Source organism: Xenorhabdus beddingii (genome assembly GCF_002127545.1).
Lineage (GTDB): Bacteria > Pseudomonadota > Gammaproteobacteria > Enterobacterales > Enterobacteriaceae > Xenorhabdus > Xenorhabdus beddingii.
In genome coordinates, this window is sequence record NZ_MUBK01000009.1 from 1 (window position 1) to 57,671 (window position 57,671).

Genomic DNA, 57,671 nt, shown 5'->3' on the forward strand with positions numbered 1-57,671 from the left:
TTGAATGAACTCCTTCCCTGGTCAGATAATCCTTTCAGTTAAAAATCCCCCATTTTTAGTGTTGGTTGGTAAAGCAAGGTGAGATGACCGGATGCTTACACTCAAGTTAAAGATGTTCCCATTGAAGTAATAGAAAAATGGCAGGGAAAATTACCTGGCAAATTATTACATTATTGGAAAACAGAAGGTTGGAACAGCTACCAGAATGGATTGTTTAGCATTGTAGATCCCGATAATTATGAAGATATTGTTGATATGTGGTTAGAGGATACACCTTTTGAATCAATCGATTCCTACCATGCCATTGCGCGAAATGGTTTTGGTAAACTCTACCTTTGTGGAGAGGTAACAGGACTTAATTTAACAATAGATTGTATTTTCAATACTATTTTTTATAGCAAGGAAAGATCTTATAAAAAAGAAAAGGGTAAATTAGATCGAGAAATATCTTCCTTTTTTGGAATAAAATCCAACGATGGTTTAGATCTAAAAGGTAATACAAAAAAAGGGTTTTTCTCATGCGCTGTTGAAAAGTATGGCCCATTAAATGAAAATGAAATATTTGGATTTGAACCTGCCATTATCTTAGGGGGTGAAATCAAACTCGAAAATGTCAGAAAATTAGATATGCATATTCACTTGGATATTTTAAGGCAATTTGCAGATCCAGATATTCAAGAGATTTAATCATTTTAATCTTTGACATTTATCTATTGTTAATAGTGGTTGTGCAAACAGCCACTTTATACATTGATTATATACCCGTCATACTTCAAGTTGCCTCTTTGTTGGCTACGCTCACTCACCCCGGTCACATAGTGATCTATGCTCCCGGGGATGAGTTCCCTTGCCGCCGCGATGCAACTCGAATTATTTTGGGTATAGGCATAAATAATACGGGATGAAGATTTTGGATGTTTTATGGAAGAAAACTGGATTTATATATTCACTTCAACATGTTAGGTCAATTTTCAGAACCCGTTATCGAAGATTCGCCAGTCCTGCAACGGCATTGTCCATTGCGGTGAAGCGGCCTGAATTGCCAGCCAGATCACTTTCTTCACGGATCCATCTGACGGGAATGCCCTGTCCGGCTACTTTCCCCCGGACAAAATTTTCTCACCACCTGCCTTAACCTTCCGGAAGGTTGCCTTGCCATAAGACTCCGCCGCACGCTTGCGGGTACAACCATCAACGGGTTGGATACGTGACAACAAAAAACCATCGACATCCCATCATGCTTCAATTAATTTGTCTGAATATTATTACCAATAGATATTTTTTCGTCTAGGTACGGTTTTCCTGCACACATAGCAAATTCATTTTCTATCCAGTAAGGAGAAATGAGTATGTCACACAGCCATAATCGCTCCTCAAAAGTCTCTCTGGTCATTGATAACGACGATCCTTCCCTATTGCCGCTCAGTTCGCCCCAACAAGGCATCTGGCTCGATCAAATTCTCTGTCCCGATTCTCCTCGCTACAATATCGGTTTCTTGATCGGCCTTGACGGAAAACTGGATGAAACCTTGTTCACCCGGGCTTTCGAAGCCGTTGTCTACCGTCATGATGCATTGCGCTTACGCTTTACTGACACGGACACCGTCCTCCGGCAAATGGTGGCTGAGACTTTTCCGGTGGCGGTGTCCATACCCGATTTTTCACCGCAGGCAGACGCAGAAAACCAAGCCAGACAACATGCTGATGCGGTGTTTATGCGGCCGTTCCCTTTGGATGAAACGCTATGGTGTTCCGAATTGTTGCGCGTGAGCTATACGCGCCGCTATTGGCTGTTTTGTTGCCATCATTTGATTATGGATGGAGCAAGTCTGATCCTGCTCATTGACGATGTTGCCGATGCCTATCATCGTCTTATGCAGGGAGAAGCCCTGAACGGAATCGGCTCTTCTTATCTGGATTTCCTGACAGAGGATCGCACTTACTTTGCTTCTCACCGCTACTTGCACGATGTGCAATTCTGGTCAGAACGCTATGCAAACCTGCCGCCGCCCTTGCTCTCACCGACCAATCCCAACAAAGCAACCCATCCCGAACCCGCCAAGCCGGTTTTTTGGTCAATCGACCCCACATTTTTTCAACATATCCAAACCACGGTCAGCCGATATCAATTATCCGTCATGCATTTCATCTATGCCGCCCTGACGACCTATTTCACACGTACAGCGGGCGTGGATGAAATTGTCATTGGGATCCCGGTGCACAATCGTAAAAATGCCCGGCAAAAACGCACCTTGGGGATGTTCTCATCCGTGATCCCAATTGGGGTGACCCTTTCACGGGAAGAAACCTTCCTTGATGTCATGCGCAAAGCGGCAGCCGAATTAAATCGTTGCTATAAACACCAGCGCTTGCCCATTAGCGAAATTAATCGACAAATCCAGCTCCAACCAAAAACGGGACGTACCCAATTATTTGACATTGCATTGTCATTTGAACAGTTTAAACCGGATCTGCATCTGGCCGGGGACGATATCACCGTCAAATCATTAGAAGGGCATCATGGTGTGTTGTATCCCCTTTCAATCATTATCAAGCAATACATAAACCGCTCTGTTGCAGAAGATGACGCCCAACCTGTCACGATTGAATTCAATTTCTCTGCCGATTACCTGAGCACGGCGGACGTCATGGCTCTGCAATCCCGCCTTGCCGTAGTGTTCGAAGCCGCCATCGCCGATCTCAATGCCCCTATCGTCAATTTGCCGATCATGCCAGAGGCTGAACGCCAACAGATATTGCTGGATTTCAATGCACATCATGTCGATTTTCCCCAAACAACCTTGATCCACTCGCTTTTCGAGGCCAAAGCCCAAGCGACACCCGACGCCATTGCCGTGGTTTTTGAGCAACAGTCACTGAGTTATGATCAACTCAACAAGCGTGCCAATCGTTTAGCTTATCATCTGATGGCATTGGGGGTACGCCCTGACGATCGGGTGGCGATTTTTGTCGCACGCAATTTGTCTATGGTCGTCGGTTTATTAGGCATCCTGAAATCCGGGGGAGCCTACGTCCCCCTTGATCCGGCCTATCCTGCCGGGCGTTTGGCTTATATGCTCGACGATGCCGCCCCGACCGTTCTGCTGACGCAAAGCCGCCAGACAGAGATACCCGGCGGTTCTGTGCCGATTGTTGTACTGGATGAAATGGGGGTTCTGGATGAACAGGATGAATTGCATGGACAGCATGGCACTGGGCTGAAGATGAATAATGGCGGAAACGCCACGGCATCAGACCGTAATCCTGATATCCGCACCTTAGGTCTGACCCCCCACCATCTGGCCTATGTCATTTATACTTCCGGTTCGACCGGTCAACCTAAAGGCGTGATGGTTGAACATGCGAATATCACGCGCCTGTTGGCTGCCACGCAAGCGCATTTCCAGTTCAGTTGTCACGATGTCTGGACACTGTTTCACTCTTTCGCTTTCGATTTTTCCGTATGGGAATTGTGGGGTGCCTTGGCTTATGGCGGCCGGCTGGTTGTCGTTTCGGCAGACTGCGCCCGCTCACCCCAAAAATTTTATTCCCTGCTGTGCCGTGAGCACGTGACCATACTGAATCAAACACCGAGTGCCTTTAGGCAGCTCATCCCGGCGCAAAATGCCACTTCACACGCCCTGCGCTGTATCATCTTTGGGGGGGAAGCTCTGGAAACGCATAGGCTCGCGCCGTGGATTGCCCGTAATCCCATCCAGCAAACCCGTCTGGTTAATATGTATGGCATCACCGAGATCACCGTCCATGCGACATACCATGAACTGACTGAATCAGACATTGTGTCGGGACGAAGCAGCCCGATTGGTCAACCGCTGCCCGATCTGCGCGCCTATCTCCTTGATGCTCAAGGTCATCCCGTTCCCATCGGCATGACCGGTGAACTTTATCTCTCTGGTGCCGGCGTTGCCCGTGGTTACCTCAACCGTCTGGCACTGACCACCGGACGCTTCCTGTCCGATCCGTTCTCTGGTACGCCCGGGGTTCGTATGTACAAGACGGGTGATCTTGCCCGCTGGCGGCCTGACGGCCATCTCGAATACCTTGGTCGCAACGATGCGCAGATTAAGCTACGCGGTTTCCGCATCGAACCGGCGGAAATTGAAGCGAAACTGATGCAATGCCACGGTGTGCGTGATGCCATCGTGTTAGCCAATGAGGATCAAACCGGTCAAAAGCGTCTGATCGCTTATCTGTTGGCTGAACCAGAGACGACACTGTTGCCAGCAACCCTGCGCCAACAACTTACCCAGCATCTGGCTGACTATATGATACCCGGCGCGTTTGTGACACTTGATGCTTTCCCGCTGACGCCCAATGGTAAGCTCGATCAACAGGCGCTGCCCGCGCCGGATCGGGCGGCAATCGTGACACGAAGCTATGAAGATCCGGTCAATGAAACAGAAACCGCGCTGGCCGAAATTTGGCAGGCATTATTACGGCTGGAAATAGTGAGTCGCCATGACCATTTTTTTGAACTGGGGGGGCATTCCCTGCTCGCCGTACAGCTTGCCGCGCGTGTCCGTCAGCATTTGGGACGGGAGCTGACCTTACCGCAACTCTTCGCCTACCCGGTTCTCGCTGACTTGGCAACGCTCCTCACCGACATGCCGGTCGCTCCCCAAACCGGCATTCCTGCCGCTGATCGCCATCAACCGCTGCCACTCTCTTTCGCCCAGAAACGCCTGTGGTTCCTTGCCCGACTCAATCCTGCCGCCAGTCTGGCCTATCATATCCCTGTCGCCCTGCACCTCAGCGGACAGCTCAACCATGCTGCATTCAACATCGCATTCAACAACCTCATTGCACGGCAAGAAAGTCTGCGCACCCGTTTTGTCCTGGTTGATGGACAGCCGTGCCAACATATTGATCACCAACATATTGATCACCAACATATTGATGCAGTGAATCGCGGTTTAGCCTTAACCTATCAAGATCTCCGCCCAGAAGATGACGAAATGCAACAACACGTTATCGCTGAACGGATTGATGGCGATAGGCAGACCCCCTTTGATTTTTCCCACGGCCCCTTGATCCGGGGTCAATTGCTGCAACTGGCCGATGATACCCATCTGTTGCTGCTTACCCAGCATCACATCATTTCCGATGCCTGGTCGGTGGGAATAGGGTTTCGTGAGCTGAGCCTACTCTACCGTGCCGCCCTTAAAGGCGATGAAGATCCGCTCCCTTCCCTGCCCATTCAGTATGTCGATTATGCCGTATGGCAACGAGAGCAAGCCGGGGCGCAGAGCGACATTTTGACGGCGCAACGTCATTTCTGGCAGGAATACCTTCAGGACGCCCCCGCACTATTGTCACTCCCCACCGACCGGCCACGCCCACTGGTACAAAGTTACACCGGCAATCAGGTTCCCCTCCGTCTGAGTCCTGACTTATTGGTTAGCCTAAAAGCCCTCGGACAACGTCAAGGCACCACATTGTTTATGACGTTACTGGCAGCGTGGGGAATTGTTCTTTCCCGTCTCAGTGGTCAGGACGATATGGTTATCGGCATTCCCGTCGCCAACCGCCAGCAAAGAGAACTGGAGGGGCTGATTGGCTTTTTCGTCAATACCCTGCCTTTGCGTATCAAAGCGGGAAATGACCAAACGGTGGCAGCATTACTTGCCCATGTTCGTGAACAAGCACTGGCAGCCTATGCCCATCAGGATCTGCCTTTTGAACAGGTGGTGGAAGCCCTGCAACCTGAGCGCAATCTGAGCTACAGCCCCCTATTTCAGGTTATGCTGGCGCTGAACAATACCCCGACATATCCTCTTGGCACCGATCCCCTTGAATTGCCCGGTGTCTCTGCCTCTTTGCTAGAGCAACCCTATCTCAGTGCACATTTTGACCTGACGCTGTCACTCACCGAAACTTTTGAGGGTCTCTGTGGCCGTCTGGAATATGCCTCGGATCTGTTCGACCCTGCGACAGTTGAACGTCTGGTGGGGTATTTACGCAATGTGCTGGCAAGTATGGCCGTTGATGAAACACAATCCATTGCCCATCTGCCGATGCTACCCGCCAACGAGCGCCGACAATTGCTGTTCGATTTCAACACCACTCTGGCTGATTTCCCGCAGGATGCCTTGATCCACAAGCTATTTGAAGCCCAAGTGCAACGTACACCCCATGCGGTGGCGGTTATTTTTGAGGAGCATTCGCTGAGTTATGATGAACTGAACCGCCGGGCCAACCGTCTGGCTCATCATCTGCTGGCATTGGGGGTTCGCCCTGACGATCGCGTAGCGATTTGTGTCGAACGGGGCTTGGACATGATCATTGGCCTGTTGGCGATCTTAAAAGCCGGCGGGGCTTATGTGCCGCTTGATCCGGCCTCCCCCACTGAACGGTTAATTTCTATCCTTGGCGATGCGGCACCGATGGTCTTGCTCACCCAGAATGCCCTGCACAAAACCCTCAATCAAACCCTGTTCAACGAGATTTTCCTCACGCATGATTTGACTCTCATCGCGATTGAAACGATCACCGGTTCCCATCCCCGATTGGAACATAATCCCGCCCCCCAAGTGTCAGGACTCACTGCCCGCCCTCTGGCCTATGTCATTTACACGTCAGGTTCTACAGGGCAACCCAAAGGCGTCATGATCGAACACGCTAATCTAGTGAATCTGCACACGGCACTGAAAACCATTCTGGCCGTTGACTCCCCCTGCCGCATCACCCTGAACGCCAGTATCGTCTTCGATTCCTCCGTCAAATGCTGGCTTCAATTGTTATCCGGTCATACGCTGGTTATCGTGCCCGAATCCTTGCGCAATGACGGCCAATCACTTTGGCACTATTTTGCTCGTCATCGCGTCAATATTATTGACTGCACGCCGGCTCAATTGACTATGCTGCTGGAAGCGGGAGCCATGGCCGATCCCCGTTATCACCCCCAATGGGTCCTGATTGGGGGCGAGGCGATTTCTGCCTCACTCTGGTCTAGCCTGCAACACTTTCAACAAGTTCAAAAACTGCAACAACATAGCCACCAAACTCGTTTTATTAATCTGTACGGGCTGACGGAATGCACCGTTGACTCCACGGCCTGCCCGATTGACGCTTCCCGGGATCGCCCCCATATTGGCGGTCCGATCGCCAATACCCGCATTTATCTCCTCAATTCTCACGGCCAGCCGGTGCCACTCGGTGTCACCGGTGAGCTTTATATCGCCGGCGCGGGGGTTGGCCGGGGCTACCTGAATCGCCCTGAGCTGACCGCGAAACACTTCCTGCCCGATCCGTTTTCCAACGAGCCGGAAGCCCGCATGTATAAAACCGGCGATCTGGGGCGCTGGTTACCCGATGGCCGTATTGAATATCTGGGTCGTAATGATTTTCAGGTCAAATTACACGGCTTTCGCATTGAGCTCGGTGAAATTGAAGCCAGATTGCTGCAATGCCAAGGGGTACGTGAAGCGATCGTACTGGCTCGCGAAGGGATAACCGGTGAAAAACGGCTGGTTGCCTACATCACACCCAAACACGGCGCTGAACTGGTGCCGGTGACCCTACGGCAACAGCTCGCGCGGCATCTTGCCGACTATATGCTGCCCAGTGCCTTTGTGGTACTCGATACTTTCCCATTAACGCCCAATGGCAAACTCGATCGCCGCTCCCTGCCCGCCCCCAATCAGGCGGCGGTGGTGACCCGCCACTATGCCGCACCCATCGGTGAAGCCGAAATCATTCTGGCTCAGATTTGGCAAGCACTGCTGGGGTTGGAACGTGTTGGTCGCCATGACCATTTTTTCGAACTGGGCGGTCATTCGCTGATGGTCGTCAGCCTGATTGAACAGCTATACCGTCAGGGCTGGTGCCTTGAGATCCAAGCCGTATTTGCTTCACCGCGACTGCGCGAAATAGCCCAAGCGATGAAACGGACAGCGCATAACCCCGCAGAGCCGTGCATCGTGCCCCCCAGCCGCATTCCTGATGGCTGCACCGCGATTACACCTGATATGTTGCCGCTGGTTTCCCTGTCTCAGGACGAGATTGAGAATATCACCGCCGCCATCCCCGATGGTGCTGCCAATATTGAGGATATTTACCCGCTGACCCCGCTACAGGAAGGTATTCTGTTTCATCACCTGCTACAGACGCAGGGAGATACTTATCTGCTGCGCCATTTACTGGCTTTCGACACCCAAGAACGCCTCGACCTCTTTCTGACCGCATTACAACAGGTCATTAACCGCCACGATATTCTCCGCACTTCATTTTACTGGCCGGAGCGGGGACAGCCCGTGCAAATCGTCTGGCGACAGGCGCCCTTGTGCATCAACACCCTGGTGCCCGCCAGCGAAACTAACGTGAGATCGCAATTGCGGGCACACACTGATCCGCAACGGCGTCGTCTTGAGGTCAGTCAGGCTCCACTCTTTGCCATCGACAGGGCGTATGACCCGATCCAAGGGGAATGGTTGCTATCGCTGTGCTGCCATCATCTCATCAGTGACCATATCACACTGGAACTGATGATCCGGGAAATCAATGAATTACTGGATCATGATAACGAAAACACCAAGGCCGAAAACCGGCCGGCGACATTGCCCTACCGTCACTTTGTGGCTCAATCCTTGCGGGTGCCGGCCTCAACCCACGAAGCCTATTTCCGTGCCATGCTCTCGGATGTGGATACCCCGAACACGCCCTTTGGGATACGGGATGTCAACCACCAAGGAAAACCGACCACAGAAGTCAGGCAGTCATTGGATGCATCACTGGCTCAGGCAATCCGTATCCAAGCCCGCCAGCAGGGCGTCAGTCCCAGTGTCCTGTTCCATGTTGCCTGGGCGCAGGTGGTGGCAAAAGTCAGTGGACGGGATGATGTTGTCTTCGGCACCGTCTTGTTGGGACGAATGCAAGGCAGTCCCGGTATCCACCGGAAACCGGGTCTATTTATTAATACCCTGCCTGTACGGTGCCGACTGGCGGGCAGCGGTGCGCAGGAAACGCTACAGGCGGTCTATCACAGTTTGACGCAACTGCTGGAACACGAACAGGCATCGCTGGCGATGGCACAGCGTTGCAGCGGTGTGGAGCCGCCCTTGCCACTTTTCAACACACTGCTCAACTATCGCCATAGTCCACCCCATAGTCCGCACACGACATGGAAAGGTATCCGCCTGATAGCGGCAGAAGAAAATAGCCACTATCCCATCAGTTTATCCGTCGATGATTTGGGGGAAGAATTTCTTTTAGCGGCCCAAACCCTGACCAGCCTCGATCCGGCTCGCCTGCTCTCTTACATCACCACGGCGCTGGCGGGTTTGGTGGATAGATTGGAAAATCATCCACAACAGCCGATCGTGAATATTCCTGTCCTGCCTGACACCGAACGCCGGCAGATATTGGCCGATTTCAACGCCACACGATGTGAATTCCCACAAGAGAAGCTGATCCATCAACTGTTCGAAGCGCAAGTCCGGCTTAACCCTGATGCCATCGCCGTGGTCTTTGGTGAACAATCGCTGGCCTACGGCGAATTGAACCGCCGCGCCAACCAACTGGCACACCGCCTGATGGCCTTTGGCCTACGCCCTGATGATCGGGTCGCCATTTATGTTGAGCGGAGCTTGGACATGATGGTGGGTCTGTTCGGGATCTTAAAAGCCGGGGCAAGTTATGTTCCGTTAGACCCGGAATATCCCGCCGAGCGGTTGGCCTATATGCTGTCAGACTGTACCCCCAAGATATTGCTGACCCAACGCCGGTTACAAAACCAATTACAAAACCAATCACAACCGCATTTATCAACCAACGTGCCCGTTTGGGTTATGGACGACGATGATGATTTAAGTGCCGTGGCACAACCCCCCTGCCATAACCCTGAACCGCACCGGTTGGGATTATCGCCTCAACATCTGGCGTATATCATCTATACCTCTGGCTCAACCGGACAACCGAAAGGGGTGATGATTGAGCACCACAATGTGGTTAATTTTATCCATCTCCAATGTCAGGTAAGCGAACTAATACCGTCTGATCGGGTGTTGCAACTGGCATCCATTGCCTTTGATACCACGGTGTCTGATATTTTCGCTACCCTGTCGGCGGGGGCCACATTAGTGCTGCGCCCTGCCCATCTTCGCCTGCCTGATATCACGTTCAGCCAATTCCTCCGGCAACAGAAAATTACCGTTGCCGATCTGCCTACCGCCTTTTGGCACCGATGGGTACAAGAGATGGCGGCTGGCCGTTGCAATTTCAGTCCTTATTTGCGTTTGCTGATTGTCGGCGGTGAAAAAGCGGAACTTCGTCATTTCAATACCTGGCAATCGTTGCCTGAAACTCAATCTTGCCAATGGATCAACTCTTACGGCCCAACGGAAACCACCGTGATTGCCACGGCCCTGAAACTGCACCGCCATGCCCCGTGTCGCACCGGCAGCGTGCCGATTGGCCACCCACTGGCCAACACATCTATCTATATCCTCGATCCTCACGGGGAACCCGTCCCCATTGGGGTTGAAGGTGAAATCTATATTGGTGGTGCCGGAGTTGCCCGTGGTTACCTGAACCGACCTGAACTCACTGCCGAACGCTTTGTTCCGGATCAGTTCAGCGGACAAATCAACGCCCAAATGTACAAAACCGGCGATCTGGCTCGCTGGCTGCCTGATGGCAATATCGAATACCTTGGCCGCAACGATTTTCAGATCAAACTGCGCGGTTTCCGCATTGAACCGGAGGAAATTGAGGCGCATCTCAGCCAACTCCCCGGGATACGCGAAGCCATCGTGCTGGCCCGCGAAGATCATCTGGGTGAAGAACATCTGGGTGAGAAGCGTCTGGTGGCTTATCTGCTCACCGAACCCAATGTGAAATGGGTGCCGGCCGAATTGCACCAACAACTGGCGCATTATTTCCCTGACTATATGCTGCCCAGCGCTTTTGTCACACTTGAGGCTTTCCCGCTGACCGCCAATGGCAAACTCGACCGCCAGGCCCTGCCAATGCCCGATCACACAGCAAGCGTGACACGCAGCGATGAGGCGCCGATCGGTAAGATAGAAAAGGCGCTGGCGGAGATCTGGCAGGAGGTACTGGGATTGGAACACGTTGGCCGCCATGACCATTTCTTTAGGCTCGGCGGGCATTCCTTGCTTGCGGTACAACTTGCCGCACGCATCCGTCAAACGCTGGCACGGGAACTGGCTTTGTCGCAACTCTTTGCCTATCCGGTGCTGTCCGACTTGGCCGCCATTCTCCGCGATGCCTCCGCTGGCACCCAAATCCCTATCCCGCCGGCGGATCACCACTCGCCATTGCCGCTCTCTTTCGCCCAGCAACGCCTGTGGTTCCTCGCCCAGCTCAATCCTGCCGCCAGCATGGCTTACCATATCCATGCTGTTTTGCACTTTGACGGATTGCTTGACCGACCCGCTTTCTCTGCCGCCCTCGATCGCTTGGTTGTCCGGCAGGCAAGCCTGCGCACCCGTTTTGTGCGGGTGGAGGAACAGCCTTATCAGCATATCGACGCCGAAGAAACCGGTTTTGCGCTAACCTACCGGGATCTGCGCTCACTGGATAAGACAGCCCAACAGCAGCACGTGACCGAACTGACTGAACGCGAGTGCCAGACTCCCTTTGATTTGGCCGGAGAGCCCCTCATTCGCGGACAATTGCTGCAACTGGCAGACCAGGAGCATATTTTGCTGCTCACCCAGCATCACATTATCTCTGACGGCTGGTCGGTCGGGGTGTTGATCCGGGAGCTGAATGTTCTCTACCGCGCAGCACTGGCAGGGGATGAGGCTTCCCTGCCCCCGCTGCCCATTCAATATGCCGATTATGCGGTCTGGCAGCGGCAATGGCTGCAGGGTAACGTGTTATCTGAGCAACGTGATTTCTGGCTGAAACAGCTTCAGGGGGCACCGGCACGGCTGGAACTGCCGGTCGATCGCCCTCGCCCGGCGGTACAGAGTTTCACCGGCGGCCAAGTCCCGATCCACATTGCGACGGACTTATTGTACGACCTCAAGGCACTTGGGCACCGTCATGACATCACGTTATTTATGACGCTCATGGCGGCCTGGAGTATTGTGCTCTCCCGCCTCAGTGGTCAGGACGATATCGTCATTGGTACGCCGGTTGCCCATCGTCAACGCAGTGAACTGGAGGGATTGATCGGCTTTTTCGTCAATACCCTGCCTTTGCGGATTGAATTAGCACATTGCCATACCGTGGCAGAACTGCTCGCCTATGTCCGCGCACGGACGCTGGCCGCTTATGCGCATCAGGATCTGCCGTTTGAACAATTAGTGGCAGCCCTGCCACTTGGGCGCGGTTTGAGTTACAGCCCGATTTTTCAGGTGATGCTGGCCCTGAACAACACCCCAACCCCGCCGCTGGAATTGCCCGGTGTTTCGGTCTCATTCGTGGAACAGGAACACCACAGTGCACACTTTGACCTGACCTTGTCATTCACCGAAACGCCAGACGGCCTGCGGGGCGGGCTGGAATATGCGGCGGATTTGTTTGATCGGCCAACCGTTGAACGCATGGCGGGCTATTTCACGACGCTACTGACCGCGTTGACCCTTGATGATAGCCGGCCTATCACCCATCTGCCGATGCTCTCTGCCACCGAGCGGCAGCAAGTGTTGTTTGACTTCAACGCCACGCAAACCGATTTTCCGCAAGAGACATGGATTCATCAATTGTTCGAAATGCAGGTACAGCATGACCCCGATGCCATTGCCGTCGTCTTTGAAGGGCACTCTCTGAGCTATGGCGAACTCAACCGCCATGCCAATCAATTGGCGCATCAACTGATAGCGCTGGGGGTACATCCTGACGATCGGGTCGCGCTTTACGCTGAACACAGTCTGGAGATGGTGGTCGGTTTATTGGGCATTCTTAAGGCGGGAGGGGCTTTTCTCCCACTCGATCCCGCGTATCCCACCGAACGGCTGGTCTATATGCTGGAGGATGCCGCCCCTGTCGTCCTGATCACCCAACGCACGCCCCCCCAGCCCCTAACCCGCGCCATTCCCACGTTGTTGCTCAATATCCTCAAAGCCTCTGTTCACACCGACATGCCAGAGCCATTCAGCCATAATCCCGACCCGCCATCGCTGGGATTAATGTCACACCATCTGGCCTATGTGGTATATACCTCTGGCTCCAGCGGTCAACCCAAGGGGGTGATGATTGAACACCGCAACTTGTGCAATGTGCTTACCACTCAGCAAGAGAGACTGGCGCTCACTCCGCACAGTCGCGTCCTGCAATTTGCCTCAATCAGTTTCGATGCCTGTATTTGGGAGTGCGGCCTGACATTACTGGCCGGAGCCTGTCTCCATCTTGCCAAACAGGCTCATCTCCTGCCCGGGGCGGCGCTGTCCCGTTGCCTGACAGACAATGCCATTACCCACGTCCTCTTCCTGTCACCCACCGCGCTGGCCGCAATGGATTCCCTGCCCGCCAGCCTGCAAACCTTGCTGGTGGCGGGTGAAACCTGTCCGTTGACGCTGGTCAAACGCTGGGCATCGGGGAGAACGATGATCAATGCTTATGGGCCGACGGAAAGCACGATCTGTGCCACTCTCTATTTATGTAATACCCAAAAAAACTGTAATGCCCAAAAAACCTGTGATTCTCAAAAAACCTGTGGTTCTCAAAAAAACAGTGCACCGCCGATTGGCCGCCCGATCGCCAATACCCAAATTTATCTCCTCGACACCGGCGGTCAACCCGTTCCACCCGGTGTCATGGGTGAGATCCATATCGCCGGTGCCAGTGTCGGGCGAGGCTACCTCAATCATCCTGCACTGACGGCGGAACGCTTCCTGCCTGACCCGTTCTCAGGCGATCCAACGGCCCGCATGTACAAAACCGGTGATCTGGGGCGCTGGCTGCCCGATGGCAATATCGAATATCTCGGCCGCAGTGATTTTCAAATCAAACTGCGGGGCTTCCGCATTGAACCGGGGGAAATTGAGTCCTGCCTCACCCGATTCTCCGGCGTGCGTGAAGCGGTGGTCGTCGCTCGTGAAGACCGGATTGACAAAGACACGGTTTATAAAGACAGAGCTTACAAGGACATGGTTCGCGAAGACACGTCTGCTGAAAAATACCTTGTCGCGTATCTGCTCGCCGACCCCGACACAGCACTGCGGCCAACCGCGCTGCGCCAACATCTCGCCCGACACCTTGCCGACTATATGCTGCCCAGCGCTTTTGTCACACTTGAGGCTTTCCCGCTGACCCCCAATGGCAAACTCGACCGTCAGGCACTGCCCGCCCCCAATCAGGCTTCGGTCGTAACGCGCCGCTATGCAGCGCCGAACAATAGACTGGAACGGGCGTTGGCCGAGATTTGGCAAACCTTATTGGGGCTGGAGCGGGTCGGCCGCCATGACCATTTCTTTGAACTCGGCGGACATTCCCTGCTGGCAGTCCGGCTTGTGACACGAGTACGGCAGAAACTGGCCCGGGAGCTGTCCTTACAACAACTTTTTGCCTGTCCTGTTCTCGCCGATTTAGCTGCCGTCCTCACCGATACCCCGGTCGCTGCTGAAACCGCCATTCCTATCGTCGATCGTAACCAGCCGTTGCCACTCTCTTTCGCCCAGCAACGCCTGTGGTTCCTCACGCAGCTCAATCCGGCAACCAGCCTGACTTACCATATTCCGATGGCTTTGCGTCTCAGCGGACGACTTGACCACCGTGCCTTTAAGCGCGCACTCAATAACCTGATCGCCCGACACGAAAGCCTGCGCACCCGTTTTGTGCTGATGGGTGAACAGCCCTGTCAACACATTGACGCCGCCGATATCGGTTTTTCCTTGTCTTATCTGGACTTACGCGGGTTAGATCCCGATTCTCTTACCCCCCGCATTGACCAACAGAGGGAATGGGAAACCCAGACTCCGTTTGATTTTGCACACGGCCCACTGATACGGGGACAATTGCTGCAACTGGCAGAGGAAGAGCATATCTTGCTGCTCACCCTGCATCACATTATCTCTGACGGCTGGTCAGTCGGGATATTAATCCGGGAGCTGAATGCCCTCTACCGCGCAGCACTGGCAGGGCATGAGGCGGCGTTGCCCCCGCTGCCCATTCAATACGCCGATTATGCGGTCTGGCAACGGCAAGGGCTGCAGGGAAACGTGTTATCTGAGCAACGTAATTTCTGGCTGAAACAACTTCAGGGAGCACCGCTACGGCTGGAACTGCCGGTCGATCACCCTCGCCCGCCGGTACAGCGTTTTACCGGCGGCCAAATCCCCATCCACATTGCGACCGACTTATTGCACAACCTCAAGGCACTGGCGCACCGTCATGACATCACGTTATTTATGACGCTCATGGCGGCCTGGAGTCTCGTGCTCTCCCGCCTCAGTGATCAGGACGATATCGTCATTGGCACGCCCGTTGCCCATCGTCAACACAGTGAACTGGAGGGATTGATCGGCTTTTTGGTCAATACCCTGCCGTTGCGCATCGAACTGACGCAGTGTCACAATGTGGCCGCGCTGCTTGCCCACGTTGGTGAACGGGCATTGGCAGCCTATGCCCATCAGGATCTGCCTTTTGAACAGGTGGTGGAAGCCCTGCAACCTGACCGTAATCTAAGCTATCACCCGATTTTTCAGGTGATGCTGGCACTGGACAACACGTCTGCCCAATCCCTGGCATTATCCGGTGTGTCGGTCTCTTTGATTGAACGGGATCACTGCCACTTACATTTAGACCTGAGACTGTCGTTCACCGAAGCCCCGGACGGTCTGCGTGGCTGTCTGGAATATGCGGCGGATTTGTTTGATCGGCCAACCGTTGAACGCATAGCAGGCTATTTCACGACGCTACTGACCGCATTGACCCTTGATGATAGCCGGCCTATCACCCACCTGCCGATGTTATCCGCCGCCGAGCGGCAGCAACTGTTGTTTGACTTCAACGCCACGCAAACCGATTTTCCGCAAGAGACATGGATTCATCAACTGTTCGAAATGCAGGTACAGCATGATCCCGATGCCATTGCCGTCGTCTTTGAAGGGCACTCACTGAGCTATGGCGAACTCAACCGCCATGCCAATCGATTGGCGCATCAACTGATAGCACTGGGGGTACGTCCTGACGATCGGGTTGCACTTTACGCCGAACACAGTCTGGAGATGGTGGTCGGTTTATTGGGCATTCTTAAGGCGGGAGGGGCTTTTCTCCCACTCGATCCCGCGTATCCCACCGAACGGCTGATCTATATGCTGGAGGATGCCGCCCCTGTCGTCCTGATCACCCAAAGCACGCCCCCCCATCCCCTGACCCGCGCCATTCCCACGTTATTGCTTGATGTGCGCGAATCCCCTGTTCACGCCGACATGCCAGAGCCCTTCAGCCATAATCCCGACCCGCCATCGCTGGGATTAATGCCACACCATCTGGCCTATGTGGTGTATACCTCTGGCTCCAGCGGCCGGCCCAAAGGAGTGATGATTGAGCACCGCAGCTTGTGTAATATGCTGACCACTAAACAGGCTATACTGGCCCTCAGCCCGGACAGTCACGTCCTGCAATTTTCCTCAATCAGTTTCGATGCCTGTATTTGGGAATGCGGCCTGACATTACTGGCCGGAGCCTGTCTCCATCTTGCCAAACAGCCCCACCTCCTGCCCGGTGCGGCGCTGTCCCGTTGCCTGACAGACAATGCCATTACCCACGTCCTCTCCCTGTCACCCACCGCGCTGGCCGCAATGGATTCCCTGCCCGCCAGCCTGCAAACCTTGCTGGTGGCGGGTGAAGCCTGTCCGCTGACGCTGGTCAAACGCTGGGCGCCGGGACGGAAAATGATCAATGCTTATGGGCCGACAGAAAGTACGATCGGGGCCACTCTCTACCCCTGCGATGCCCGACAAGACCGTGCACCGCCGATTGGCCGCCCGATTGCCAACGCCCAAATTTATATTCTCGACACCCATGGTCAACCTGTCCCACTCGGTGTCATGGGTGAGATCCATATCGCCGGTGCCGGCGTTGCCCGGGGTTACCTCAATCAGCCCGAACTGACGGCGGAACGCTTTCTGCCTGACCCGTTCTCAGGCGAGCCAACGGCCCGCATGTACAAAACCGGTGATCTGGGGCGCTGGCTGCCCGATGGCAATATCGAATATCTCGGCCGCTGTGATTTTCAAATCAAACTGCGGGGTTTCCGCATTGAACCGGGAGAAATTGAGTCCTGCCTCACCCGATTCCCCGGCGTGCGTGAAGCGGTACTCGTCGTTCGTGAAGACCGGATTTATAAAGACTCGGTTGACAAAGACACGTCTGCTGAAAAATACCTTGTCGCGTATCTGCTCGCTGACCCCGACACGGCACTGCGGCCAACCGCGCTGCGCCAACATCTCGCCCGACACCTTGCCGACTATATGCTGCCCAGCGCTTTTGTCACACTTGAGGCTTTCCCGCTGACCCCCAATGGCAAACTCGATCGGCAGGCACTGCCGGCACCCGATCAAGCGGCGATCGCCATACGCCGCTATCAAGCCCCCATCACTGAAAGGGAAGAGATTCTGGCCGGAATTTGGCAAACGTTATTGGGGCTGGAGCAGGTAGGCCGCCATGACCATTTCTTCGAACTCGGGGGGCATTCCCTGATGGTCGTCAGCCTGATCGAACGACTGCGCAAACGGGATTGGGATCTCGATATTCATCGCGTATTCACCACGCCGGTACTGGCTGAAATGGCAGAAGCGATGCAGGCAACGCCGGACACAACCCCATGCTCCGTGCCGCCCAACCTGATCCCTGATGGCTGCACGGCCATTACGCCGGATATGTTGCCCTTGGTCGCCCTGTCACAAAGCGACATTGCCACGGTTGCGGCTACCATTGTGGGAGGCATGACCAATATTCAGGATATCTATCCGCTCACCCCCTTGCAGAAAGGCATGTTGTTCCATCATTTATTGCAAACACAGGGAGACAGTTATCTGTCACGCAGCGTATTCGCATTTGATACCAGAGGGCGTCTTGATGCATTTCTGGCGACATTGCAACGGGTTATTGAACGCCACGATATTCTGCGCACCTCGGTCTGCTGGCAGAGCCTGAGCCAGCCCGTTCAGGTCGTCTGGCGTCAGGCTCCCCTGCACATTAATGTTGTTAATACCGTTAATACCGTCAATACCGTTGAGCCAGCCAGCGAACCGGATATTCCCTCACAATTATTAGCGCAGTTATTAGCGCACACCGATCCCCACCAACGGCGGCTCGATTTGCATCAGGCTCCGCTTTTCTCTGCCGACATCATTCATGATCCGCAGCAAGACGAGTGGTTACTGGCGTTATGTTGCCATCATTTAGTCTGTGACCATACGGCACAGACCTTGATTATTGAGGAGATCAACGAACGGTTACACCCGCGTACCGGAAAGCTGCCTGCAACATCGCCTTACCGCAATTTTGTCGCCCAGTCCCTGAGTGTGCCGGAGTCCGTCCACGAAACCTACTTCCGTGAGCGATTCGCTGATGTGGATGCCCCCACCGCCCCGTTTGGAATCATCGATTTCCACCGCGAAGACCGGCAGATCACGGAAGCGACTCAGTCACTTGATGCCACGCTGGCGCGGATGATCCGGATACAGGCTCGCCGTCAGGGAGTCAGTCCCAGTGTGTTGTTCCATATCGCGTGGGCGCAGGTACTGGCACACACCAGTGGACAACATGATGTGGTGTTCGGCACCGTCTTGCTGGGGCGTATGCAGGGGGGCGTAAATACCGAACAAGGCATTGGCCTGTTTATTAATACCCTGCCCATACGGTTCCGCCTCGAAAATGACAGCGTACAACAGAGCGTACACGCCGCTTACCGCAATTTAACGCGGCTGCTGGAACACGAGCAAGCCTCGCTGGCACTGGCCCAGCGCTGTAGCGGCGTGAAACCGCCCACGCCACTGTTCAGCACGCTGCTCAACTATCGACACAGCCCAGCCACAACCCGCACCTCATGGGAAGGTATACGCCTGCTGGCAGCTCAGGAGGGAAGCCATTACCCGATGACGTTATCGGTGGATGATGTCGGTGAGGCATTCCACTTAACCGCCCAGACCTTGCCGGAGATTGATCCGACCCGTCTGATCGCCTATGTCACCACCGCCCTGACCGGTCTGGTTGAGGCACTGGGAAATGCCGCCGAAAAACCCCTTTTGAGCCTCCCTATTTTGCCCGCCAGCGAGCGTCAACAATTATTGGTCAGTTTTAACCCCAGACAAGGGGATTGCCCTCCAGATGCCTTGATCCATTCATCTTTTGAAACGCAGGTACAGCACCGTCCCGATGCCATTGCCATAACCTTTGAGGGGCAGTCACTGAGTTATCGTGAATTAAACCGCCGGGCCAATCGTCTGGCACATCATCTCATTGCGTTGGGGGTGCGCCCTGACGATCGCGTGGCGCTTTGTGCTGAACGCAATCCGGCTATGGTGGTGGGGCTGTTGGGTATCCTGAAAGCCGGCGGCGCCTATGTGCCTCTCGATCCAAACTATCCCGCTGAACGGCTGGCTTACATGCTCAATGATGCCGCACCGGTCGCCCTGCTCACCCAAAAAGCCCTGATGGATACGCTGGATTGTCCTCTGCCCACTGTTTTATTGGATAACGTTCTATTGGATAGCGTCCTGCCGGATCATGCCGGGTCAATGGGTCAAGAAAACCCGGCGGCTTCGGACCATAATCCGGATATCCACGCGCTCGGTCTCAAGCCATATCATCTGGCTTATGTCATTTATACTTCTGGATCAACCGGTCAGCCCAAAGGCGTGATGGTCGAACATGCCAATGTCACCCGCCTGCTCGCCGCAACGCAAACGCATTTCCAGTTCAGCCACCGCGATGTTTGGACACTGTTCCACTCTTTCGCCTTTGATTTTTCCGTATGGGAATTATGGGGTGCCCTGAGTTACGGCGGACGGCTTGTGGTGGTTTCAAGCGACTGTGCCCGTTCACCGCAGCAGCTCTATTCCCTGCTGTGCCGTGAACACGTGACGATACTCAACCAAACCCCCAGCGCTTTTCGCCCGTTGATTCCGGCTCAGGGAGCCGCCGCGCATACCCTGCGGTGCATTATTTTCGGTGGCGAAGCCCTTAAGCCACAGACGCTTGCGCCTTGGATCTTGCGTAATTCCCTGCAACAAACGCGACTGGTGAATATGTATGGCATTACTGAAACCACGGTTCACGCCACCTTCTGTGAACTGACTGAAGCGGATATTAAATCGGGAGCCGGCTGTCCGATAGGTCACCCATTAGCCGACCTGCGGATATACCTCCTTGATGCTCAAGGCCAGCCCGTCCCCGTCGGGGTGATCGGTGAACTCTATATCGCGGGGGCGGGCGTGGCGCGTGGCTATCTCAATCGCCATGCACTGACCTCAGACTATTTCCTGCACGATGATTTCAGTGAGGATCCAGAGGCACGCATGTACAAATCTGGCGATTTGGGACGCTGGCGGCCTGACGGCCAGATAGAGTATCTTGGCCGCAATGATTTTCAGGTTAAACTGCGTGGTTTCCGCATTGAACCCGGCGAGATTGAGGCGAAACTGGTGCAGTGCCCCGGTGTACGCGAAGCCGTGGTACTGACCCGCGAAGATCTTGCCCATCATGCTATTTCCAGCCAGACACGGCTGGTCGCCTACCTGCTCGCTGAACCTGATGCAAAATTAGTGCCGGCCGACCTGCGCCAGCAACTCTCGCAACAACTTGCCGACTATATGATCCCCAGCGCCTTTGTCACACTCGATACTTTCCCGCAGACCCCCAGCGGCAAACTCGACCGTCTGGCACTGCCGACACCGGATCAGGCCGCCATCGTCACCCGCCACTATGAAGCCCCCATCGGCGAAATAGAACAGGGGTTGGCGGAGATCTGGCAAACCTTATTGGGATTGGAAAAAGTGAGCCGTCATGACCATTTCTTTGAACTCGGCGGACATTCCCTGCTGGCAGTCCGGCTTGCCGCCCAAGTCCACCAAAGGCTGTTGCTGGAACTGCCCTTGCAACACCTGTTTGCCCACCCGATCCTCGCCGATTTAGCAACACGGCTTGCCGGTGCGCCAATCGCCACGCCAACCGTCATTCCGGTGGCCGACCGCAATCAGCCCCTGCCGCTCTCGTTTGCCCAGCAGCGCCTGTGGTTCCTTGCTCAACTCGATACCTCGGTCAGCCTGGCCTACCATCTTTCAGCGGTTTTGCACCTGAGAGGTCAACTTGATCACTCCGCGTTTAAAACCGCACTGAATCATCTCGTCGCCCGACATGAAAGCCTGCGTACCCGCTTTGTTATCGTGGATGAACAGCCCTACCAGCAAATCGACGCGGCTGACGGCGGTTTTGCTTTGTTCTTGCAGGATCTCCGCCCGTGGAAAAAGGCCACCCAACAACAACACATGACCGAATTGATGGAACGCGAAAGGAGGACGCCCTTTGATTTGGCGCATGATCCGCTGATGCGGGGGCAGTTGTTACAACTGGCGGAAGAAGAGCATCTGTTGATCCTGACCCAGCATCACATTATCTCCGACGGCTGGTCGATGGGCATTTTGATCCACGAACTCGGCGTGCTTTACCGCGCCGCACTGACCGGAGATCCTGCTCCTTTGCCGCCCCTGCCGATCCAGTACGCCGATTATGCCATCTGGCAACGGGAAACATTGCCGGCGGATCTTCTCACCGCCCAGCATGACTTCTGGCGGGCACAACTGCAAAATGCCCCTGTGCGACTGGCATTGCCCACGGATCAGCCACGCCCCCCTGTGCAACGTTTTGCCGGCGGGCAAGTGCCGGTTCACGTCGGAACAACACAGGTTGCCCAACTCAAAACCCTCGGTCTGCGGCAGGGGACAACCTTATTTATGACTCTGCTTGCGGCCTGGGGCATTGTGCTTGCCCGCCTCAGTGGTCAGGACGATATTGTCATCGGTACGCCTGTGGCTAACCGCCCACGCAAGGAGCTGGAGGGACTGATCGGCTTTTTCGTCAATACCTTGCCTTTGCGGATTGAATTAGCACATTGCCATACCGTGGCAGAACTGCTCGCCGATGTCCGTGAACGGACACTGGCGGCCTATGCCCATCAAGACCTGCCTTTTGAGCAATTAGTCGGGGTTCTGCAACCTGAGCGCAGTCTGAGTTACAGCCCGATCTTTCAGGTCATGCTGGTCCTGAACAACACTCCCGCCCCGCCGATTGAATTACCCGGCCTGTCTGTCTCATTCGTGGAACAGACACACCACAGCAGCCACTTTGACCTGACACTGTCACTCACGGAAACCGGGGATAGCCTGAGTGGTCATTTCGAATATGATTCAGATCTGTTCGACCCGGCGACGGTTGAACGCATGGCCGGCTATTTCACGAACGTGCTGACCGCCATGACGAGCGATGAAACACAGTCCATCAGCCATCTGCCCATGCTATCTACCGGCGAGTATCAGCAGTTGTTGACCGGTTTCAATCCCCCCCGGACGGACTTTCCACCGGAGGCTTTAATTCATCAACACTTCGAAACCCACGCGGCACAACATCCTGACGCAACGGCGGTGATAGGTGAAGGGCAGTCGCTCAGTTATGGCGAATTGAACCTGCAAGCCAATCGTCTGGCTCATCATTTGATGGCGCTGGGTGTACGCCCGGATACCAGAGTCGCCATTTGTGCCGAACGCAGCCCAGAAATGGTGGTAGGGTTACTCGCGATCCTCAAGGCCGGTGGCGCTTATGTCCCACTCGATCCGACTTATCCGGCCGAACGTCTGGCTTATATGCTTGAGGATGCCGCACCAGTGGCTTTACTGACCCAGACCCAGTGGGTTGATAGGTTCGATGGCTCCCTGCCAACGGTCTTACTTGGCAAAGGATTGGATAAGGGATTTGATAAGCGGTTTGATCAGCGGCTGAATGAAATCTCCGCCAATCCAGACGCGCAGGGGCTGACGTCACGCCATCTGGCCTATGTCATTTATACGTCGGGATCAACCGGTCAGCCGAAAGGTGTGATGATCGAGCATCGCAGTGTTCTGCGCCTGATTATCAATAATGGTTTTGCTGATATTGGCCCGGATGACTGTATCGCCCACTGTGCCAATGCCTCCTTTGACGCCGCAACGTGGGAAGTGTGGTCTGCCCTGCTCAATGGCGGACGCCTGCATGTTGTTTCCCCCTCCGTACTGCTTGATCCCCTACGTTTCTGTGATTCACTGATCAAGGGGCAAGTCACTGCCCTCTGGTTAACCTCTGGCCTGTTCAATGCCTATCTCGCTAGCCTCAAACCCCTGTTGGGCCAATTGCGCTATTTGCTGGTCGGCGGTGATGTCCTTGATCCGAGGAAAATACAGCAGGTGCAATTGTCTGAATCACAACCCACGCACTTGCTCAATGGGTATGGCCCAACGGAAACGACGACGTTTGCCACCGTCTATGACATCCCCCTATCTCAAGATATCCATGGGAACATTCCCATCGGCCATCCGATTGCCAATAGCCAGATTTATCTTCTGGATACTCAAGGCCGGCCTGTTCCCATCGGAGTGGTGGGTGAAATCCATATCGCCGGTGCCGGCGTTGCCCGTGGTTACCTGAATCGTCCTGAACTGACCGCAGAACGTTTCCTCGCCGATCCGTTCTCGCCAGAGCCGGATGCCCGGATGTACAAAACGGGTGACCTTGGACGTTGGCTGCCTGACGGTAATATTGAATACGTTGGCCGCAATGATTTTCAGATCAAACTGCGCGGTTTGCGGATTGAACCCGGCGAAATCGAAGCCCGGCTCACTCAGCTCCCGGGTGTACGCGAAGCGATGGTGATTGCCCGCGAAGATATTTTTGATGACCACGATATTTCTGATAAAAACGATATCTCTGATAAAAACGGTATCTCTGACAAAAAAATAGCAGCTCAGAAACGTCTGGTCGCTTATCTGCTCACCGAACAGCATGTCAACCTGATACCCGCAGAGCTACGTCAACAACTTGCACAGCAGCTTCCCGATTATATGTTGCCAAGCGCTTTTGTGGTGCTGGATGCCTTTCCGCTGACCCCCAATGGCAAGCGCGATCGTCAGGCGTTACCGCCCCCTGATATCTCCGCCACGGTGATGAGAAGCCATGAAGTTCCCTTCGGTGAAACCGAAACCGCGCTGGCTCAGATCTGGCAGGCGCTATTGGGGGTGAAACCCATCAGTCGCCACGACCATTTCTTTGAGCTGGGCGGACATTCTCTGATGATCGTCAGCCTGATCGAACGGCTGCGTAACCGGGGCTGGGTGTTGGATATACAAACCGTGTTCGCGGCTCCCGTGCTGGCTGACATGGCACACGCGATGCTGGCCATTCAGGACAAAACAGACACGTTCATCGTTCCCCCCAACCTCATTCCTGACGGCTGTACGTTCATCACGCCAGACATGCTCCCCCTGCTTTCCCTGTCGCAGGGGGAGATTGACGCGATTGCCGCCGCCATGCCCGATGGGGCCGCCAATATTCAGGATATCTACCCGCTCGCCCCCCTACAGGAGGGGATGCTGTTCCATTATCTGCTACAAACTCAGGGCGATGCTTATCTGTTGCGCCACTTACTGGCCTTTGATACCCGCGAGCGTCTTGAGGCTTTCCTGTCCGCCCTGCAACAGGTCATCGATCGGCACGATATTCTGCGCACGGCGGTCTGCTGGCAGGGATTATCCCAGCCGGTACAAGTGGTCTGGCGTCAGGCATCCCTGCACATCAACCCTTTTGTGCCGCCCCGTCAACAGGATGTCCTGTCCCAATTGCTGGCACATACCGACCCACAGCAACACCGGCTGGATATCAGTCAGGCCCCGCTCGTTGCGGCCGATATTGTCCATGACCCGATGCAAAACGAGTGGCTGCTGGCCCTGAAATTTCACCATCTGATCAGTGACCATATGACGCTGGAACTTCTGGTTGAGGAAATCAGTGAACGATTGCATCAGCGTACCGAATATTTACCCGTCACATTGCCCTATCGCCATTTTGTTGCCCACGCCCGGCGGATACCGATGTCAGAACACGAAACCTATTTCCGTGAGCTGCTCGCTGACGTGGAGGTTCCGACCGCCCCTTTCGGGACACTCAATATCCACAGCGAGGGCAGCCCGATAAGCGAAGCCAGACAATCACTGGATGATGCACTGGCGCAGGCGATCGGCCAACAAGCCCGACGTCAGGGCGTCAGCGCCAGCGTGCTGTTCCATGTGGCCTGGGCGCAGGTACTGGCAAAAATCAGCGGGCATGATGATGTCGTCTTCGGTACTGTCCTGCTGGGTCGTATGCAGGGAAGCGCCGGTATCGATCGCGCCTTTGGCCTGTTTATCAACACCCTGCCCATACGACTCCGGCTTGCAGGCAATGACCCACAGACCGATGTACAGACCATCGTGCAAATGGCCTACCGCTGTCTGACACACTTGTTGGAACACGAACAGGCACCGCTGGCATTGGCGCAACGGTGCAGTGGGGTCGCTCCGTCCCTGCCGCTTTTCAGTACGCTACTCAATTATCGCCATAGCCAACCCAATCTTTCCCATCGCGCATGGGAAGGGATACGTCTGTTGACCCTACAGGAGAGAAACAACTATCCCATCAGCGTGTCCGTGGATGATTGGGGAAAAGGGTTCCGGTTGACGGCCAAGGCCGTGGCGGGTATCGATCCGAATCGTTTGATCGCCTATATGACGACCGCCCTGTCAGGTCTGGTGGAAGCATTGGCAACCCGCCCCCAGCAGCCAATAATCAACATTCCCGTACTGCCTGCCAGCGAACGACAGCAATTACTGGTTGATTTCAACGCCACTCAGGTCAACTTCCCGCAGGATACGCTGATTCATCAACTGTTCGAAGCCCAAGTGCAACGTACACCGGATGCCACTGCCGTGCTCTTTGGGGAAGACGCCCTGAGTTATGGGGAGCTGAACCAACGTGCCAATTGTCTGGCGCATCATCTGATCGCGTTGGGCATTCGCCCTGATGACCGGGTGGCAATTTGTGTTGAACGCAGTCTGGACATGCTGGTAGGTCTATTGGGTATCCTGAAGGCAGGCGGAGCCTATGTGCCACTCGATCCTGCCTACCCTGCCGAGCGGCGGGCTTATATGCTTGACGATGCCAACCCGGTGGTTTTACTGACCCAGACAACCCTGATCGGGGTAATAAATTGCCCGATCCCCAGCGTGATGCTCGACGATTTGACACCAGTCATGTTGGCTTCAACCCCCATGCACAATCCTGATACTCAGGCACTGGGCCTGACTGCACATCATCTGGCTTATGTTATCTATACCTCCGGTTCAACCGGTCAACCCAAAGGCGTGATGGTCGAACATCGTAGTGTCTGCAATTATCTGCAATGGGCGCTGCATTATGGCCTTACCGACCGGCAACAAGATGGGATCGTTTCGTCACCATTGGGCTTTGATGCCACCATCACCAGCCTTTACCTGCCCTTATTGTGTGGTGGGAAAATCCACTTGCTGTGTGAGGGACAGGAGCTGAGTGAGCTGTTGCCGGCATTATTGTCGATGGCGTCGGGGGCGCTGGTTAAAATTACCCCCAGTCATCTCTCCGCGATGGGGCAGGAGTTGAAAGCAACGGGACAGAAATGCCCGGCCCATTGCTTTGTCGTAGCCGGAGAAACGCTGCCCAATGCCACCGTGGAACTCTGGCGGGAATTATCGACTGAATCGCGCATCATTAATGAATACGGTCCCACTGAAACGGTGGTGGGCTGTACCGTATTTGATACCCATCAGCCGAATTGTTTTGTTGACAGCGTTCCCATTGGGCGGCCAATTTCCAATTGCCAAATCTATCTTCTCGACGCCCACGGCGAACCCGTCCCGTCAGGAGTCGCGGGTGAGATCCACATTGGCGGGATCGGGGTTGCCCGTGGTTACCTGAACCGTGCCGAACTGACAATGGAACGTTTCCTGCCCGACCCATTCTCGCCAGTCGCAGGGGCACGCATGTACAAAAGTGGTGATTTGGGGCGCTGGTTGCCTGATGGCACTCTCGAATACCTTAGCCGCAATGATTTTCAAATCAAGCTGCGCGGTTTCCGCATTGAACCCGGTGAAATCGAAGCGCAGTTAATGCAGTGCCACGGCGTGCGCGGGGCGATCGTGGTTGCCCGCGAAGATCTCTCTTATGAAAAAACAGGGGAACAGAAACGGCTGGTTGCCTATCTGCTCGCGGAACCTGATACAAAACTGGTGCCGGCCGAACTGCGCAGGCAGCTTGCCCGGCAGCTTGCCGACTATATGCTGCCCAGCGCTTTCGTCACGCTCGACGCCTTCCCGCTGACCCCCAATGGAAAACTCGATCGTCAGGCCCTGCCAGCGCCGGATCACGCCGCCATCGTCACCCAACACTATGAGGCACCCATCGGTCAGGTGGAAACCACGCTTGCCAAAATCTGGCAGACTTTATTGGGGCTGGAACAGGTCGGTCGCCATGATAATTTCTTCGAACTGGGCGGTCATTCGTTAATCGCGGTTAAACTGCTGGCACGGATGCGTGAGCAGAAAATGGACGTTCCGTTGGCAACCTTATTCACTCATCCCACACTGCATGAACTGGCTCTGGTCATCAACAAATCCCGTTTCCATCGGCCACGTTCCCCATCAGTGGACGTTTTCGCCAGCAATCCCGTGCCGTTAAGCCCAACGGGGAGCCTGCCGCCCCTGTTCTTCGTGCATGAACCTTCCGGCGATCCCTGGGTCTATTCACCACTGGCGGCCCTGCTGCCTCCTGAATTACCGGTTTACGCATTGCAGGCACTTGGCATTCATACGCTTGCCCATCCTCCGGCATCCATTGAGGAACTGGCGACCTGTCATCTTCAGGCCATTCGCCGTGTTCAGCCCAATGGCCCTTATCATCTCGCTGGCTGGTCAATGGGTGGCGTCATCGCCTATGAAATTGCCCTGCAGTTAATCCATCACAACGAAGAGGTGGCATTTATCGGGATGATCGATTCAACAAACGCCGGTCAGCAAAAAAATACCCTTGATGGCCCGATGGACGAAACACAAAAACGCATCAATATGATTGTTAATTTCCTGCAAGCCTCCATGACAGAGGCGGATAGTCAGCAATTGGAAGTGCTCCGCCATCTTGATGAGGTGGATCAGATTTTTGAACGTTGTGTTGAACATCAATGGCTGCCCGCCGATGTCACGCAAGAAGATTTCTTCCTGCGCCTCTACACGGCTGAAACCCTGCGGCAGTTAGGCGCAGTTTACCGCCCCCCCGCATCATCATTGCCGATCCATCTTTATACCGCAGATACCCCGCCTGACGGTGACCCATGGCGGGGCTGGCGGGGGATTGCGGGGGATTCGTCCACGCGCCATCCTATCGGGGGCACGCACCACAGCATTATGCAACCCCCCCTGCTCAATCAGGTGGCGGATTCCCTCACTGAATGCCTGTTATCAGCGACCACGCAGTCTTTCCGGGTAACCCTCCAAAGTGGCTCGCCAACGCATCCACCGCTATTTTGCATTCCGGGTGCCGGAGCCAGTGCTTCCAGCCTGCTTGAACTTGCGTTATCGTTTCCGTCATCTCTGCCCATTCAGGTGTTGCAGTCACGCAGTTTGACCGATCCCCAACTCCCCGCTTATGCCAGCGTCGAAGAGGCCGCCCATGATTACATCAAGGCCATTCGCCAAACCCAGCCAACAGGCCCTTATCACCTATTGGGTCACTCTTTTGGCGGTTGGATTGCTTTCGAGATAGCGTTACAGCTACAGGCACAGGGAGAACCCGTCACTGATGTTGTTCTTATCGATAGCGAAGCACCTGCCCCACAAAGCGCTGCAACGCCATCGTGCAACCCTAAATCAGACAACCGTTCATACAACCATATAGAAACACTGATGAAATTAGTTGAACTCTACAACATGTTGCTCAACACACCGCTGCCGCTCACGCAGCAAAATTTTGCCGGATTGGATCACCGTGAACAGATCCGGCGTCTGCATCAGGCTCTGGTACGGGCGGGGCTCTTCACCGCTAACTCCCCCGCCTCACTGTTGCAAGGCGTTGTCCACGTGATGCAGGCCAACCTGAATACCTCCTATACCCCCCGGGCACGCTATAACGGACTTGTTCATCTCATCAACGCAGAAGAAAGAGATAGGGAGGAGGTTCAAAGTCATGTCACCCGATGGAAAACACATGCCGCTCAATTAAATACCCTACAGGCACCCGGCAACCATATGACCATGCTATCCATGCCAAATGTTAAGTCATTGGTTGCTGAGTTATGGGAGCAGCTAGATTATATGAAAAGATAAAATGTGACTTTATGGGTTAAAGAGTGATCAGAGATAGGATCTCATTCCCCGCTGCTTGCGGCGGGGTTGTTCATTAAAATAACGGCTCTGTTTGCCATGTTTAACCTCATGTATGAAAAATTCGGTTATCCATGATTAAATCAGCCCCAACATCAGAAACCATAAATAAATCACAATACCGAAATCCTTTGCATGTTTGAACTTTCGATCTAATTGACGACGAGTATACTTATCTGAATCAAGCTCTTCAATTTTACTCAAATAAACATAAATCGCCGGTATATTCGAGATCGGAAAGATCAGAATATCATCCCGAAAATCCTTCTCCTCCGGTGTCGGAGTGCCCAATACTGTCGGCCCATGAACCTTCGCATCCGGTATCGACAACCCCGGAGTCTGGGTCGCAATCTTCGGATCAAGCACCGCCACTTTGGTGTTGACCGCCGAATTTTGCTGCGCGTAGTTATCTATATTGTGTCGTGATAATTCACCGGCCAGTGACCAGATCAATGTCGGTGACGTTGCATCATCCTCCCAAAGTTCATACCGGTTTAATATTAGTCGAGATTGCTGAAAACCTAATGCACAGCTCTTTAGCATCATAACAGTCGAGCATAGACACCAGCCGAACGGGAGATGTTATCTGAAGCGGGATAATGAGCCTGTTGGAAAGCAAGGCCAACAGGCATTGTACAAATTTATCTGCAAAATAAGATTAGTAAATCACCAACTTACTTCCGATGTTAGGAAGAATGTAACTTCTTTAACATTCTCTTGTAGATCATAATCAAGCTGCATACTTACGGGGACTTCAAAATATATTGTAGAATACATATCTACCCAACCAAAATATTTGTTCATGATCATCTGGGGTGAAGTAGATTTTTCTGGTTTTCCAAACTGTTGATGTACCCATTGGCGAGACATTAGAGGCTTTAAAAAAGCGGGTAATTTGTTAGGAAACGTATAATTTTTTTTACCATCATCAAGCAATGTTAAAGTAACATTAAATAACGACATATTATCTCGATGAAAAGCTAAATAAACTCCCTCCTTAGCCATATTCAAAGATACGTAATCATCACCAGAATCACCACTAGGCTTAGTTTTATATGGAATAAAACCGGAGTTCAATATCTCTTTATAAGATACACCCAGATTATTTATTAAAACCTTTACGTCAATTGTCATCTTTTATATAACCCTTTTTCTTCATTAATTTCATGCATTTTAGCACGTGCTTCTTCTAACTCTTGTTCCGTTGCACCGTACCCCTTCAATGCCGATTTTTCTGCATCAAAATTACTATCCAAGGCCTTACGCAAATCCAATGAATCACGTTCTATCCTAGATTTATTTCTTCCACCATAAGTTTCACTAATTTTTCTATGAACATCTGCTGGAATAATTATAGCGGCAACATCCTTTGCTAAATCATCCAGTTGATTAGGTTTCAAATTAGGATATAAACGTTTTAGATGTAATTTCACTGCTGCAGCGGAAGGCATATGATCGGCATGGTGTCCATTTCTAGGCCTTCCTATAAAATTGCGATATACATCCACCTCTAAAAACTTGGTCGGTGACTTACTCAAATAAACATAAAGCGCCGGAATATTGGAAACCGGGAAGATCAGAATATAATCGCGAAAATCCTTCTCCTCCGGTATCGGAGTGCCCAATACTGTCGGCCCATGATCCTTCGCATCCGGTCTCGGTGTTGATGTGCTATTCCCACCTATTTCATCGGGATCTTGCTGGGGGTTAATATATGCCCCGTCCCGCCAGTCCCCCTGATCCGGTATCGGCAACCCCGGAGTCTGGGTCGCAATCTTCGGATCAAGCACCGCCACTTTGGTGTTGACCGCCGAATTTTGCTGCGCGTAGTTATCTATATTGTGTCGTGATAATTCACCGGCCAGTGACCAGATCAATGTCGGTGACGTTGCATCATCCTCCCAAAATTCATACCGGTTTAATGACTTATTGTGTTGCACATGACGCACTTTAGTCTGTTCCAGCCCACTTTCTTTACCGGTGTGGTATCCGACCGCCGTGAGTTGCCCTGTCTGGGGATTTTCCACAAAATGGTAACGCACGCGGGTCGGAGCGGTGCCCTTTTTGTCCGCGATTTTCTTCAGGATATCGTGAGTCAGAAAATCCTCATCACTGCCATTCCAGACATTACGTATCATCATCCCTAACGTGATGGCAGACAGGCTCGCGAGCTGATAATCGCGGGTCAGCACATTTTTTATTTCATCCAGCGTCTTCTGCTCACTTTGCGAGAGCACAGGACGTGTTTCTCCCATCTCCCCAGTATTCCTGCCGGTTGAAGCAGCGGTGCTGTCCGTTATACCCGTGCCGTTGCCCGTAACCGGTGGCGGCGGGAGTGGAACAGGTAGGGCAAACGCCTGTGCCGAAGGAACGACCTGATCCGACAACCAGACAATAGGGACGAGATACCACGGCGTAGATTTCTCCGATGCGGGCTGAGTCGCTGGCACCGGCTGGAAGACCTGCATCTGACCAAAATGGGTATGCGGTTCGGTATCCGTCCCGGCATCCGTACAGCCCGCAGGTTGCAGGCAGGATTTGGCAAATACCGGCTTCGCAATACGTTCAACGGCTATCACATGCCGGCGGTTATGTGCGGGCATCACCGTTACACCCGGATAGTTGGCGTCCGCGTAATATCTTGTTTGCAAGGCGGCTTCTGTCCAGCCTTCGAGCTTCGGCAGGCCATCACTGAGAGCGCCCGGCATAATCGCGGGTGACGAACCCGGCATTTTTTCGGTTGCCACGGCCTTAACCGTGGATTTCTCAACCAACTGGTCTGCCAGTTTCTGCGCATCCACATGCAGGGTCATCGGCAGTGACGATAAGTTTTCTTCCCGCAGTATTCCCTGACCATCCGTCACGCCATGGGCATGGATAACCCCATCCCGGCTTTTCAGGTGATAGGGAATACCGATTAATGGCTTGCCCTGATTGTCCAATAACTGAAATTCCAGCCAGTGTCTGAATTTATTGCAGGGCACACAATCTAATCTTCCGGTGTCACTCATTAGATTAAATCCTTTTTTGATTAAGTACGTTGCGCATCAATACCGTTATCTGCCAGAAAATCATGGATGGTCAGAATCTGTAAACGTGAACCCCGTTGGCGGTGCTGGCGCAGCCAGGTTTCAAGGTCGCGGATCAAAGTCCCTTCGGGGGTATCCAGTTTCAGTGCCCGTTCGCCCTGCGCTTCCCACAGTTCATGCATCAGCGTTTGGGCAAGGCTTTCCAGCGCCAAATCAGACTGCTCCCACGCCGCAATCAGGTGCGGCTCCAGCACAAAGGGACGTTCAAGCTGGCTGAACGGGCAGTCGGCCGGACGGCTGAAGACCGTCGGCGCCGGCATATCAATCATCAGTTCAACGACCGGATTGAGCAGGGAAGTCCAGTCCGTCGGCTGCATCGCAGGCATTAGCACACGGACAATACGGGTATCCATCAGGCGGAAGACCACCTGTTCATCTCGCAGGGTCACGAGCTGGTGGCGTTGCCAGTGCTCCAATTGCGCCTGCCAGCCTGTGTCGCTGCGGTATGCCCAGCCCCAGCTTTCATCACTGAGAGCCCGGCGATCCAACAAACGCCCAAGGGATGCCAGACTGTCCGTTTTGGGCTGGATCAGCCACGGTCCCTGTCCCATCAGGTGAGCCAGCGGCGTGCCGCTATACAGAGGAAATGTCTGTTCAACCCAATCGTTCACGTAGAGGGTGTTGACAGGATTGGGGGTCGCAAGCGGGTTAACCATCAGGTAAACCAGCGGCTTGTCAGGTTCGCCCAGCCAGGTTGTCCAGTTTACTTTCATGACTGACCTCCCTGCGGTGCTTTAATCACCCAGGCCGCACTTTCCTGTGCTTGCAAGGCACAATATTTTTTGATTGGAAATTCCACCTCTGGCAATGGCTCTACCCCCTCCGGCAGTTGCAGTGCAATGCCACGCCCGCTGCCCCCTGAACCCTGCCCGACATTCATCGGGGACGATAAAATGCCGCCCGGCGTGACTTTCAGAAAACTGCCGCCCACTTTCAGCGTGATTTCCGACGCGGCTTCCAGCACCACTTTGCCGCCGCTTTTCAGGTGGATTTCCTGTCCGCTGTCAATCACTGTGGCATCGCCGGTCTGGAGATGCTGGCTGCCGGCTATCCGGTGGGAGACGTCGCCGTCGGTGGTGATTTTGCGCGAACCCGCCACCTGATGGTGATCATCGGCGAGTATCTCGTGGTAACGATTGTTGTCGATGCGGCTCTTCTGGTCGTGTTGGATATGCCAGTAGGCATCGTTTTCGATGTGCGCCGTGAAGTCTTTCTGGCCGTGGATATAAACCTCCTCGCTGCCTTTTGCATCCTCAAAGCGCAGTTCGTTAAACCCTTTCCCCTTGTGGGTCTTGGTCTTAAAAGTGGTGCGGGTCTTGGCTGCCGGCAAATCCAGCGGCGGGCGGTTCAGGTCGTTATAGACACAACCGGTGACGATTGGCCGGTCGATATCGCCGTTGAGGTAGGAGATAATCACTTCCTGCCCGATACGCGGGATGGCCATAAAGCCAAAGCCGTTGCCGTTCCAGCCCTGAGCCACCCGCACCCAGCACGATGCCCCGTCATCCGGTGGGTCATAACGGTTCCAGTGAAAATGCACCTTGATGGCCCCGTTTTTATTGACGAAAATTTCCTCGCCGGCCGGCCCGACCACCATCGCGGTTTCATCGCCATCCGCCAGCGGTTTGTAGTGAAACGGCGGGCGCCAGTCGGCAAGACCGTCGATAAAGCTGAAATCGTTGCTGAGTGTGGTGCCCTCTCCGGTATCGTGTCCCAGCGCCTGCGGGCAGCGGCCATAATGATGGATGCCGACAATCTGCCAGCGGGCATTGAGCGGGGTGTGGGGATGTTCTTTTATCTCGAAGATTTTGCCCGGCATCAGCTTGATGCAGTTGCTGCGCCCGTTGCCGCTTTGCTTCTGGTTATCCAGCGCTTCCTGCCGGTATTTCAGGAACGGTTTGGCGGCGGCATCTTTCTGGAAACGCCCGTAGCTTTCGAACACGGTGTAGGGAGTCTGGCTGCCGAAATCGCGGAAGCCTTCGCTGCTGTGCATATGGGAGAGGTGATAGCGCGGGCTGTCCGGATTGTAGTCTTTATGCAGGCTGCGTTGCGGACTCATGCCGACGCCCAGACTGACCTGATAAATCGTATCCAGCCCGTGAGCGGTATCCGGTTGCGGGTTGTACTGCAACGGCAGGCCGGCGGTCATGCCCAGATGGCTGTCACTGAAAAACAGCGTCTCATCCTCAAACCAGAAACTCATCCCCTCTTCGGCGGCCAAGCGGCTGAAAAAGGCGTAGTCAGATTCGCGTTTCTGGGTCACGTATTCCCGATCCTGATGCGGGTCATAGAGCTTCGAATCTGCCCGTACCCGGTGTTTTTTCAACAACTCACTTAACAGGTCAGGGGCCTTTTTCTGATGGTAAATCCGGCTGTCCTGATTGAGGGTCAGGCGCCAGAGGTAAGGGCGGACGGTAAAGGCGTACCGGGTCTGGTTGCCGTCGCTGCCAATCCAGTCGGCATGGGAAATGATGCCGGTGATTTTGCGCTGCTCGGTCTCATCGTGAAAAATTTGCAGTGTCGCTTCCTGCATCAGCAGCGAGGTTAAATCCAGGCTCTGCGGCTTTTTGAACCGGTTATGCGGGCAGACCAGCGTCAGGCTGAGGGTAAACAGCTCAGACAGTCCTTCCTGAAGGGAGAATTCCCCCACACTGAGAGGGATATCGGGCAGGCCGGCGACTCGGAAAACAAAACGTAACCCGCTTTGGGCGGGGGGCGGAATGGTCATTGTTGTTGCTCCTTAGTTGTGATGACTTACATTTCCCTGTGTAACCCGTCGACATGCCAGCTCTTGTAGGTACAAAGATTCCTTTTTGTTTTTCATTGTGTTTCCTTCCTAATGTGTCGATTGATGATTAATCGGCAATTTATGGATAAAGTTTATATAAATGAAAATCTAACCAGCAAAGATGGTTTATTGTACATACTTATCAATCACTATTATTAATGTGATTCAATTTTTTGGTGATTTAAGAAAAGTCTGAATGGGTGTATTAGCCGGGATCACGGTATTCCAAAACGTTTATTCCCAATCACAGAGTTATCTATGTCCCAGCAGGGCAGGTCAAGTTAATGCTCTTGGCTTTGGCGATAAATTTGATATTAACGATGGTCTTATGGATGGTTTTAAGGAAGCTATCGGCGCGGGTAATTTGGCGCTTTGTATCCGGGGAGGGTTATCATTTATCTGGGAGTAGAAAAATATTTCTTGTTGATCAAATGGGTTCCTATACCCGTCGTCTTTCAAGTTGCAGCTTTGTTGGCTGCACCTTGAAATCCATTGAGCTTAGATTCACCCTATTTTATTCCCTGCCATTGACAACACCCCAAAATTAACCATTTAATTCTGAATATCTCTCTGCTGTCTATTTTTCCGCATACGCCAAAAAATTTCCAAGATCACAAACCACACTGGCGTGCCATATAACGCAACGCGGGTATCATATTCAAATATCATGATCACCACTGTAAAAGCAAAAAATAGCAACGTACACCATGTCATGGGTATGCCCATTGGCATTTTATAGGTGGAAACTTTATGCAAGTCAGGGCGTTTTTTGCGGTAAGCCAGATAAGCAAACAGTATCATGCACCAACTGTAAATCACCATGATCGCCGCGACGGTGGAAACAATGGTAAATAGTTTCATCACGTTTGGAATGATGAACAACAGGAATACACCGCTTGCCATGCAGATAACAGAAAATATCAGGCTAAAAATGGGAACGGCACTGCTTATCGAAAGTTGTCCAAATTTACCATGCGCCAGTTTTTCTGTAGACAGGCCATAAAGCATTCGGGTGCAAGCGTATAACCCACTGTTTGCCGAGGACATGGCGGAAGTCAGTGCCACAAAGTTAATGACCGCTGCCGCTGCCGGCAATCCGGCCATGGCAAACAACGTCACAAAGGGGCTGACTTCCGGTGAAATATGTGACCAGGAGGTCACCGCAATAATGCACATCATCGAGAGGACGTAAAAGATAATGATCCTGATGGGTATGCTGTTGATGGCTTTCGGTAAGATTTTCTCCGGCTCTTTGGTTTCCGCCGTCACGGTGCCAACCAGTTCAATGCCTGTAAAAGAAAAAATAGCAATCTGAAAACCGGCCAAAAATCCAAACAGGCCATTGGGCAGGAATACTTCGGGCTCCGTCAAATGACGTACAGAAGCGGTTACGCCATTGGGTGAAGTCCATCCCACAAAAACCATGCTGATGCCAACGATAATCAAGGCAACGATGGCCACGACTTTAATCATGGCAAACCAGAATTCGGTTTCACCAAATAACCGTACTGAGCAGAAGTTACATAAGCACATTAATCCCAGAATAATCAGTGCCGTCAGCCAAAGCGAACTGTCTGGAAACCAATATTGGATATAGCCACCACACACGACAACATCCGCAATGCAACTGACGACCCAACTCATCCAATAAGTCCAGCCGAGAAAATAGCTGGCTTTGTCTCCAAGATAATCAGCGACAAAATCAGCAAACGTCCGATAATCCAATTTGGTGAGCAACAGTTCTCCCATTGCCCGCATGACCATAAAGGCGAAAAAGCCAATCAACAAGTAAGTCAGGATAATTGAAGTCCCTGAAACGGCGATGGTTTTCCCCGTTCCCATAAACAAACCCGTTCCGATGGCACCGCCAATGGCAATCAATTGAATATGGCGTTTACCTAATCCACGGTGAAGTTTCTGCTCACCTGCGGATTGCTCCGCAGGGGTTTTTAGTGCTCCCGTCATTAATAGCCTCCGGCTCTGTTTTTATATGAATTGATTATGTTAATTGCGCCAGCAATAGACCTGCCCGCAACCCAATGGCAACCTGCGCATTGGGAAACAAAATAAAGTTTGCAGGGGATAGGATTTTCCAGGATTGATTCTGCTGACTGGCGATGTCGAAACCGTCCGGCAGTTCAGTAAAGTTTTTGGTATCTTCTGGAATATTGAGCTGAAAACTGTCGTGCTGTTTGATAATGGCATCAACCACACGATAGCGTTTGAACACGCGCTTATTTCGCCTGATTGAAAATGAACCGGCCACTAAATCCTGCAAGGCGGTCGCAATATTGCTGAACCTGGTCAGATCGTTCTGCCCGAAAGGCAGCGCCTTGCCGATTTCCAATGTGCAACTGTCTGCATTGAAATATTCGCTGGTAAAGTGGCTGAACGTGCCGCCCGCCGAGTTATGAAAGACCAGGGCGTCGATATCACTGTCTTCCAGCCACTGTAAAAAGTCAGCCGCATATCCGCGCGTTTGATACGGCAACAGGGCAAACTGTTCATGACAAGATCCCCTAATCGCAGTATGCAGATCCAGATGCCGGTATTTGTTTGAATCCATCACCGCCGGCTCACTAAAAAATTGGCGGATAATGGATTCCAGCTCTATCGCGCGGTTCGTTTCATTCCCCGGCGGAAAATTTTGCTGGCGGCCACCGAACATGCGATTGAGATCGTTATCGATATAGCGTTGCCCGGTACGCATGGCGGGCAAATTGCCGAAAATCAACAGGAGGTTATGCCGTAACGGCAGGCTTCCCTGCGCCAGTTGTGACAATAACTGGAGCACGATTTCCACCGGCGCTGTTTCATTACCATGTATTCCTGCTGAGATAATCAGCGTATCGAGTTTTTTCTCTTGTGGCAGCTCTTGTGGCAATAATTGCAATACGCCTTCCGCCAACCATGAAGCCTTTAGGGCGGGCGGAAAAGGCAAGGAATCCTCAAGTTTGTTTTCAAGCAATAAAGTCAATAAATCCATCGTCTCTCCTGATTAACGCTGAAATTCATAGATCGAACCGAGCTTGAGAATTTGGGTCAGTTCATCAAGGGCAACATAAACTTCATTCAACAGTTGGGGATCAGCCAGATCAGCCGCATACAATGAATCTCGATAATGGCGTTCTACCCAGGTCGCCAGCCGCTGATGCAACGCCGGTGTCATCAGGGTTGCCGGGTTCACCGCCGCCAACTCTTTTTCGTTCAGAACGACGCGAAGACGCAGACAGGCCGGCCCTCCACCATTGCGCATACTTTCGCGCAAATCAAAAAAGTGGAGTTTATTGATGGGAGAGTCACCCTCAGCCATCAATGCTTGCAGATAAGCCGAGACGTTGGGATGATTACGACACTCTTGCGGGAGAACCAGCATCATGTTGCCATCAGGCTGGCTCAACAACTGGCTGTTAAAAAGATAAGATTCGACCGCGTCCCGAAGGGTGACCTGTTCTGTCGGCACTTCAACCGTAATCAATGATTGCCCCAGCCGCGCCATTTTTTCCCTGAGTTCGGCCAATACGGCTTGCGAGTTCAAGAAAGCCTGCTGGTGATGGAAAAGCACATTTCGGTTACTGACCGCGATGACGTCGTTGTGGAACACGCCACTATCAATGGCAACCGGATTTTGTTGGGCAAATACGGTTCTCGTTTCCTCAAGTTGATGCAGGCGAGCCACTGCCTGGCTCGCTTCCAGCGTTTGCCGGGCAGGATAGCGCGTGGGCGCGGTATCTTCTTGCCATGCCTTACGGCCATAAACAAATAACTGTACCCCGGCTTCGCCATATTCACCGCAAAAACGGTTATGATTCGCCGCGCCCTCATCTCCCCAATCCGCGTGTTGTGGCAAAGGGTCATGGTGAACAAAGTGGTTTGGATCAGAAAAAGTGGCCTTTAACGCCCGTGAAGTGGTCACACTTTCCAGAGAACGGTGTAACTTATTGTTTAAGTTGGCAACCGTGAAATGAACGCGCTGATCCGCACTGTCCGCCGACGGGGAAACCGTTGCCGCATTCGCTGTCCACATGGAAGAGGCCGAACTCAGATGGGACAACAATAACGGTGAGTAGCGGGCAACTTGGTTTAATACCTGCTCATCACTGCCCGTAAATCCCAGTTGACGCAATGCCGGTAGATTGGGGCGCTGTTGCGGAGGCAACACCCCCTGCACCAACCCCATCTCAGACAAGGCTTTCATTTTCATCAATCCTTGAAGTGCGGCTTTGCGGGGATTGGATTCTTGCCCCCGATGGTTCATGGAAGCCTCATTACCTGTTGATAGCCCAGCGTAATGGTGGGTCATGCCCACCAAACCATCAAAATTTGCTTCAATTCCCGACATAATCACCTCTAACATCCTATCTATTAATGGAAAAAATCAAGCCCCGGCGCGGGTGTTTCAGGCAAAACGAGATGGTCAGCCATCAAAGAAGCCATCGGCCAGGCACAATAATCCGCAGCATAATAAGCACTGGGTCGATGATTGCCCGATGCTCCAATGCCACCAAACGGTGCCTTGCTTGATGCGCCTGTCAGCGGTTTATTCCAGTTCACGATCCCGGCTCTCGCTTCCTGCAATAATTTCTCGAACAGCGCTGCATCAGGAGAGATCAGGCCGGATGCCAGCCCAAACCGCGTATCATTGGCAATGGAAATGGCTTCGTCGAACGTGTCATAGCGTCTCAGGGTCAGCAGGGGGCCAAAATACTCTTCATCCGGAACCTCTGTAACATGAGTCAGGTCAATAATGCCGGGGGTCATGAAGGTCGAGCGAGGATCGGGTTGTGTTAAAGCGAGCAGGGAAGTGCCTCCCAATGCCAGCAAGTTAGACTGCGCTGCCAGCAGACTTTCTGCCGCAGTTAAAGAGATGACGCCGCCCATGAACGGCTGGGGTTCAGCATTCCAGTGGGCAGGCACAATTTGCCCGGTGGCATCAAGTAGCCGTTGGATCAGCGCATCGCCTTTTGCCCCCTGTTTCACCAGCAATCTACGGGCACAAGTACAACGCTGGCCGGCGGAAATAAACGCAGACTGGATAATGGTGTAAACCGCCGCCTCAATATCCTCATAATCGTCAACAATCAGTGCATTGTTGCCCCCCATTTCCAACGCCAGCATTTTTTCCGGCTGACCCGCCAATACACGGTGGAAATGAAAGCCGGTCGCCGCACTGCCGGTAAACAGCACGCCATCAATTTCGCGGCTGTCCAACAAAGCACTGCCGGTTTCCTTGCCCCCTTGCACCAGATTCAGCACACCGACAGGCAACCCCGCCCTGATCCACAATTCAACCGTTTTTTCTGCCGTCATTGGCGTCAGTTCACTGGGCTTGAACACCAGCGTGTTGCCGGCGATCAAGGCAGGAACAATATGTCCGTTCGGTAAATGCCCGGGAAAATTATAGGGGCCGAAAATGGCCATTACGCCGTGGGGACGATGCTGCAATATCGCTTTGCCATCTGGCATGGCAGTTTCGCAATACCCGGTACGTTGTTCCCATGCCTCAATGGAAATGGCAATTTTGCCAATCATTGCCTGGATTTCCGTTCGGGTTTCCCACAGTGGCTTGCTGGTTTCTTCACTGATCACACCGGCAAGGTGTTCTTTTTCCTGTGTCAGCAAATCAGCAAAGGTCTGAATAATCGCAATACGTTTTTCAACCGCTAATCTTGACCATGCCGGAAACGCTTGACGGGCAGATTGACAGGCTTCATCCACCTGACGGGCAGAAGCGCCGTTCGCCTGCCACAAAACCCGTTGGTCAACAGGAGAATGTTTAATCACAGGTAAACCTTGTCCGGCTATCCAGGCCCCGCCAATATAATGTGCTTGATGATTCATTGTGAAAATCCTTAAGAAAAAAGAGAAACAATGCGTATCGCATCGCCATCATCCACATGGAGTGCTTCCATCTCTGCGGGGGTAAGCCGCAATTCACCACTATCCAGCGGATCAGTAACATGCAGGAGCAGCGCCCTGAACTCTTGAAAATGCAGGTTAGAAACAATGCACGGCACTCCCTCCTGAGTTCGGGAAAGCTGAGTGCTTTTTTTGACATGTACGAGATGGCAGGCTTTGACGGTACGTATCTTGTCAATTTCCGCATCTAAAATGGCGCCGGCATCAAAAATATCGACCGCGTTGTGATAGGCAAATCCCTCTTTTTCCAGAATGGTACGGGCAGGTAAGGTATTGTCATGCACCTGACCGATGGCCTGACGCGCCTCTTCCGGCAACAGAGAGACATAAATCGGATAGAATGGCATCAGTTCCGCAATAAACGTTTTGGAGCCAATGCCCGTCAAATAATCGGCTTGTGCAAAGGGAACATTGAAAAAGTGTTGCCCAAGCGCATTCCAGAATGGCGATTCCCCTTGTGGATCCACGACCCCACGCATTTCCGCAATAATCGATTTCGGGAAAAGATGCCTGAATGCGGAAATAAACATAAAGCGACTTTTGGAAAGGAAAACACCATTGCGCCCGCCCTGATAATCGGGGTCAAGGAACAGCGTACACAGTTCGCTGCATCCGGTATAATCCTGCCCGACAATCAGTGTCTCGAAGGTGGTATAAACCCCCAGTTCCCGGGAAGAACGCACTGATTTGTGTACCCGGAAGTTGTAGAAAGGCTCTTCCAGCCCTACCGCCAACTCCAGTGCACTGACACCAACAACACGATGCTTTTCCGTGTCCTCCAAGGTAAATAAAAAACCTTGCTGTGCTCGTCCCCTTGCATCGTTGAAAGAATCAATGCTGCGTGAAATCCGTGCCGCCAGATACTCCTGATTGTTTGGTAAGGTCGTCAGGCCAACGCCAGCACGGGACGAAAGATGAAGGATATCGCCTAAATCTTCATGTTGAACGGATCTAAATAGCATCATGATTTCTACCTCAAATCGGTTTTATTCCTGAACAAATCGCTTGAGGGCGTTTTCAAGGCGGATGAAACCGTCGTTGATATCCTGCGGTTCAATATTTAACGCAGGAGCAAAACGCAATACATTGGGACCCGCTATCAAGGCAATCAATCCCTCTTCTGCAGCTATATTGGTCAGATTTTTCGCCTTGCCTTGATATTTCTTATCCAGTTCTGCTCCCAGCAAGAGCCCTTTACCACGTAATTCACTGAATACCTGATAACGTTGATTGAGCGCCGACATGCGCCGGATAAATTCATGGTGGCGTGACTGCACTCCCGCCAGAAATTCCTGCTGATTCACTAACTCAACGACCTTACCGGCAACCGCGGCGGCCAATGGGTTTCCGCCAAATGTGGTGCCATGTGAACCGGGTTGGAAGACTTCTGCGACAGGGTGCTTAACTAACATGGCTCCGATCGGGAAACCGCCGCCCAGCCCTTTAGCGGTGGTCAAAATATCGGGTTCCACGCCTGTTTCTTCATAAGCATACAGATACCCGGTCCGCCCGATCCCCGTTTGAATTTCATCAAAGATCAACAATGCCTGATGCTGATCGCACAATTCACGCAAGGCTTGCAAAAACGCAGGATCAGCAGGAATTACCCCACCTTCACCGATAATGGGTTCAACAATGACGGCACAGGTTTTTTCTGAAATGTGGGCTTTGATGGCGGCAATATCGTTGTATGGCAGGTGGGCAATTTGTTGCGGCAATGGCGCGAAATCCTGAGAATATTTAGGTTGCCCCCCAACCGTCACGGTAAATAATGTTCTACCGTGGAAGGAGTTCTCGAATGAGATGATTTCGTTTTTATGGCTTCCATATTTATCCAGGGCATACTTTCTGGCAATCTTTAATGCCGCTTCATTGGCTTCAGCGCCTGAATTACAGAAAAAAACCTTATCAGCGAACGTATTTTCGACTAAAGATTTTGCCAGTTTTAAAACAGGTTCATTAGTATAACCATTACCTATGTGCCATATGTTTTCTATTTGAGAAATTAATGTGTTTTTTAATTCATCATTGGCATGCCCTAATGAATTAACAGCAATTCCACCCGCAAAATCAATGTATTCTTTCCCGTCCTGATCCCATACGCGCGAACCTTTGGCTTTCACCGGGATAAATTTCGCAGGTGAAAAACAGGGAACCATATACTGGTCAAACCAATTTCTTTGAATCATGCCCGACATTTGTTTTTCCTCAAATAATTAGGATATAAAAAGAGAAATGAATTTATCTATCTTCAACGATAATTTTTAATTAATAGATTCATTTATATTATCTATTCACCTCACCGTGTTCCGATAAGTTTTCAATGACATTACCGCAGTATCTTTCTTATCCTTTTTGATGGCTAATTAACCTCATAATCTCTTTGACATTTAACAAAGTCAACACAATAAAATCACAATGGATTTACTTTATGATGTTTTTCACAATTTATAAAAATGGATTTATTGTTTATTTATGCACCATTTGTGCATAAAAAAATAAATAAAAAGGGATATGGAATTGAAGATAATAGGAATGAGGTTGTTTAGTTCAATAATTATTCATAGTTCATGGCATAAATTATGCCCATGATCTAAAAAATGTATTTGCAATTAACAATTTTATCCCAAATGTCAATAATTTTATTTAAAATCAAAATGTTAATTAGAAAAAAGTTCATTTTTATTCCCCAAAACAGCAATTATTCGTCGATTTCGAGGGTTAACCCTGAGCCTGTAAGAACTTTTCCTCCTGTTGTTGCCGTATCCCCTTTCAGGATGATTTTTCCCTCAATGATTGCCTGCATTCGCAATGCCGCCAGTTCTTTCAACTCCTTCAAATGCGTCTTTTCGCTATACTCAAATGCACTGAGTGAACGTATATGATCATGAAAAGAGGCTTATGCTGTGAGACAGAATAGTTCCACAGACCATCCAGTATATAAGAATTCTTTCTCTCTGAGGTCATCAACCCGTTTTGCCGACGACATCATGACACCACGTATTTTTGTAAAGCAACTCACCTTTACAGTCAGCCATTCCTCCGTTATCACCAATAAATAGCGCGTCGCTAAAATTTTCTGATAACATAGAAAGCCTATCTCTTACTGGCTTTGCTGAAGCAAATAAAATCTTATAGAATTAATGGTCAGTTGGATAAAAAGAAAGGAGAATAACGATAAATGGCAGGATAATAATTAGGGATAGAAAAAATATAAAAGCAACTGATAAATTTCGTGAATTAACTATAAAATTGCTATACTAAATAAGCAGCACCTTGTATAACTAAACAAAGAAGGTAATTATGAAAGCAGTTATTTTCGATATGGATGGTGTACTGATAGACTCTGAGCCACTATGGAAAAAATCAGGCATGCTGATTTTAAATCATTATGGTGTTCCAATCACCTACGATGAAATGTTTAGTATGATAGGTATACCCGTATCGGGTATGATAGATAGAGCTTGTCAGCTTTATAATAAAAATGATTTAAATAAAGCTAAAATTGAAAAAGATTTTTTCAATAAAGGCGTTGATTTAATACTTACAGAAAAACCGATTATGGATGGGGTCGTAGAATGCTTAGAACTATTAGTAAAAAGAAATATTAAAATTGGCATTGCCTCTGCTTCTCCATTACCTTTTCTGTTACAAATAGTCGAACAATGTGGTATTGCTGATTATTTTGACTATATATCCTCAGCAGAGGATATGCCATATAATAAACCACACCCAATGGTTTATCTCAATGCCGCAGAAAAGCTGAATGTTTTACCTAAAGAGTGTATAGGAATAGAAGATTCAAAAACCGGCATGATTTCAGTTAAAGCAGCATCGATGAGATGCGTAGTGATACCAAATAATATTGAGTACCATCACTCATATTGGGATATGTCTGACTGGAAAATAAAAAGCATCCGTGAATTAGAAAATATAATCTAATTAAATATACCCAAAATAATTCGAGTTGCATCGCGGCGGCAAGGGAGCTCATCCCCGGGAGCATAGATAACTATGTGACCGGGGTGAGTGAGTGCAGCCAACAAAGAGGCAGCTTGAAGTATGACGGGTATAGACCTAAAAATAGCGCTCATTATTTTAAATAAATGCCATTTCAAAATTGTAGGGCACTTCCTGACTCCCCCGCACGGCGGGGAGTCAGGGATCCTCAGAATTTCAGTGTGTCACTATTATTAACGGTAAGGATGATCCGGCGGAATTTGTCAAATTATCCCTTTCTGGGTAAAGGTAACCCGTGTTGCCTCATTCAGATCCATGTCTTTCATCGCTTCAGGTGACACCCAGGCAATTTCCTGAAACTCCTCGTTGAACGTAATGTCCCGGTTGGCACTGAAACAATCAAAGATGAGGTAAATCATGTAAATTTCTTCGGTGGTGCCATCCGGATACGTTTTAACCCGGACATCATCACGAAAAGCCCAAGGTTTCACCTCCGTTATTTCCAGGGCTTCACCCAATTCTTCTCTGATCTCTCGTCTCTGCGCCGCTTCCATCGTTTCGTTGGGTTCTATTCCTCCCCCGGACAAAGCCCACTGACCCGGAAATACACCACGATCAGAAGCCATTTTACAAAGCAGGTATTCCCCATTATTATGAATAATAGGACAGACAATTATTCTCCGACGCATATCATCTCCTCAGCATACTTATTTTGTAGATCACTATATCAGAAAATATGTCAATCTTATCCGGACTCTGACAAATCATAACTCTGCTCCGGAGGTCTTTGCTGACAACACCGTTAAAGCAGGTGATTTTATTACAATGATATTTATTAATATTGCTATGCTATAAATCACGCTTGCAGTTTCATAAGAAAAAAACAACTATAGTGGATTGAGTAAACAGATATATGAATTTTCATATTAATTATAACCTCCGACAATGGCTCGTTTTTTATGACTCTAATAGCTTATTTATATCGTCAATCTTGGGTATTATTGCTTGTATCGACAATAAGCGCATTAATTAGTGGATTCGCAGGTGCTTCAATCGTTGGCATGATTAGTCAAGGTGTTACAGAAACGATTAATCTCACTGCATTTCTCTGGAGCTTTTTTGGTATCTGCTTTATTTTTTTTATTACGAAGACGGTAGCAGAAATTACGTTATCCCATTTAGCCCAATCCACTATTTTTTCATTACGCCTGAGTTTAAGTAACAAAATATTACGTGCACCACTGCAAAAATTGCATAAACTTGGGCGACATGGCCTATTGGCTGTTTTAACCAAAGATGTCGATGTTTTCGTACACTCGTTTATGCTGGCACCCAGTGTTTTTGGTAACATCACCCTCATCATGGCCTGTTTTGGTTATTTAGCCTGGATATCCTGGCAACTGTTTGTCATTCTGGCGGTACTCAGCCTTATTTCAATGTATCTGTTTTATCTGTGGGAAAAACACCCACTGCGCTTGATGACAGCCATGCGCGATCAAGTGGATAAAATATATCTTAATTTCCAAAGCCTGATTGATGGCAGTAAGGAGCTGAAACTCAATAAACAAAAGGGTAATCTTTTTATCGATAAGGTCATCGCCCCCGCCGCCAAAGCCTTTCAGGAAATATGTATTAAAGCGAATTCCAGTTATGCGTGGGTTCTCAATGCCAGTTCTGTCACATTCTATGCCATTATCGGTGTCATCGTTTTTATTGTTCCCATCTGGTTGCCCCAGGAGCCATCAACACTGTTCACCGTCTCGTTGCTGGTGCTCTTTTTATCGGGTCCCATCAGTGAAGTGATTGGAGCTATTCCGGAACTGAGGGAAGCGAAAGTTTCGTTGGAGAAAATGCGCCGCCTTGACCATCAGTTGGAAGAATCACTCTCCGCTCAGGTTGAAGGCCCCAATCCATTCCACAACCAGCAACCGATGGAGCTTGAACTGAAAGAGGTTATCCATCATTACACGACGGATAAAGAAGATCGTCAGTTCGCCCTCGGCCCATTAAGCCTGAAAATATCACAGGGCGAAATTGTTTTCATTGTGGGGGGCAATGGCAGTGGAAAAACCACCCTCGCCATGTTGCTTGTCGGCCTGTTTGAGCAAGAATCCGGCTCTATCCTGCTTAATGGCGTACAGGTCACCCCCGCTAATAATGAGCATTATCGCCAGTTCTTTGCTGCCGTTTTCTCCGATTATCATCTCTTCGAACAATTGCTCAACAATGATGCCGATGTCACTGAAAAAGCGACACATTATATTGAAGCCTTAAATATGTCACATAAAGTCAAGATTGTTGAGGGTGGCTTTTCCACAACCAATCTTTCTGCGGGTCAACGGAAACGATTGGCTTTAGTTTCAGCTTATGTGGAAGATCGCCCCATATACTTGTTTGATGAATGGGCTGCGGATCAAGACCCGGTGTTTAAACGTCTATTCTATACTGAACTATTGCCTGAATTAAAAGCCAATGGCAAAACTGTCATTATTATCAGTCATGATGATGCTTATTTTGATATTGCTGACCGCATTATTAAATTGGAAGACGGAAATATTAAAGAGGTCAGTAATAAAATGGGATAGGTCAGAAAGACATTATTATAAATGTGGAATAAAATAATTTATTGTAAAATTATCTAATCCCGTAAAGATCATCATTTCTTTCAGCGATGGAAAGAAATTTAACCAGGCATTAAAACATTAGGCTGTTCTTTTTTATTAGAATGGCCCCCTATTTTTATGTCATTTGATCTCTGTACACCACGCCTTTTTCTAATAGAAATACCGTCTATTTCACGGGAATATTTTTTATTAGTCCAACGTGGCGTGTGATTTTTTGTTCTGTAAGTACGCATGTTTTTATTTTTAATATCCCCATAAAAAGGAAAAGGGAGTTATAGAATGAATGACCCTGAACAATTAAAAGCATTCCCTTTATCGGAAGCGCAAAGCAGTCGCTGGTTTCAATATCAAATAGCCCCAGACAAACGCGGGCAAAATAATAGTGCATTCTGTGCCCGCATTACAGGGTTAACCGCCGAACGATTAGAAGCAGCTCTCAATAAATTGGTGCAAAGACACCCGATGCTACGGGCAAGTTTTGGCCTATATCACGGTGAACTGGGCTATTGCATCGCAGAGCAGGCTGAAATCACACTCACTATACATGATGCCCAACATCTCAGCGAAGCAGCACTTCAGCAACGTGTTCAGGACGACTGCTGGCATATTTTTGATTTAGCCCATCCACTGCGGATTTACGCCAGTTGGTATCAGTGCAGCCAACAAGAGAGCGTCATGATGCTGACCTTTGATCATCTGGCAGTTGATGGCTGGTCTTATTGGGTGCTGTTGGATGAACTCGATGCACTGCTCTCTGGAAAACCGCTGGAACCGGCATCGGAACATAGTTTTCATGATTATGTAAAATGGCAGCAGCAATGGTTAAACAGTGCCGGGGCAAAAAAACAACAGCAATTCTGGCAAAAGACACTGGCCGGCGATTTAGCGATAACACAATGGCCGACTAAAACACAATGGCCCACTAAAAACAGTGCCATGCCTGCCACTGGGAAAATTTCTTTATATAAAAAAGTACCTCAATCTTTGGCAAATAAATTACAGGCCCTGACAGCAAAATATGACAACAGTTTGTTCGCCATTTTTCTGGCTGCCTACCAAATCCTCCTGAATCGTTATACCGGGCAGGATGACATTATTGTCGGCTCGATTATGCCGGGCCGAGGCCGTGCCCGCTGGGGGAAATTGGTCGGCGAATTTATTAATCCCATCGCCTTGCGCAGCCAAATCAACGGTGAGATGTCGGTGCAAGAACACATTATACAGGCCACGAAAACCGTCAGGCAGGGCATTGAAAACCAGAAATATCCGTTCTCCAAGGTATTGGAACAGCTTCAATTGCAACGTAATGCCGAAGTGCCCCCCGTTTTTCAAACGGTGATGATATTTCAAAAAGCCAGATACATTGGCGACCTGACTTCACTGTGGATGGCGGAAGAGAATGATGTCACGGTGCGGTGGGGCAATGCCGATTTGCGGCCTTTTCCCTATCCCTTCTATGCCGATATTCCCGTCCCATTAATGGTGAATGTGCTGGAAGTTGATGATCAAATCCGTTATGCCTTTTATTACGATACCACGGTATTTGATACTGAATTCATCTCCCAGCTCATGCAAAATCTGTTGAACCTGCTGGCAGCAATGGTTGATGACGAACAACAAACCGTTAATCACTTAGCCTTGATGGATGAACCGGCCCGTCAGCAAATCCTCCATGATTTCAATGCGACCGATAAACCCTTTCCACAACATGGGTTAATCCATCAATTCATCGAACAACAAGTAGAACGCAACCCCACAGCAACGGCATTGCTCTATGAGGATGCACAACTCAGTTACGCGGCATTGAATCAGCGGGCTAACCAATTGGCTCACGCCCTTGTCAATGCAGGGGTTCACCCTGACGATCGGGTTGCCCTGTGCATGGAGCGCGGTCCGGATATGGTCATTGGCCTGTTGGGGATCTTAAAGGCCGGTGCCGCTTATGTGCCGCTCGACCCTGACTATCCGGTTGACCGGCTCGCGTATATCCTGTCAGACAGTAAACCGGTGCTCCTGCTGACCCATCAGGCTTTGCAGGCAAAAGGTCTGCAAGAAAAACAGCCTGTCACCGAAATCCCGATCTGGTTTCTGGATAATCCCAGCGTTCAGGCGGATATCTCCCGCCAGCCCGCTGATAATGTAGACGCCACCCGGCTGGGGCTGACCGCCCGCCATTTGGCCTATGTGCTTTACACCTCCGGCTCGACGGGCTTACCCAAAGGGGTTATGGTGGAACATCGGGGTGTGGTGAACCTGCTGCTGGCTATGCAGGAAATATTGCAAACGGATGCCGATGACACCCTGCTTGCTTCCACAACCATTGGCTTTGATATCGCCGGGCTGGAACTCTATTTGCCCCTGTTCAGCGGCGGCCGCATGGTTCTGGCTCCTTCACTGGCCGCCAAAGACCCCCAGCAATTGGTCAAATTGATCTCGTTACATAACATCAACATAGTTCAGGCGACCCCCACTTCCTGGCGGATGTTGCTCGATTCCGGCTGGAGCGGCGCCAACATCAAGGCATTAAGCGGCGGAGAAGCATTACCGCTTGAACTGGCCCGGCGTTTAAAGGAAAAGGTCAGTGGCTTGTGGAATCTGTACGGGCCGACCGAAACCACCATTTGGTCAACCGCATCCACTAATCTGTTGGCGGAGCCGGACAATTTTCTCTCCCAGACCCAATCTCAAATCACGATTGGCCGCCCGATCGCCAATACCCGAATCTACGTGCTTGACCGACATCATCAGCCGGTTCCGATTGGCGTCACCGGTGAAATTCATATCAGTGGTCTCGGCGTGGCTCGCGGTTACCTGAATTTACCTGAATTGACCGCAGAGCGTTTTATTGCCGACCCATTCAGCCCTGATCCTGATGCCCGCCTGTACAAAACCGGCGATCTTGGACGCTGGCTACCTGATGGCCGCATTGCCTATCTGGGACGCAACGATTTTCAGGTTAAAATTCGCGGATTACGCATTGAGTTAGGTGAGATTGAAGCCTCCCTGCTCCAGTGCCCTGATATTCGGGAAGCGGTAGTCGTTGCCCGTGAATATGAGACCGGAGATACACGGCTGGTCGCCTATGTCACCCCCAATAAAGATAGCTCCCCCACTATTGCTCAATTGCGCGGACAATTGAGCAGGCATCTTGCTGATTACATGATCCCGAGCGCATTTGTGATGATGGAGGCGTTTCCTCTCTCCCCCAATGGCAAACTCGATCGCAAGGCATTGCCAGCCCCGGATCACTCCGCCATGTCCACCCGTGAATATGTTGCCCCGGAAAGCGAAACCGAAGAACAGTTGGCCGCCATTTGGCAGGCATTATTGGGATTAGACCGGATAAGCCGCCATGACAATTTCTTCGAATTGGGCGGTCATTCCCTGCTGGTGCTACAGCTACAGTCCCAGATCAAAAAAGCCTTTGATGTTGAATTGTCCATTCATCAACTGTTTTCACACCCAACCCTTTGTCAGCTTGAAGAATGCATTATCGACTCTCTATTACTGCAATTTGATGCAGAGTCGCTGCAAGATGTTTATAAATCAATGAATTAAGCCTTATTTTATCTTGTTTTAAATGGTGATAACTAAATGAATAATAATGATATTTCATCTCTACCATTAGCTGAACGCAGAAGATTACTTGAGTTAGCCAAATCGGCGAAATTGACCCGCCAGTCTACTCAGAAAGCAGCAATCATGCCCCAACCCCGCGATAATGGCATTCCATTATCCTGGGCACAGCAGCGGTTATGGTTCCTTGCCCAATTAGATCCTGCCGCGCAAACGGCCTACCACATGTCAGCGGGTTTGAACTTACGCGGCAAACTGAACCTGAATGCTCTGCAAGCCGCATTGGATCGTATTGTGGCCCGTCATGAAATTCTGCGCACGACTATCGTGACGGTAGAGGACGAAGCACAGCAAATCATTCACGAGGCAAATTGGGGTTTCCCGCTGATCCAAGAAGATTTCAGTCAGCTATTTTCAGGGCAGGACTGTGATTCAGGACAGAATAATGTTTCAGAACAGAACAATATTTCAGGACAGAACAATACATCAGAACAACAAGCAGCGATTGAAAAAATTGCTTACCTTGAGGCAAACCGTCCCTTTGATTTTGTCAATGGCCCTTTGGTGCGGGGACGATTGCTAAAACTGGCAGAAGATCAACATATCCTGCTGTTGACCCAACATCATATTATTTCAGATGGCTGGTCAGTCAGTGTCTTTATGCAGGAGTTATCCACCCTTTATCACGCATTCAGCCAAGGGCTGCCAGATCCCATGCCCGCCCTGACAATTCAGTATGCTGATTATGTTCTCTGGCAGAAAAAGGGGTTACAGGGCGAAGGGTTACAGGGACAGATGCTGGAAAAACAGGTGGCATTCTGGCGTAACACGCTACAAGGCGCTCCCGCCCTGCTGGATATTCCCACGGATCGGCCACGTCCGGCGAAACAAAGCTATACCGGCGGACGCGTCAATATTACGCTCCCGCCCGCATTGCAGGCCGGTTTAAAAGAACTCAGCCAGCGTCACGGCACCACCTTGTTCATGACATTGTTGGCAGGATGGGCGACACTGCTTGCGCGCCTCAGTGGTCAGGATGATCTGGTTATCGGCACCCCTACCGCCAATCGTCAACAAGCTGAATTGACCCCTTTGATTGGCTTTTTCGCCAATACATTGGCATTACGGGTACAACTGCATGATAACCCCAGTGTCAGTGAACTTCTGGCACAGGTGAAAGCACAGGCACTGAACGCATTCGCCCATCAGGACTTGCCGTTCGAACAACTGGTCGAAGCCTTGCAGCCCCCGCGCAGCCTGAGCCACAGTCCCATCTTTCAGGTTATGCTGGCAACCAATAATACGCCGGGACAACGGCATTTCGAGCTGCCGGGCTTGGTGCTGGATGAGCGGCCATTAATCAGGGACAGCGCTTATTTTGATCTGACATTAACGCTGGATGAAACTGAAAATGGTTTAGTCGGTGATCTGGAATATGCCCGTGATCTGTTTGACCACGCCACGATTGAACGCATGGTCAGCCACTTATACACCCTACTGTCAGCCATGGCGGCAGATGAGACCCAACGGGTCGCTGAACTGCCGCTGATGACTTCTCAACAGCACAAGCAATTACTGGTGGATTTCAACGACACCGCGTTGGACTATCCGCAGGAGACACTGATCCATCAACTGTTTGAACAACAAGCTGAGTCGATGCCTGATGCCATCGCCTTGGTATATCAAGAGACTCAACTGAGCTATGCGGAGCTGAACCAGCGTGCCAACCAACTGGCACACAGCTTGATTGCCTTTGGCATCCGCCCGGATGATCGGGTGGCCCTGTGTGTGGAACGCAGCCCGGAGATGATCATTGGTATGTTGGGTATCCTCAAGGCGGGGGCGGGTTATGTTCCGTTTGATCCGGAATATCCCGCCGAACGGTTGGCTTATCAATTGTCGGACAGCACCCCGAGGCTACTGCTGACTCAACAGCACTTACAGGCGCGTTTGCCGGTGACCGAAATCCCGCTCTGGTGGCTGGATGATGAAAATCATCACAATACCGTGGCACAACAGCCAACCCATAATCCCGACGCCGGTCAATTGGGGCTGATGCCACATCATCTGGCCTATATTATTTATACCTCTGGTTCGACCGGACTTCCCAAAGGGGTCATGCTTGAACACCGCAATGTCGTCAATTTTATCCATGCCCAACATCTGATCAGCCAGCCCCAGCCGGGGGATCGCATCCTGCAATTTGCGACCATGGCATTTGATACGTCAGTGTCGGATATTTTCCCGACACTGGCCGCCGGAGCGACCTTAGTGCTGCGCCCTGCGCATGTCCGTGTCCCGGATGCCGAATTCATTGACTTCTTGCATCAGCAAAAAATCACCATTATGGATATCCCCACCGCGTTCTGGCATCAGTGGGTGCAGGAGATGAAAGCTGATCGCACGGGGTTCAGTCCTTACCTCAATACCGTTATTGTCGGCGGGGAAAAAGCAGAATACCGCCACTGGGTGGATTGGCAATCGCTGCCAGAAACGCAATTCTGCCGTTGGATCAATACCTATGGCCCCACTGAAACCACCGTCATTGTCACCTCACTGGGGCTGGATGGCGGGCACGCGGCTGAAATTGCGCATCACATTCCGATTGGCCGTCCCAATGCCAACTCCCGCATTTATATTCTCGACTCCCTCGGCCAACCTGTTCCCATCGGTGTCAGCGGAGAAATTCATATTGGGGGGGCCGGTGTTGCCCGGGGTTACTTGAACAGGCCAGAACTGACCGCAGAGCGTTTCGTCGCTGACCCATTCAGTGAAAAACCCGCTGCCCGCATGTACAAAAGCGGTGATTTGGGACGCTGGTTGCCAAACGGGACGATTGAATATCTGGGGCGCAATGATTTTCAGGTCAAGCTGCGCGGTTTCCGGATTGAATTGGGGGAAGTGGAAGCCCAACTGGCGGCTTGCGCAGGCGTCAAAGATGTGGTTGTTATGGCCAGAGAGGAAGCCAGCGGTGACAAACGTCTGGTCGCCTACCTGATCCCTCAGCCTGATATCACGCTCACGCCTGCCCATCTGCGTGAACAACTGAGCACGCACCTGATGGAGCACATGATCCCCAGTGCATTTGTCATACTGGATGCTTTCCCTCTGACCGGTAGTGGGAAGTTGGATCGCAACGCCTTGCCGGCCCCCGATCGAGCCGCCATTGCCAGCCGTGAATACACCGCCCCACAAGGGGCAATCGAACAGAAACTGGCAGAAGTCTGGCAATCCCTGTTGGGAATAGAGCAAGTAGGACGCCACGACAACTTTTTTGAGCTGGGCGGACATTCTCTATTGACCGTGCAAATGGCTTCCCGTTTACATCATGTTCTCAATATGACCGTGGACTTGCAGGATCTGTTCACCCGCCCGGTATTGTCAGATTTGGCGCAATCACTGAGCACCGCCAACCCATCAGGCCCTCAATCCACGCCACCGTTGATCTTGCCGGTCAGCCGGCAGCAAGCACTGCCGCTATCCTGGGCGCAACAACGCCTGTGGTTCCTGGCACAGCTAGATCCTGCGGCTCAAACGGCCTATCACATCTCTGGCGGAATGCGTCTGAAAGGCCACCTGAACCAGGCAGCGCTTCAAGCTACGCTGGACAGAATTGTGGCTCGCCATGAAATTCTGCGCACGACCATTAAAGTCATTGAGGGTACTGCCCGGCAAATCATTGCCGATGCCGATCGGGGTTTCGATTTGACGATCAAAGATCTCAGCCAGCTTACTGAGGCAGAAAAACAGGCGGCCATTGATGATGCCTCCCGGTTTGAAACCCATCATCCTTTTGATTTTGCATTGGAGCCGTTGATACGGGGTCAACTGCTGAAACTCGCAGAAGATGAGCATGTGATGCTATTGACCCAGCACCATATGATTTCGGATGGCTGGTCACTGAATGTCCTGATGAATGAACTGTCCACGCTCTACCGCGCTTTCCATCAGGGGCTGGATGATCCCCTGCCGGCAATGACGCTGCAATATGCTGACTATGCCCTTTGGCAACGGCAATGGTTGCAAGGTGAAGTGTTGGAAAAACAGGTGAATTTCTGGCGCAATGCACTGCAGGACGCACCGGTTTTGCTCGAGTTGCCTACGGACAAAGCTCGCCCTGCGGTACAAAGTTATCGCGGTGGTCAAGTGATATTCACCCTTTCCCCCGCCTTGAGTGAAGAATTGAAAGCGCTGGGCCAGCGTCATGGTTCCACCCTGTTCATGACATTGCTGGCAGCCTGGTCTATTTTGCTTTCCCGCATCAGTGGGCAACGGGATATTGTGATTGGCACACCGGTTGCCAACCGGCAACACAGCGAACTGGAGCCGCTGATCGGTTTCTTCGCCAATACACTGGCACTCAGGGTTAAACTGGAAGATAACCCCAGCGTTAGCGCGTTATTGGCCCAAGTAAAAACTCATGCATTGGCAGCCTATGTCCATCAGGATCTGCCATTCGAGCAACTGGTCGAAGCCCTGCAACCCCCACGCAGCCTGAGTCACAGTCCGGTTTTTCAGGTGATGCTCGCACTGGATAACACGCCAATCCAGCAATCTCTTGAGTTATCGGGTTTAGTCCTGGATGAACTGCCCTTCACGCGGAAAAGTACCCATTTCGACCTGTCACTTTCCATGAATGATAGCGATAAGGGATTAGTCGGCGAATTGGAATATGCCAGTGATCTGTTTGAACATGCCAGCATTGAGCGTCTGGCCAGCTACCTGAATACCCTGCTGGAGGCGATGGTTGAAGATGATTCACGGCGGGTGGAAGAGTTACCGCTGCTACAACCGCAACAACGCAGCCAGTTATTGGCGGATTTCAATGAGACGGCACTGACCTATCCACAAGATCAGCTCATCCACCAACTGTTTGAGCAACAAGTGGTACGGACGCCGGATGCGATAGCATTAGAGTTTGGTGATAGCCGACTGAGTTACGCCGAATTGAACCAACATGCCAACCAACTGGCTCATTATCTGATGGCATCCGGCGTGCGGCCTGATGATCGTATCGCTATCTGCGTCGATCGCAGTCTGGATATGATCATTGGCTTGTATGCGATCCTCAAAGCCGGTGCGGGTTATCTTCCCCTCGACCCGGAATACCCCACTGAACGGCTGGTTTACCAGCTATCAGACAGCCAGCCCGCTTTATTGCTGACGCAACACCATTTACAGGATCGGCTGCCAGTACCGGTGCCGGTCTTGCTGCTGGATGATGCCGACCATCGCACCATGATGGCGCAACAACCCCGCCATAATCCTGATCCCCGCCAAATGGGGCTACAGCCACATCATCTGGCTTATGTTATTTATACCTCCGGCTCAACCGGCCAGCCCAAGGGGGTGATGCTGGAACACTGCAATGTGGTGAACTTTATTCATGCCCAGCGCCAGACCAGCGAGCCGCAATCAGGTGATCGCATCCTGCAATTTGCGACGGTGGCCTTTGACACCTCCGTGTCTGATATTTTCCCTACCCTCGCATCAGGTGCCACGCTGGTTCTGCGTCCTCCACATCTCAGAATACCGGATATGACTTTTGTCGCGTTCCTGCGTGAACAGAAGATCACCATCCTGGATATGCCAACCGCTTTCTGGCACCACTGGGTACAGGAAATGATGGCCGGCCGCAGTGGTTTTAGTCCCTATCTGCATACCATTATTGTGGGGGGTGAAAAAGCGGAATACCGCCATTTAATCAATTGGTTGTCGAGTTCAGAAACCCAATCCTGCCGCTGGATTAATTCCTATGGCCCGACAGAAGCCACGGTTATTGCGACCACCTTAGCGATAAATGGCAAAGATTCGCCTGAGCTGAATGGGGCAAATGGGGCCATTCCGATTGGTTACCCGCTGCCAAATACCCGTATTTATATTCTGGATACGCACGGTCAGCCGGTTCCCATCGGTGTCAGTGGCGAAATTCATATTGGCGGTGCCGGTGTTGCCCGTGGTTATCTGAACCGACCCGATTTGACGGCTGAGAAATTTATTCCTGACCCTTTCAGTGAGCAACCCGATGCCCGTCTGTATAAAACCGGCGATTTGGGTCGCTGGCGGCCAAATGGTGCCATTGACTATCTGGGCCGCAATGATTTTCAGGTCAAGATCCGGGGTTTCCGCATTGAACCGGGCGAAATCGAGGCCAGATTGGTGCAATGTCACGGCGTGCATGAAGCGATCGTGCTTGCCCGTGAAAATCACCTTGTCGCTTATGTGATCCCCAAACCCGGCGCTGCACTCGTGCCGGCAACCCTGCGCCAACAACTCGCACAACATCTCACTGAGTATATGCTGCCCAGTG

The 57,671-nt window shown here is 51.5% G+C and carries 19 protein-coding genes and 2 pseudogenes (1 of these 21 running past the window's edge); 8 read left to right on the forward strand and 13 right to left on the reverse strand.

Annotation, left to right across the window (positions count from 1 at the left end; all coding sequences use genetic code 11):
* Positions 1–114: 114 nt before the first annotated feature.
* The 3 genes and pseudogenes from Xbed_RS20495 to Xbed_RS07070 all read left to right on the forward strand — a co-directional run.
* Positions 115–363, forward strand: a pseudogene (locus Xbed_RS20495) (GAD-like domain-containing protein); the annotation flags it as partial.
* Between the two features lie 81 nt (positions 364–444).
* The gene (locus Xbed_RS20500; protein WP_279625511.1) at positions 445–687 is read left to right on the forward strand and encodes a T6SS immunity protein Tdi1 domain-containing protein; all 243 of its coding nucleotides are present in this window, start codon (positions 445–447) and stop codon (positions 685–687) included.
* 662 nt (positions 688–1,349) lie between these two features.
* Positions 1,350–29,348 (forward strand): non-ribosomal peptide synthetase, encoded by a 27,999-nt coding sequence (locus tag Xbed_RS07070; RefSeq protein WP_208612206.1) that lies wholly within the window; start codon positions 1,350–1,352, stop codon positions 29,346–29,348.
* A 135-nt stretch (positions 29,349–29,483) separates the two neighbouring features.
* Here Xbed_RS07070 and Xbed_RS07075 read toward each other — a convergent pair whose 3' ends face one another.
* The 5 genes from Xbed_RS07075 to Xbed_RS07095 form a co-directional block, all read right to left on the reverse strand.
* Positions 29,484–29,951, reverse strand: a complete 468-nt coding sequence (locus Xbed_RS07075; RefSeq protein ID WP_086112221.1) for an S-type pyocin domain-containing protein — start codon at positions 29,949–29,951, stop codon at positions 29,484–29,486.
* 120 nt (positions 29,952–30,071) lie between these two features.
* Complete coding sequence (locus Xbed_RS07080; protein WP_086112222.1) at positions 30,072–30,539, reverse strand: DUF6392 family protein; 468 nt, start codon at positions 30,537–30,539, stop codon at positions 30,072–30,074.
* Positions 30,536–32,416, reverse strand: a complete 1,881-nt coding sequence (locus Xbed_RS20135) for an S-type pyocin domain-containing protein (protein WP_086112223.1) — start codon at positions 32,414–32,416, stop codon at positions 30,536–30,538. Before Xbed_RS20135 ends, Xbed_RS07080 begins: the two co-directional genes overlap by 4 nt.
* A 20-nt stretch (positions 32,417–32,436) precedes the next feature.
* Positions 32,437–33,207: a DUF4123 domain-containing protein gene (locus Xbed_RS07090; protein ID WP_086112224.1), complete on the reverse strand. Its 771-nt coding sequence runs from the start codon at positions 33,205–33,207 to the stop codon at positions 32,437–32,439.
* Positions 33,204–35,222 (reverse strand): type VI secretion system Vgr family protein, encoded by a 2,019-nt coding sequence (locus tag Xbed_RS07095; RefSeq protein WP_086112225.1) that lies wholly within the window; start codon positions 35,220–35,222, stop codon positions 33,204–33,206. Before Xbed_RS07095 ends, Xbed_RS07090 begins: the two co-directional genes overlap by 4 nt.
* A gap of 256 nt (positions 35,223–35,478) precedes the next feature.
* Here Xbed_RS07095 and Xbed_RS07100 point away from each other — a divergent pair, with 256 nt between their 5' ends.
* On the forward strand, positions 35,479–35,691 hold the full coding sequence (locus tag Xbed_RS07100; RefSeq protein WP_086112226.1) for a hypothetical protein: 213 nt from the start codon (positions 35,479–35,481) through the stop codon (positions 35,689–35,691).
* Between the two features lie 143 nt (positions 35,692–35,834).
* On the opposite strand, the gene Xbed_RS07105 is transcribed toward Xbed_RS07100, so the two are convergent.
* The 7 genes from Xbed_RS07105 to Xbed_RS19960 all read right to left on the reverse strand — a co-directional run bounded on the left by Xbed_RS07105 (position 35,835) and on the right by Xbed_RS19960 (position 44,040).
* Positions 35,835–37,247 (reverse strand): amino acid permease, encoded by a 1,413-nt coding sequence (locus Xbed_RS07105; RefSeq protein ID WP_086112227.1) that lies wholly within the window; start codon positions 37,245–37,247, stop codon positions 35,835–35,837.
* A 34-nt stretch (positions 37,248–37,281) separates the two neighbouring features.
* A complete protein-coding gene (gene astE, locus Xbed_RS07110) occupies positions 37,282–38,268 on the reverse strand; it encodes a succinylglutamate desuccinylase (RefSeq protein WP_086112228.1) in 987 nt (328 codons plus the stop codon).
* A gap of 12 nt (positions 38,269–38,280) precedes the next feature.
* The gene (astB, locus tag Xbed_RS07115) at positions 38,281–39,624 is read right to left on the reverse strand and encodes an N-succinylarginine dihydrolase (protein WP_086112229.1); all 1,344 of its coding nucleotides are present in this window, start codon (positions 39,622–39,624) and stop codon (positions 38,281–38,283) included.
* 23 nt (positions 39,625–39,647) lie between these two features.
* Positions 39,648–41,123: a succinylglutamate-semialdehyde dehydrogenase gene (gene astD, locus Xbed_RS07120; protein WP_086112230.1), complete on the reverse strand. Its 1,476-nt coding sequence runs from the start codon at positions 41,121–41,123 to the stop codon at positions 39,648–39,650.
* An 11-nt stretch (positions 41,124–41,134) separates the two neighbouring features.
* Positions 41,135–42,166 (reverse strand): arginine N-succinyltransferase, encoded by a 1,032-nt coding sequence (gene astA / locus Xbed_RS07125; RefSeq protein WP_086112231.1) that lies wholly within the window; start codon positions 42,164–42,166, stop codon positions 41,135–41,137.
* Between the two features lie 21 nt (positions 42,167–42,187).
* Positions 42,188–43,399 carry an aspartate aminotransferase family protein gene (locus Xbed_RS07130; protein ID WP_086112232.1) on the reverse strand — a complete coding sequence of 404 codons (1,212 nt, stop codon included), beginning with the start codon at positions 43,397–43,399 and terminating at the stop codon, positions 42,188–42,190.
* 503 nt (positions 43,400–43,902) lie between these two features.
* On the reverse strand, positions 43,903–44,040 hold the full coding sequence (locus tag Xbed_RS19960) for a PAAR domain-containing protein (RefSeq protein ID WP_208612207.1): 138 nt from the start codon (positions 44,038–44,040) through the stop codon (positions 43,903–43,905).
* A 464-nt stretch (positions 44,041–44,504) separates the two neighbouring features.
* Here Xbed_RS19960 and hxpB point away from each other — a divergent pair, with 464 nt between their 5' ends.
* A complete protein-coding gene (gene hxpB, locus Xbed_RS07135; protein WP_208612208.1) occupies positions 44,505–45,143 on the forward strand; it encodes a hexitol phosphatase HxpB in 639 nt (212 codons plus the stop codon).
* Positions 45,144–45,424: 281 nt separating this feature from the next.
* Here the strand turns inward: hxpB and nudI are convergent, their stop codons facing one another.
* Positions 45,425–45,850, reverse strand: coding sequence for a nucleoside triphosphatase NudI (gene nudI, locus Xbed_RS07145; RefSeq protein ID WP_086112235.1), 426 nt, complete (start codon positions 45,848–45,850; stop codon positions 45,425–45,427).
* Positions 45,851–46,120: 270 nt separating this feature from the next.
* On the opposite strand from nudI, the gene Xbed_RS07150 reads away from it, so the two are divergent.
* The 3 genes and pseudogenes from Xbed_RS07150 to Xbed_RS07160 form a co-directional block, all read left to right on the forward strand.
* Positions 46,121–47,746 (forward strand): cyclic peptide export ABC transporter, encoded by a 1,626-nt coding sequence (locus tag Xbed_RS07150; RefSeq protein ID WP_086112236.1) that lies wholly within the window; start codon positions 46,121–46,123, stop codon positions 47,744–47,746.
* A 318-nt stretch (positions 47,747–48,064) separates the two neighbouring features.
* Positions 48,065–51,343 (forward strand): non-ribosomal peptide synthetase, encoded by a 3,279-nt coding sequence (locus Xbed_RS07155; protein ID WP_086112237.1) that lies wholly within the window; start codon positions 48,065–48,067, stop codon positions 51,341–51,343.
* Between the two features lie 144 nt (positions 51,344–51,487).
* Positions 51,488–57,671 (forward strand): annotated as a pseudogene (locus Xbed_RS07160) (amino acid adenylation domain-containing protein) (its annotated part continues 6,923 nt past the right edge of the window); the annotation flags it as partial.

What these genes read in the sequence shown, in the direction of transcription:
- hxpB (WP_208612208.1), top strand. Translation starts at nt 44,505, where the DNA reads ATGAAAGCAGTTATTTTCGATATGGATGGTGTACTGATAGACTCTGAG.
- Xbed_RS20135 (WP_086112223.1), bottom strand. Translation starts at nt 32,416, where the DNA reads ATGAGTGACACCGGAAGATTAGATTGTGTGCCCTGCAATAAATTCAGA.
- astD (WP_086112230.1), bottom strand. Translation starts at nt 41,123, where the DNA reads ATGAATCATCAAGCACATTATATTGGCGGGGCCTGGATAGCCGGACAA.
- Xbed_RS07130 (WP_086112232.1), bottom strand. Translation starts at nt 43,399, where the DNA reads ATGTCGGGCATGATTCAAAGAAATTGGTTTGACCAGTATATGGTTCCC.
- Xbed_RS07070 (WP_208612206.1), top strand. Translation starts at nt 1,350, where the DNA reads ATGTCACACAGCCATAATCGCTCCTCAAAAGTCTCTCTGGTCATTGAT.
- Xbed_RS07155 (WP_086112237.1), top strand. Translation starts at nt 48,065, where the DNA reads ATGAATGACCCTGAACAATTAAAAGCATTCCCTTTATCGGAAGCGCAA.
- Xbed_RS07090 (WP_086112224.1), bottom strand. Translation starts at nt 33,207, where the DNA reads ATGAAAGTAAACTGGACAACCTGGCTGGGCGAACCTGACAAGCCGCTG.
- Xbed_RS07080 (WP_086112222.1), bottom strand. Translation starts at nt 30,539, where the DNA reads ATGACAATTGACGTAAAGGTTTTAATAAATAATCTGGGTGTATCTTAT.
- Xbed_RS07075 (WP_086112221.1), bottom strand. Translation starts at nt 29,951, where the DNA reads ATGATGCTAAAGAGCTGTGCATTAGGTTTTCAGCAATCTCGACTAATA.
- astB (WP_086112229.1), bottom strand. Translation starts at nt 39,624, where the DNA reads ATGTCGGGAATTGAAGCAAATTTTGATGGTTTGGTGGGCATGACCCAC.
- astA (WP_086112231.1), bottom strand. Translation starts at nt 42,166, where the DNA reads ATGATGCTATTTAGATCCGTTCAACATGAAGATTTAGGCGATATCCTT.
- nudI (WP_086112235.1), bottom strand. Translation starts at nt 45,850, where the DNA reads ATGCGTCGGAGAATAATTGTCTGTCCTATTATTCATAATAATGGGGAA.
- Xbed_RS07095 (WP_086112225.1), bottom strand. Translation starts at nt 35,222, where the DNA reads ATGACCATTCCGCCCCCCGCCCAAAGCGGGTTACGTTTTGTTTTCCGA.
- Xbed_RS07150 (WP_086112236.1), top strand. Translation starts at nt 46,121, where the DNA reads ATGACTCTAATAGCTTATTTATATCGTCAATCTTGGGTATTATTGCTT.
- astE (WP_086112228.1), bottom strand. Translation starts at nt 38,268, where the DNA reads ATGGATTTATTGACTTTATTGCTTGAAAACAAACTTGAGGATTCCTTG.
- Xbed_RS07100 (WP_086112226.1), top strand. Translation starts at nt 35,479, where the DNA reads ATGGGTGTATTAGCCGGGATCACGGTATTCCAAAACGTTTATTCCCAA.
- Xbed_RS07105 (WP_086112227.1), bottom strand. Translation starts at nt 37,247, where the DNA reads ATGACGGGAGCACTAAAAACCCCTGCGGAGCAATCCGCAGGTGAGCAG.